The sequence below is a fragment of the Nocardia puris genome, from assembly GCF_003315035.1.
Taxonomy (GTDB): domain Bacteria; phylum Actinomycetota; class Actinomycetes; order Mycobacteriales; family Mycobacteriaceae; genus Nocardia; species Nocardia puris.
This window is the reverse complement of the sequence record NZ_QNRE01000002.1, coordinates 904,276-959,257: the sequence shown is the minus strand read 5'-3', so window position 1 is coordinate 959,257 and position 54,982 is coordinate 904,276. Positions and strand designations below refer to the sequence as shown.

Genomic DNA, 54,982 nt, shown 5'->3' with positions numbered 1-54,982 from the left:
TGACTTCGGCAAAGGTTTCTTCCTCGTTGGGGTGCAGCAATTTGAAGTCAGGAAGATAGGGTGTACCACCGATCACGTATCCATCGGGCTCGTATTCCCATCGGATTCCGAGTACGTCGAAGAAGACAGCCCAGCGTGCCTCCAACCTCGATCTGAAGCGATACCCCTTGTACCGCGTCTCGATCGCACGCGGAAATTTCATACCGGTCCCTTCATGTCCAAGCCCTCCCAACCCTCTGCTTGCCCGACGCTACACCGGCGCACCGACACCGCTCCTTCATCGGCTGAGCAGCCGATCCGACCGACCGCCCTCGTGGATTCAGCGCGATAGAGCAATCAGTACCCAACTGCCACCCAGCGACGCGAGGCACACGGTTCTGACGCGGAGATGTCGAAGTCCCGGCCGGGCGTCGATACCGGTTGATGCCGGAGCCTGCTCAGCAGCGACGCGTCATCGTGTACCGGGTCGTGAGCGGGCCGATTATTGGTGGCGCAGGGCGGAATGCCGTCGCTACGGTGAGCTGATGGGGACGGTCAGGCAGATCCAGGTCACCTTCGATTGCGCGGAACCCGAACGGGTCGCGCGGTTCTGGGCCGAGGCACTGGGGTACGAGCACCGAGGGGACGCGTGCGCCGATCCCTCGGGGGTGGGGCCGCGCCTGTACTTCCAGCGGGTGCCCGAGGGGAAAGTCGTGAAGAATCGCGTGCACGTCGATGTGCGGGTCGGGACCGGGCTGGTGGGTGCGGAGCGGGTCGAGGCGCTGGAAGCCGAATGCGCGCGGTTGGTCGCACTCGGCGCGAAGCGGGTGCGGCTGCTGCCTGCCGACGGCGTCAACGAGTCGTGTTTGGTGATGCGGGACATCGAGGGCAACGAGTTCTGTCTCGACTGAGTGGTCGATGACGTGGCAGGGGGCGTGCAGGCGAGGTTCTGCCGCGTATCGAGAGGAAGCGTTGGGCGCGAGCGCGATTCAACATACGTGCCGCCGGAATCCACGGATGGCGCGGGCCACGAGCACCAGCGCGACCACCCACGCGGACGCGCGGGCCGGCGACATGCGGGTGGCGGGTCCGTGCCCGGACGGCTACCGGATTCAGTGTCCGGTAGCGCGGTGTGTGGCGTCGAGATAGGCGAGGACGAGAGGCCGGTCATCGTCGCGACGCCGGGCGACGGCCAGTTCGGCGGGGGCCAGCCCGCGAACGGGACGGACGACGACGCCGTCGCGGGCGATGAGCCGGGAGTTGCCCTCGGCGAGCAGGACCAGGCCCAGCCCGGCCGCGACGGACTCGTGGGTTTCCTCCGCGCTGGCGATCTCGCCGCCGATCACGGGCGGGCGGCCCGCGCGGGCGTCGACCGCCAGCCAGAAGTCGCGCATCGGGCCCGCCTCCGGGGCGGGCAGCTGTCGTTCGCCGGGTTCTCCGCCTACAGCGCAACGAAATTCGCGTTGGAGGGCCTGTCCGAGGCGTTGGCCGACGAGGTGAAGGGATTCGGCATCAAGGTGCTCGTGGTGGAGCCGGGTTCCTTCCGCACCAACCTGTTCGGCAAGAACGCCGCGTACTTCAGCGCGAGCCACCCCGCGTATGCCGACACCGTCGGCGGCACAGAACAATTCGTGCGCGGCGGTGACGGCGCGCAAGCCGGTGATCCGGCGAAGGCTGCCGCCGCGATCCTCGCCGCCCTGGACGCCGACGAAACCCCGCTGCGCCTGCCCCTGGGCGGCGACGCCGTCGACGCGATCCTCGCCCACCTCGACGGCGTGCGGGGCGAGATCGAGCGGTGGGAAAAGGTCTCGCGCGACACGGCTTTCGACGAGTAGGTCCGCGTCAGCCGCGTGACCTGTACTCCCGCAACAGGTTGCCGCCGATGATCAGCTTCTGGATCTCGCTGGTGCCCTCGTAGAGGCGCAGCAGCCGGATGTCGCGATAGATCCGCTCGACCGGCACGTCGCGCATGTAGCCGCTGCCGCCGTGCACCTGCACCGCGAGATCCGCGACCTTGCCCGCCATTTCGGTGCAGAACAGTTTCGCCGCCGAGGGCGCGATCCGGCGGTCCGCGCCGGAGACGTACTTGGCGGCGGCATCGCGCACCAGCGCGCGACCGGCCGCGACGCCCGCGTACTGCTCGGCCAGCATCGCCTGCACCAGCTGGAAGTCGCCGATCGCCACGCCGCCCTGGGTGTTCGCGGCGGCGTAGGCGACGGATTCGTCCAACGCGCGCTGCGCCTGACCGACGGCCAGCGCCGCGATGTGCACCCGGCCGCGCACCAGCGACACCATCGCCGCCTTGTAGCCGACGTCCTCGGACCCGCCGACCAGCGCCGAATCCGGCACGCGCACACCGTCGAAGCGCACATCCGCGGTCCACGCGCCTTCCTGGCCCATCTTCGCGTCCTTCGGCCCGACGCTCACCCCCGGCGCGTCGGCGGGGACGAGGAAGACCGCGATGCCCGGATCGCCCTTGCTCGGTTCCCTGGTGCGGGCGAAGGTGACGAACAGGTCAGCGACCGGGGCGTTGGTGATGAACCGCTTCTGCCCGTCGAGGACCCAGTCGTCGCCGTCGCGGCGGGCGCGGGTGCGCAACCCGGCCGGGTTGGAACCCGCGCCGGGCTCGGTGAGCGCGAAGGAGGCCACCACTTCGCCCGAGGCGATCCGCTCGAGCCATTCCTTCTTCTGCTCGTCGGTGCCGTAGTGGACGAGCACCTGCCCGGCGATGCCGTTATTGGTGCCGAACATCGATCGCAGTGCGAGGGTGGTGTAGCCGAGTTCCATGGCCAGTTCGACGTCTTGGCTCAGGTTCAACCCCAGCCCGCCCCATTCGGCGGGTATGGCGTAGCCGAACAAACCCATGTGCGCGGCGGCGTCGCGCAGGTCGTCGGGAATGCGGTCGGCGGAGGCGATCTCGTTCTCCCGGGGCACGACGACCGTGCGGACGAACTGCTTGACCTGGGCGAGGATCGCCGCGAAATCCTCGTCGCCGACTGCGGTGCTCATGCCTGCCGATTCTCGGAGGTGCGGGCGGCCGCGTCCAGTACCGAGTCGGCTGGGACTGATGCGGATTCGGACATAATCGGCGCACCGAGTCTCAGGTGACGGTGGGGAGCACCTTTCCCGACAGCCGCAGCACCCGTTCCAGCGCCGGATCGCGATCCCCGCGCCGCCACACCAGATAGCCCAGCACGGGCGGGATCGCGATATCGGCGGCGAGTGGCACCACCCGGACGCCGTCCAAGGGCATCTGCCGGGCCGCCGCGTCGGTGGTGAAGTGCAGCCCGACGCCCGCCGCGACCAGCGCGACGCAGGTCCACGTGTCCGGGGCGGTCTGCACGATCTCCGGTACGAACCCGGCCGTACGGCAGGCGGTGGTGAACATCGACCGCACCGCCGAGCCGGAGTCGTCGGGCAGCGCGAGGAACGGTTCTCGCCGCAGTGCGGTCAGCGACACCTCCGCGAGTGCGGCGGCGGGGTGTGCGGCGGGCACCATCAGCACACCGCGTTCCCGCGCGACGGGACGGCAATCCACCTCGGCGGGTTCGTGTTCGAAGCGGGCGATGGCGAGATCGGTGGATCTGTCCAAGAGGTCGGCGAGGACGCCGGGGCCGTACCGTCCGGGGCGCACCGCCAGTGCGATGCCCGCGTACTCCTCGCGTACCGCGCAAGCCAGCCGCCCGACCATCGCCTGGGACGACGGGCCCGCGAAACTCAGTCGCACCGTGCCGATCTCGCCGCGCTGCGCCGCCGCGACATCGGCGCGCGCCCGCGCCTCGATCCGCAGCATCGCCTCCGCCGAGGCCAGCAGCGCCCGGCCCGCCGGGGTGAGTTCGACGCGGCGCGTGGTGCGGTCGAACAGCGGCGCGCCGAGATCGGTCTCCAAGGCGCGTACGATCCGGCTGAGGTGGGGCTGGGCCAGGTGCAGGCGCTCGGCGGCGCGCCCGAAGTGGAGTTCCTCGGCCACCACGCGAAAGACCTCGAGTTGGCGCAGCTCCATCCGGGGATTCTATCGGGGCCGGTCGGGCGCCGATTGCTGCCGGGACTGCCGCGCTGCGATCTCCTCCTCCGCCATCGGCGTGATCATCCGGGCGGTCATGGCGATGATCTCGGCGCGGTCGTAGCCGTCGTCGGCGAGGGCGGCGCGCAGCACGGCCGCGATGCAGGTGTTCACCACGACCGAGGTCATCACCTCGTACTCGTGGCTGTCGCCGGGGCCGAGCAACTGCATGATCAGCAGTTTGACCATCAAACGGACGCGGAGTTCGAATTCCGGCATGCCGCTGCTGTAGAACGGGACGCCGTCGGCCAGCGCCCGCACCAGCGGTGCTTCCGCGGCGACCTGCTCGGTCATCACCTCGAGGATGATGGTGATGACCTCGCGCACCGATTTCTGCTCGAGCCCGAACATGCGGGCGGTCAGGCGTTGCTCCAGCGTGTCGAGGAGGCGGTCGAGCAGTTCGTCGACGAGGGCGGAGCGGTCGGCGAAATAGCGGTACAGTGTGCCGATGCTGACGCCCGCCTCGGCGGCGATCCGGTTGGTCGAGGTCTGCGCGATCCCGCGCTCCCCGAACAGCCGGGCGGCGGCATCCAGGATCTGCCGCTTCGTCGCCACGCTGCGTTCCTGCGTCGGGCGACGACGCGGACTCACGGCCCTCGGCGGCACGAACCATCCTCCCCATCGCTCGGACGAACAGCGGCGGGCCCGAGTCTAACCACGGCGGCGCACGCCGGGGTCGTCTCACCGAAAACGTTCTGACCTGCGCCAACCATCGCCGTTCGGTGTTTGTGAACCGGCACAGATGGGGATCGAGGAGGGCGGTCAGCGGTGCGGACCGAGTGCCGCGATGCCGTCGAGGGCGCAGTGGTCGACCTCGTCGGCGGCCACCGCGTCGCTCACCCCTCGGCTCGCCGGACGAGGTCGCCGATCACCTGCGCGCGGAGCTGGAAACCCCCGGGCTGCACCGGAATCTGCTGATCATCGACGGAACCGGGCGGACGAGCCGGGCGCAGGAGAACGCGGCGGCGGTCGCCGCGGCGTTGCGGGTGGTGGTTCATGGGCGGGCGGGTGCGGGTGGCACGCGGTGCCGAGCCCGAGGTCGCCGGGGTGGAAGCCGAGGGCCTGCGGTTCACTGGCGCTCGGTGAACGGTCGGCGTCGAATGCCGTTCGGAAACCAGCATGGTCGAGTTCAGCATGTGCCCCACCTGATTTGTGGCCCGAATCGGGGTCTCGGGGGGAACGTACGCGCCGTGCGATCACAATGGTTCCGATACGCGCGTCGACGCCCGCTATCCGGACCCTATGTGTGGTCGGTGCCGCGCTTTCCGCCCAGATGGTCGGCGAAGTGTTCCTCGATCGCCCGGTAGAGCCGGAATTGGTTGTCGGGGTTGTCGAATCCGTGGCCCTCGTCTTCGGCGAGGAGGTAGCGGACGGGGATGCCGCGGTCGCGGAGGGAGGCGACGATGTTGTCGGACTGTTCCTGGGGGACGCGAACGTCGTTGGCGCCCTGGGCGACCAGCAGCGGGGTGCGGATGCGGTCGACCATGGTGAGGGGGGAGCGGGCGGTCATATCGGCCTCCTGCGCGGGGTCGTCGGGGTCGCCGACGTAGCGGAACCAGCTGTTGGCCTGGTAGGGGCGGACGAACGGCGGGAGGGTGCGCAGGAACCGGGCCAGATCCGAGATGCCCACGTAATCGACGGCGGCCGCGAAGTATTCGGGCGTGACGGTGACGCCGACGAGTGCCGCGTAGCCGCCGTAGGAGCCGCCCATGATGCCGATGCGCGCGGGGTCGGCGTAGCCCTGCGCGACCGCCCAGTCGGCGGCGTCGATCAGGTCGTCGTGCATCGCGCCCGCGAATTCACCGATCGCGGAAGTGATGTGGCGTTTGCCGTAGCCGGTGGAGCCGCGGAAGTTGACCTGGAGCACGGCGTATCCGCGATTGGCCAGGAACTGCGTCGTCGGGTCGTAGCCCCAGCTGTCCTGGTACCACGGCCCGCCGTGCACGACCAGCACGAGCGGCAGGTTCGCGGGTTCGACGCCGACCGGGAGGGTGAGGAAGGCGTGCAGCGGCAGTCCGTCGCGCGCGGGGAAGCCGACCGGCGTCATCGGGGCGAGGTCGTCGGGGTTCAGGTGCGGGTGGGGGCGGAACAGCAGCCTGCTGTCCTTGGTGGCGTGGTCGTAGAGCCACGTCACCGCCGGGTCGCGGTCGTGGACGAATTGCGCGACCCACCACCGCTCCGATTCGTCGGAGGTGAGCGTGCCCAGGACGCCGTCGGAGAGATTGGTGAGTTCGGCGTAGACCTCGGCGAAATGCGGGTCCAGCACCTCGATCCGGGGACGGTCCCCGACGAAACGCGCCGCGATGACCTCGTCGGTGCGGCGGCTGGTGTAGACGGTGGGTGGCAGCACGCCCGGCGCCATCGTGCCCGTGATGTCCAGGCTGTGGCCCGCCACGGCGGCGAGTACCGTCTCCTCGCCGGTCTCTCGGTCTACGCGGACCAGGCGCAGGTCGTCGGAGTCCTGATATGTGCTGATCAGCAAGCCCTTTCCGTCGGGAGTCACCAGTTGCGGCTGCACCCCCATCGGATACTCCGCGCCGCCCATCCGGCGCAGCACCCGTCGCTCACCGGTGCCGGGGTCGATCGCGGAGAACTCCATCGCACCGTCCTCGGCGAGTGTTGTCGCGAACGCGGGCTCGCCCTGGCGATCCAGCAGCACGGTGTCGGCGGGGTCGGCCTGCTCGTGATGCACGGTCGTCACGCCGGTCGCGATATCGATCCGGAACACGTCGATGAACATGGGGCGCCGGTTCATCCACACCAGCATGCTGCCCGGGACCGACCGGAGCGGCTCGGCCCCGAACACCCGCGACCCGGGCTCCAGCGGAGTCAGATCGACGGCGGGTTCCCCGGGCGCGTCGAGATCCACCCGGTGCAGGTGCCAGTCCTCGTTGCCGTCGGTGTCCTGGAGATACAGCAGCCATCGCGGGTCGTCGGTCCAGAAGTACTTGGTGATCCCGCGCCTGGCGTCGTGCGTGACGCAGACCGCGTCGGCGTGCTCCTCGTGAATCCCCCGCACCCACACATTCCGCCGCCCGTATTCCGGTGCGAGATAAGCGATCCTGCTCCCGTCCGGCGAGATCGTCGCCGCCGCGAACTCCGGGTCGGCGAAGAACTCCTCCACGGGAACGAGTCTCGGCAGTCCCCTCCGATCCGGGCTGCTGCCCGTGCGCGCGCTGCCGCCGTCGGCGTTCGATGTGCCCATTCTCGCCCTCTCGGTGGGTTTGGTGTTGCCACCAGTCCAAACCATGCCGTCGCGGCACAGTCAAGGGCGACGCCGGATCGGCGGCGAGGCGATGCCCGGTTCGCGGAGCGCGACGGTGGCTCCGGTGCGTCCCGTCGCCGCGGCAGTTCGGCGGCGGCGTGGCCGGCGCCGCGAAGGGTCAGCGGCCCAGCGCGTCGGCCAGCTCGGCCTTGGTCATCTGCGAGCGGCCCTTGATATTGCGCTGTTTGGCCTCGTTGTAGAGCTGGTCGCGCGTCGGGCCCTTCGGCCCGCGTTTGCCCGAACGCAGGCCGCCGCGCCGCGACGCGGACATGTCTTCGGTCGAGGACCGGCTCGCGGTCTCGGTCTTGCCCTGCTGGGCGCGATTCTTGTTGACGGTGCGCGCGCCGATCTCCTTGGCGCGCTTCGTGCTCGCACCGCGCTTCTTCGCGGAATCGCGGATGTGCTCGTACTGGCGTTCGTCCTTGTCGGTCCATTCCTTCGGCATGGCACACCTCCTGGCGACCGGCTACCCGGAGCGGGCCGTGACAAACGGCGCCGCGACGAGATCACCGATTCGGTCGCGACCGATTCGAGAGCGCGAGCCGGGGTAGCCGCACAACAGCGCCCCGCTCACGCGGAGCCCGTGCCACGCCACGGAAAGGAGCGACCCATGTACGACAGGACAGGCGACGATCTGCCGGGCACGCCGGAGGAGCCGCCGACACCGGATCGGTACGTCCACCCGCCGCACGGTGACAGCCGATTCCCCGACGACGCCCGCACCACGAGGGCGCACGCGGGCGAAGCGCTGGAAGACGGCTACAACGTGCCGGGAATCGTGCTGTGCGCGGTCGGCGTGATCGCGCTGGCGCTGGCCCTGACCGCGGCGGGATACGGCTACGCGGGGTGGGCGATCATCGCAGGCGTCGCGGCCGCGGCGGGATTGATCGTCGGAGCAACCTGGATCCTGCTGGAACACCGGCGGGTCAAGAGCCGGGAAGGCCTGTACCTGCACGACCAGCGCGGGCACTGACCATGACGGAACCGAGGCCGGGCGACCGGCCTCGGTTCGGCGTGGACATGCCTATCGATCCGGTAGTGCCTGTTCGCGCAGTGTGGTGAGGGTGCGCGACAGGACCCGCGATATCTGCATCTGGGAGACGCCGAGTTCCTCGGCGATCTGTGATTGCGTGAGGTTGTCGAAGAACCGCAGGTGCAACACCCGCCGCTCCCGCTCCGGAAGCGCGTCCAGCAACGGGGCCACCGCTAGCGTGTCGTCGATGAGCTGAAAGTGCGGGTCCACCTCGGCGAGCGCCGAAGCGATGCGATACGCCACGCCTCCGTTCGCGCCCTCGTCGTCGACGGCGATGGTGTCCAGGGAGTTGGTCCGGTAGGCATTGGCGGCGAGGAGGGCCTGGGTGATCTCGGTGAGATCGGCGTGCAGTTCGGCGGCGAGCTCGTAGGCGGAGGGGGCGCGGCCGCGGCGCTGGGAGAGGGTTTCGATGGCGGGGCCGAGGGTGAGCTGGAGTTCCTTGATCCGCCGTGGCACGCGGACGGCCCAGGTGTGGTCGCGGAAGTGCCTGCGGATCTCGCCCATGAGCGTGGGAATCGCGAAGGCGAGGAAGGAACTGCCGCGGCTGGGATCGAAACGGTCGACGGCCAGGACCAGACCGAGGGAGGCGATCTGGAGCAGGTCGTCGTAGGTCTCGCCGCGGCCGGTATAGCGGCGGGCGATGTGATCGGCCAGGGGTAGGCAGCGCCGCAGGATGGACTCCCGCAGACTGGTGTGCTCGGTGGTGCCAGGAGTGAGGGCGCAGAGTTTGTCGAGCCAGGGTTCGATGTCGTCGTAGCTGTCGCCCGCCGTGCGGCGGGGGGTGATTCGATCGTGAGCGGTCGCCGGATTCATGGCGATCCTCGCTTCTTCCGAGTCGACGGCGGCCCCGGCCGATTGCTTCAGCGCGAGGGCCGCCCGTGAGCGGGGTTCCCACGGCGGCGCGGATTACCGGCACAGCGGTCGATCGTTCGTATTTCGGATGGCGGGGAGCCGAACGTTCGTTTCCTGCGCGGTGGGCGCCGCACGATCGGACGCGAATTCCGCGAGATGGACCGAAGGGGTGGATACTCTCTCTGTGAGCATCGATGGGCTGGACCTCCCCACGACCGGGAAGACGTGTCCGGCCGGTAGTTTTCGATACTGGTTCGCTGATCAGCGGTGGGAGTGGTCGGACGAGGTGGCGGCCCTGCACGGCTACCCGCCGGGGGAGGTGGCGCCGTCGACGGAACTGCTGCTCTCCCACAAACATCCGGACGACCGCGCGATTGTCGCCGAGATCCTGCACGACGTGGTGACCGGTGACGCGCCGTTCTGCAGCAGGCACCGCATCATCGATGCGCAGGGCGTGGTGCGTCCGGTGCTGGTGGTGGGTGACCAGATGGCGGACGAGCAGGGCCGGGTCGTCGGTTCGGTCGGCTATTACATCGACCTCACCGACACGGTGGACGAGGCACGCAACGAAACCCTGGACGAGACCATGCCCGAGGTGGTTGCCGCACGGGCGGTGATCGACCAAGCCAAAGGCATGCTGATGCTCGTCTACGGCATCTCCGAGGAGCAGGCGTTCCGCGTGCTGCGGTGGCGATCCCAGGAGACGAACACGAAAGTGCGCGATCTCGCGGCCCGGCTGATCGCGACGGTGGCGCGGCAGAACGTGATCACCGCACCCACCCGCACCCGCTTCGACCACGCCCTGCTCACCGCGCACGAGTGCGAGCCGGAGGACCGGATGGGGCGGTCTGACTGAGAGACCGGCTCGAGCCCGCCGATGGACGTGCTCGCTGCGGAGTAGACGGCGCGTGAACGACCGGAAGACCCGTTCGCCGTCGCACGCCGGGCCTATCATCGTCGGGTCCGGCGCCGAAGCGTTCGTTTTCCGGATGGTTGCCGGCGAACCGTTCGCCGGCCGCCCTGGCGCCGTCTCGTCCGGGGTGCTGGAATGGGCGAACCGGCCGGTCTCGAGAACACGGGCACCGCCGGGGCGCAGTGCCGGGTCGCGGTGAGTTTCCGACGGCCCCGGCGTCTCATGCGTAGAACGCGCAGGCATCACTCGCCTCGACGCCGCGGGCGCTGCGGTAGCGGCACATGGAGGAATCAAGCATGCAGTTTGAGCCCGACCCCGCCGATCGCACCTCCTCCGTGTCCGACATGGACACGTTCGTGGTCCATTGGCCCGATCCCAGTCCCCTGGAATCCTGGTGGGCCGCCGTGATGAGAGGTGCGGTACCCGGACGCCGCGGCAGTGCGCCCGAGGGGGCGCCCGCCGGCATGAAAGCTCTCGCGGCCGTGCCGGACCACGCTACGTCAGCCGGTGGTACTCCGCTGCGGCGCGACATGGTTCCGCACCCGAGTGCCGCGGACCCGAAGCCTCCCCGACGGCGGGCCTCCTGACGCAGCGGAACAGGGCGCCACGCCGTGGCACCCTGTTCCGGGCGCGGCTGTTCACGCCGTGCTGGTCGACGCCGTGCGCAGCGCGTGGCCGACGGCGGGGAGGAAGTCGTCCAGATCCCTCGGGTTGCGCGAGGTGATCAGCGGGTAGCGGACCTCGTCGACGACCACCGGTTCGTCCGCCCACCTCGCCCCGGCGTTCTCCAGGTCGACGTGCAGCGACGGGTAGGAGGTGAGCGTCTTGCCCGCCACCACTCCCGCGCTCACCAGCAGCCACGGGCCGTGGCAGATCGCCGCGATCGGTTTGCCCGCGGCGACGAACCCGCCGACGATGCCGAGCGCGTCAACGTCGAGGCGCAACTTGTCGGCGTTCAGGGTGCCGCCCGGGATCAGCAGGAGATCGTGGTCGACGGCGGTCACCGCCGCGAGTGTGGCGTCCGGCGTGATCTCCTGTCCCGGATCCCGGTCGCCGACCAGTGTGCGGATCGCCTCGTCGGACACCGCCGCGACGGTCACCTCGGCGCCTTGGGCGCGTAACCGCTCCACGGGCACCACGAGCTCGTCCTGTTCGACGCCGTAGTTGCTGACGATCGCGAGCACACGACGATCGGCGAGAGCCTTGTCGGACATGGCATTTCCTCCTCAGCGCTCGCCCGTGAGACGGCGGGCCAGCAGTTCCTTGGCCTGGCTCGCGCCCTTGCGGCTCTCGTGCTGGGCGCGTGCGAAGAACTCGGCGAGTTCGGTGTCGCCCGCGCGCTCGGCATCGCGCTGGTACACCTCCATGCGCAGCGCGTTGCTGAGGGAGGCTTCGGCGAACCAGATGAGGTCGTAGTCCTTGTCCTTGGTCCCGGTGATCTGCCCGGTCTCGGTCTCGGTGTGCATGGTGACCTCCTGTGGGAATCGGATTTCACCGACGCGCTACCCGGGGTGGAGGGCGACAAACAGGGTGCGGTGTTTGCGCCGCGCGGGCGCGGGCAGTGCGGCGGTATGCCCACCGAACATGACGACGAGGACCTGTTGAGTGCCACCGAGAGCCTCGACCCCGACGAACTGCGCGACGACGGCGAGGCGGTCGACCCGCCGTCGGAGTGGCGCGGTGCCGACGCGTTCGGCACCACCGCCCGCGAACAGCGCACCGGCGAGGACCTGGACAGCCGATTGGCCGAGGAGGAACCCGATGGCGCGCCACCGGACGCGCTCGGCGACCCGTTCGACGACCTCGCCGAGGACGATGCCGACCGTGCCCACGGCCGTTACCGCGGCCAGGTGAGCGGCGCGCCCGAGGACGGCGACCCGCTGTTCGGCGGGCAGAACCACCGGACGTAGCCGTACCGAGCGAACAACTTTCGAGGAGACCGTCATGGCAGCACGAAACGGCGACGCCAAGGACCGGCAGCTGGAGGACCATCGCCAGGACCGGGACCGCGGCGCACTCACCACCCAGCAGGGTGTGCGCGTGGATTCGACCGACGACTCGCTGACCGTGGGCGAGCGCGGCCCGACCCTGCTCGAGGATTTCCACGCCAGGGAGAAGATCACCCACTTCGACCACGAACGCATCCCCGAACGCGTTGTGCACGCCAGGGGCGCGGGCGCCTACGGTTGGTTCCGGCCCTACGACAGCTGGCTCGCCGACTACACCGTGGCCCGGTTCCTCACCGAACCCGATACGACCACACCGGTTTTCGTGCGCTTCTCCACCGTCGCCGGTTCACGCGGCTCCGCCGACACGGTGCGGGACGTGCGGGGATTCGCGACGAAGTTCTATACCGCGCAAGGCAATTACGACCTGGTCGGCAACAACTTCCCGGTGTTCTTCATCCAGGACGGCATCAAGTTCCCCGATTTCGTGCACGCGGTGAAGCCCGAGCCGCACAACGAGATACCGCAGGCGGCGTCGGCGCACGACACACTGTGGGATTTCGTCGCCGAGCAGCCGGAGACGCTGCACGCGATCCTGTGGCTGATGTCGGACCGAGCTCTCCCGCGCGGCTACCGGATGATGCAGGGTTTCGGCGTGCACACGTTCCGTCTGGTGAACGCCGAAGGCACGGGCACATTCGTGAAGTTCCATTGGAAGCCGGCGCTCGGCACGCATTCGCTGTTGTGGGACGAATGCCAGGAGATCGCCGGGCGCGACCCGGATTTCCATCGCCGCGATCTGTGGGACACCATCGAGGCGGGTGACTTTCCCCGCTGGGAGCTGGGCGTGCAGTTGGTACCCGAGGATCGCGAGTTCGATTTCGACTTCGACCTTCTCGACGCCACCAAGATCATTCCCGAGGAGCAGGTGCCGGTGCGCCCCGTCGGTGAACTCGTGCTCGACCGCAACCCGGACAACTTCTTCGCCGAGACCGAGCAGGTGGCCTTTCACACCGCGAACGTGGTGCCGGGTATCGACTTCACCGCCGATCCACTACTGCAGATGCGCAACTTCTCGTATCTGGACACGCAGTTGATCCGGCTCGGCGGGCCGAATTTCGCGCAGTTGCCGGTCAATCGGCCGGTGGCCGATGTGCGCAACCACCAGCAGGACGGCTACGGCCAGCACGCCATAGCGCGTGGCGAGGCGTTCTACACGAAGAACACCATCGCGGGCGGCTGCCCGGCACTGGCCGACGCCGATGTCTTCCGCCACTACACCCGCGCGGTCGACGGGCGGACGATCCGGCAGCGCAGCGCCTCCTTCCAGGAGCACTACCGCCAGCCGCGCATGTTCTGGCGCAGCATGTCCCCGCCGGAGGCCGACCACATCGTGGACGCGTTCGCGTTCGAGCTCGGCAAGGTGAACCGGGTCGAGATCCGCGAGCGGGTGCTCGAGCGGCTCTCCCACGTCGACGGTGTGTTGACGGCGCGGGTGGCCGCCCGGCTCGGCTTGCCGGAGCCACCCACCCGGGAACTGGACGACGCGCCGCTGTCGCCCGCGTTGTCGCAGCTCGCGGGCGCACCCGACGCGATCGCCACCCGCAAGGTCGCGGTACTGGCGGCCGACGGCGTGGACGGCGCGGGCATCGAGGCGCTGCGGGAGGGACTCGCGCAGCGCGGCGCGCAGGTGGAAGTGCTTGCGCCGCACGGCGGAACCCTTCGCGGTCGAGACGGAGCGGTACCGGTGGATCGCGCGCTGCCGACCATGGCGTCGGTGCTCTACGACGCGGTGGTGGTCGCGGGCGGTGCGGATTCGGCGCGGACCCTCACCGCCGACGGCGGCGCGGTCCGGTTCGCCGCGAGCGCGTATCGGCATCTCAAGCCGGTGGGCGCGATCGGTGTGGGACAGGACGTGCTGCGCGCCGCAGGTGTGTCGGTGGGCGTGTCGGGGGACGACACCGAGATCACCCCCGACGGCGTGATTGTGTCGGCCGAAGGCGGCGGGCACGTGTCCGATACGTTCGTGGACCGGCTGGCGGCCGCGCTGTCGGAACACCGGGTATGGGGCCGGTCGACCTGAGCCCGGCCTGCTCCGTGTAACGCCGCCGCGAAAGGGTAGGCCCGGGACGTGGACCAGTCACGAGCACCCCTGGTGGAAGCGCTGGCCGACTACCGCCGGCGCCGACGGTACGGCTTCACCCCGCCCGGCCACCGGCAGGGCCGAGGGGCGGACGAGCGCGTCCTGGACGTCATCGGGCGCGCGGCGTTCGCCTCCGACGTCCTGCTCTCGCCCGGTCTGGACGACCGGCTCGCGCGCGGCGGGTACCTTTCCGGCGCCGAGGAACTCATGGCCGCGGCAGTCGGCGCAGACCGCGCCTTCTTCTCCACCTGCGGCAGCTCGCTGTCGGTGAAGGCGGCCATGATGGCGGTCGCGGGCGGCCACGACGGCGGGCTGCTGGTGGCGCGCGACAGTCACAAATCCATCGTGGCCGGGCTGGTGTTCTCCGGCGTGCGGCCGCGCTGGATCGCGCCCCGCTGGGACGCCGAGCGCCATCTGTCCCATCCGCCATCGCCGGAACAGGTGCGCCGCGCCTGGGACGAGCATCCCGACGCGGCGGGCGCGCTGATCGTGAGTCCCAGCCCCTACGGCACCTGCGCCGATCTGCCCGCCCTCGCGGCGATCTGCCACGAGCGCGGCAAACCGCTCATCGTGGACGAGGCATGGGGCGCGCACCTGCCCTTCCACGAGGACCTGCCCACCTGGGCGATGGACGCGGGCGCCGACGTGTGCGTGGTCAGCGTGCACAAGATGGGCGCGGGGTTCGAACAGGGCTCGGTGTTCCACCTCGCGGGCGATCTGGTCGATCCCCGACGGCTCGGCGCGTGCGCCGACCTGCTCATGACGACCAGTCCGAACGTGCTGGTGTACACGGCGCTGGACGGATGGCGCAGGCAGATGGTCGAGCACGGCCACCGCCTGCTCGGCCACGCGCTCCGTATAGCCGAGCGCGCCAGGTCGGCGTTGGCAGGCGTCCCCGGCATCACCGTGATGGAGCGGGAACTCCTGGGCGCGCAGGCCTCGCACGACCTGGACCGATTGCAGGTGCTGATGGACGTGTCGGCCACGGGTTCCTCGGGGTACGCGGCCGCGGATTGGTTGCGCGAGCAGTGCGGTATCGACATGGGACTCAGCGACCATCGCCGCGTGCTGGCGACGTTCTCGATCGCCGATGACGCCGAGCGGGCCGACACGCTCGTCGAGGCGGTCCGCGCGTGGTCACAGCGCGCGCACGAGGACACCGCGCCGTCGATCCGCCTGCCCGCCCCGTCGGAGCTGGCGCTCGAGACCGCGATGCTGCCGCGCGACGCCTTCTTCGGACCGGTGGAGGCGGTGCCCGTCGGGTCCGCGGCGGGGCGGATCTGCGCCGAACAGCTCACGCCGTATCCGCCGGGCATCCCGGCCGCGATTCCCGGCGAGGTGCTCGACGCGGGAGTGCTCGATTACCTGCGCACCGGCGCGGCGGCCGGGATGAACATCCCCGACGCCGCCGACCCGTCCGTGCGCACGGTGCGGGTGGTGGCGCGATGACGCCGGAGGAAATGGCGAGACGGATCGCCGAGGCCGCCCGGGTGGGCGGGCACACCGTCGCCGTGGCCGAGTCGCTCACCTCGGGCAAGATCGCCGCCCGGTTGGGCGCGGCTCCCGATGCGGCGCAGTGGTTTCTGGGTGGTGTGGTGGCCTACGACCCCGGGGTGAAGCGGTCGGTCCTCGACGTGCCGGACGTGCCCGTGGTGTCGCGCGACTGCGCCGAAGCGATGGCGCAGGGTGTGCGCGGGCTCCTCGGCGCGACGGTCTCGGTGGCCGTCACCGGGGTCGGCGGGCCCGAGGATCGCGACGGCGAACCCGCCGGGTGCGTGTGGCTGGCCACCGCCTCCGACGACATGGTGATCGCGCACCGCCGCGACTTCGAGGGCGACCCCGAGTGGGTGCTGGCGCAGACGGTGGAGTGGGCGCTCGGCTACCTGCTCGACGCGCTGGACGATCCGCGCTGACCGCTCACGAGGGCTTGCGCCTGCGGGTGCGGTGGCTGGTGTCGCACAGCGGATAGGTCGTGGACCGTTTGCACAGGCACAGCGCGACGGTGAAACGGTCGCAGCGCAGCGTGCGCCCGTCGGCCGTCACCACCTCCACCGGGCCCTCGACGAGCGCGGGCCCGTCGGCGACGAAGGTGACGCGGCGCGGTTCACGGGCGGACGCGGTCACCGCGGATCACCACCAAGTCCTCGGTGTCGCGACCGGGCTCGAGCAACCCGGTGCGGCGCAACCAGTCCTGCCTGCCGCGCAGCACGGGACCGAACGGAATCGAATCCCGGTCCACTACAGCGGCTTTCAATCCCATGGTGCGCAGCGCGGTGACGGTCGACTCGCCGCACGCCAGCGCCGAGTGCACGATGAGCGCCACACCGCGCGGCCGCAACAGGCCCGGCAGCACCGCACACAGGCGGTCGAGCACCTCTCTGCCGTCGGGGCCGGCGTCCCAGGCGGCGTGGGGTCGCAGGCCGGGCGGGGCGGGCACGTACGGCGGGTTCGCCAGCACGAGATCGAAGGTGCGCCCGGCCAGCACGTCGGCGAAGTCACCGCGGCGGACCTCGGCGGGCACACCACCCAGCCGGCACGTCAGCCACGCCGACAGCGCCGCGGTCCGGGAGATGTCGACAGCCGTCACCCGCGCGGCTCCGGCGCGGGCGGCGGCCAGGGCCAGCGCGCCCGATCCGGTGAACAGGTCCAGCGCGTGCCCGCCGCGCGGCAGGCCCGCCCCGCGCAACGCCCGCGCCAGCAGGCGGGTGTCGCCCTGAGGGCGATAGACGCCGGGCAGGCGGACCACGGGGAACTCAGCCGACATGCTCGCCTCTCGGTCCGACGAGGGTGTCGCGCAACGAGGTTCGACCGGCGCGCCACGCCTCGAGCACGGCCGCGCCGAAGCGGTCCTCCAGCATCTCGGTGACCTGGATGCCGAACACCACGCTCGCCCGTTGCGCGGGTTCGCGGGCCAGCAGATCGCCGAGGACGTCGTGGCGCATCACCTGTTCGTGCACCGCGTCGGCCTCCACGTGCTCGCGGTAGAACAGCACGCACGCCGGGTCGGCGCCGAGGCGCGTGAGCGCGTCCACCATGTCGCGCGATCCGGGGGAGGAGGCGATCTCCACCGCCGCGACATGGCCCACCAGCGCGCCGCGGTGGGCGCGGTGCAGTCCGAACAGCGACATCATGTTCACCAGCGCCAGCATGGGCGCGGGCACCACGTCGAGGTAGCGCAGATAGCCCGGATCCAGTCCGGCGGCCGCCAGCAGATCGGCGTAGAGCTGGGCGTGCACGCGCTCGCCGCGCCCGCCGCCGAACTCGTCGTATTCGACGGCCACCAGCGACGCCTTGGCCTGGCCGCGCAGCCGGGGAATCACCCAGGCGTACGGATCGGCCTCCTTGTGGTGGTGCACGGAACGGTGCGTGAAGTATTCGAGGACCTGCCACCACTCGCCGTCGTCGCGCAGGAACCGCGTGGTGCCCACGGCCTCGGACGGGGTGAGCAGGGCGTCGAGTTCGGCGTCGAGATCGTCACCGCCCGCGACGCCGTCGCGCAACGTGCGCAGGAACTGGCGCTCCAGCCCCGCGCGCAGTCCGAGCAGCCGCTCGTCCCACTCCCAGCCGGGGTCCACACCGGCAAGGCCCTGGTAGTGCAGTTCGTAGCACGCGTGCAGGGTCAGCTGCGCGTCGTCGCCGAGCGGGTCGACGGTGCCGACCCGCGGGACGGGTGACCCGGGCGGGTCCTGCAACACGTCGAGCACGGACGCGGACAACTCGCCGCGGGGCACGGGGAGCGTGGACGCCGGGACACAACGGATCGTCATGCGGGACCTGCCTGGTCGAAGGGACGCGAGTGCCCTCGTGCTACCCGCGCCCGCCCTCCCGAAACCGGCGGTGGGGCCGGTTGCGACGGCGCCGCGTGGCTATAGCGGGGAGAGCAGGGGCGTGCGCGCCCACCTTTCGGACAGGAGGTCTCCACCATGCCGGAACTGAACGCCGTGGCGCTGGTCTGCACCTTGCGACCCTCGCCGGCCCCGTCGAGCAGCGACACTCTCGCCCGGCACGTCCTGGACGAACTCGCCGGGCACGGGGTGCGCGGCGAGGTGCTGCGCGTGGTCGATCACGACGTGCGACCGGGTGTGAGCGCCGACGAGGGCGACGGCGACGAATGGCCCGCTCTGCGCGAGCGCATCCTGGCCGCCGACGTGCTGCTCGTCGCCACCCCGACCTGGCTCGGGCACATGTCCTCGGTCGCGCAGCGCGTGCTGGAGCGGCTGGATGCCGAACTGTCCACCACCGACGACCAGGGCCGTCCGGTGCTGGTGGGCAAGGTGGCGATCGCGGCGGTCGTCGGCAACGAGGACGGCGCGCACAAGATCGTGGCCGACCTGTTCCAGGGGCTCGACGACATGGGCTACACCATTCCCGCCCAGGGCTGCACCTACTGGAACGACGAGGCCATGGGCGGGCGCGAATACCGCGAGCTCGACGAAGTGCCCGAGGCGGTCGCCACCACGACCCGCACGCTGGCCCGCAACGCGGCGCACCTGGCCGGCGCGCTACGCGCGAACGCCTACCCGGCCTACCGCTGAGCGCCGCACCCCATTCGACACACGAGGAGGCACGATCATGGGATTTCCCGCGCAACAGCAAGACGTTCCCGGCGTTCAGGGCCGGATGAGCCCCGTCCCGGACTGCGGCGAGCAGAGCTATCGGGGCTCGGGCAAACTGACCGGCAAGGCGGCGGTGATCACCGGCGCCGACAGCGGCATCGGCCGCGCGGTCGCCATCGCCTACGCGCGTGAGGGCGCGGATGTGCTGATCTCCTATCTCGACGAACACGACGACGCGAACGAGGTCGTCGCGCTGGTGGAGGCGGCGGGCCGCAAGGCGGTGCCGGTGCCCGGCGATCTGTCCGATCCGGCGCACTGCCGCGCCGTGATCGACCGCGCCGCGGCGGAATTCGGCCGGATCGACATCCTGGTGAGCAACGCCGCGTACCAGATGACCCACGAGACGCTGGAGGAGATCGGCGACGAGGAGTTCGACCACACGTTCAAGCTGAATATGGGCGCCTACTTCTACCTCGTCAAGGCGGCGCTGCCGCACATGCCCGAAGGCGCCTCGATCATCGGCAGCACCTCGGTGAACTCGGACATGCCCTCGCCCACGCTGGCGCCCTACGCGGCGACCAAGGCCGCCATCGCCAACTTCTCGGCCAGCCTGGCCCAGCTGCTGGGCCCGCGCGGGATCCGGGTCAACAGCGTCGCGCCGGGCCCGATCTGGACGCCGCTCATCCCGTCGACCATGCCCGAGGAGAAGGTCACCCGCTTCGGCGACGACACCCCGCTCGGACGCGCGGGCCAACCTGCCGAACTGGCGGGTGCCTACGTGTTGCTGGCCTCCGACGAAGGCAGCTACATCTCCGGCGCGCGCGTCGCGGTGACCGGTGGCCGCCCGATCCTGTGAGCGAAATAGCCCGCCGATTGCCCCCTCCCGCAACGGGTATGGCGATGATGTCCGCGATACGGAGCCGCCCGCGCATCGGCCCGTCAATGGCGACGGGTGTTCGCAACGGTGCGAACCACGCGATGCGACGGGGGGACCGAAACGCCGGTGTCGAGCGCCCTGCCTTCCGGAACGGAGTCGTCCGGAATGCGAACGGCGTGGCCGAAACGATCCGGTGAACGAATCCCGGCCCGCGAACGCTTTTCGCTTCCGGCTCGTCGCGGTACTCGATGAAGAGCGTCCCGTGCGAACGAACCCCGTGACCCGACCCGCGCGGGACGCTCCGACATCGAGGGAAGCGAGGACCACCATGGTGTTGGCGATTGCTGAACATCGACCGAAGGCCGGACGCGACAGCTACGACGACATCGAGCCGTGGCTGGCGAAACTGGCCGCGCTCGAACACGACGATCCCGCCCGCGCGACTCTGCGCGAGGACATCGTGCGCCGGTGCCTGCCGCTGGCCGACCACATCGCCCGCCGATTCACCGGCCGGGGCGAGCACTACGACGACCTGCATCAGATCGCCTCCGTCGGCCTCGTGCTGGCGGTCGATCGCTTCGACCCCGATCGAGGCTGCTCGTTCCTGGCCTTCGCGATCCCGACCATCATGGGCGAGGTTCGCAGGCACTTCCGCGACCACACCTGGGCCGTGCGCGTGCCGCGCCGAGTCAAGGAACTCCAGTTGACGATCGGCCCCACGGTGGAGGCCCTGTCCCAGCGCCTGGGGCGCACCCCGTCCGCCTACGAGATCGCCATCGAACTGGACGTGGATTTCGCCGAAGTCACCCAAGCGCTGCTGGCGGGCAACGCCTATCGCACCAATTCACTCGACACCGTGCCCCAAGATGACGACGCAGGCGCCTCCACCCCGGCGAGCCGCGTCATGGCCGCGCTGGGCACCGAGGACGCGCACTACGAACTCACCGAGGATGCCCTCGCTGTGCTGCCGCTGCTGGACGAGCTGCCCGAGCGCGAGCGCCACATCCTGTATGCGCGGTTCTTCCGCAACCGCACGCAGTCCCAGATCGCCGAGGAACTCGGCGTCTCCCAAATGCAGATTTCCCGCATCTTGTCGCGGACACTCACCGCTCTGCGCGACCGAGCACTGCGGGACTGAGCGCCACCGGAGCGCTTCGTGCCTTCGACGCGGGATCAGGCGGATTCGCGGAACTCCACCCCGACCGCCTCGCCCAGTTCGGTGCGGTGGCGCTCGAGGTCGGGGTGCTCGTCGCTGAGTTCTCCCATGAGATCGCCGAGCGCGTCGGCGATGGCGTTGAGTTTCTGCTGCACCGCCTCGTCCGACCGCGACCGGGTGTTCTGCAACAACGCCACCAGCAGGAACGTGATGATCGTCGTCGCGGTGTTGATCACCAACTGCCAGGTGTCCATGTTCGGCAGCACCAGGAACGACGGCGCCCACACCAGGACCAACAGCACACACAACACGAAGAACGTCGCTTTGGAGGTGATCCGGTCGGCGGAGCTGGCGAATCGATCGAACAGCGACGGTCCGTCGCCGACGTCGGAAGGCATTGTCCGGCCGGGGGCGCTCTCCCGATCCGGCGCACTCATGACGGCACCGGGAACCCGCGCGGCGTAAGCGCGGCAGCGCGGTGGATTCGGTGGTGCTGGGTCATGGCTCTCCTGTGGTCCGGGGGCCGATGTCGAGCGCCTACCCCGAGATTCCGTCCCGAAACCGGGATGGGCCGCGGTTTCCACCACGCGGCACCGGGTATCGGGTCGGCAACGGCGCACCGCCGGTGCGCTCGAGATGGTTGTTTCGTGTCTTGTCGAAGGAGGTTCGATGACCACCCAGGATGTGATCGCGCAACTGCGCCAGGACATCACGGCCGCGCGAGACGCCGGTGACGACGAGGCAGTCCGGCGATTGCGCGGCGAACTCGACATCGCCCTGCACGCCGCTGGAGTGGACCCGGATCAGCTGCCTCTGGAGGGTACGGGCACCGCGCCCCAGCCTCCGGACGCAGTCGAGGACGGCACGGCGTAGTGCCGTACCGGGTCACCACGCTGTCAGGTGGTGAGCGTGGTGTGAGGCGAACAGCCGTAGGCGCGGCGATACGCGCCCGCGAACCGGCCCGGATGGGCGAAACCCCACTCCCACGCGATCGAGGACACGGTCTGCCCCTCGCCCGGCATGGTGCGGCGAAGCTGTTCGTGCGCGCCGCGCAGCCGCAGCTCCCGCAGATACGCGGTGGGTGTGGTGTCGAGGTGGCGGCGGAACGCCAGCTGCAGTGCCCGAACAGTGACGTAGGCCGCGGCGGCGATGTCGACGACCGTGATGTCGTCGCGCACATGGCTGTCGATGTAGGCGAGAGCGCGCCGCAGCGCGTCGGGATGCGCGTCGTTGCGGTCGCTCGCCGAGGGTTCGAGCACCGCCGTATTCGGCAGCGCGTGCAGCACACTGGCCGCCAGATACTCACTCGCGGTCGACGCGATCAGCGGCTTCGTGCGCAGGTCGGGGTCGGTGGCGATGGTTCCGAGGTGGTCGATGGCCTTCCGCAGATGCGCACCCGCGGCCGGGGAGACGGGGCGGTGCCCCGTGAGCCGGACGGGCCCGCCGCCATGTGGCTCGTCGGCGGCCACTCGCGAGAGCAGCGCGGGATCGAACATGGTGATGGTGTAGTTCGCCCGGTGGATCACGCCGGAATACGGCAGATCCGGCGGGGTCAGCAATCCGACATCGCCGGGAAGGAAGAAGTCGGTCGTCCCGTCGACGTAGTTCTCCTCGATGGCGCCGGAGCCGACGGTGCACAGGCATATCCGCCCGAGCGGCGCGGCCCGGTAACGCATATCGAACCGGAGGTCGAGCTGGTCGAAACTGACCTCACCGAGCACATCGCGGGTGATGTGCGTATGCACCGCGGATTCGGAGACGTTGGCGATGCGCATCGTCGTGTAGTTGGCGTTGAGGAACTCTTCGGTGGCGCCGAGATTGTCACTGTCGAACGTCATGGAGTCCATGTCGACCTCCGAGCTTGGCAGATGGGGTGAGCCGGCGCGTTGCTCGGCCGGGACATCTCCGCGTGCTCGCTACCCATCTTGGCATGGCGTCCGCGTTCGCGACAGGGGTCGACGAACCGGTTTCGACGCCGCGGGCTCGGGTAGCCGACGCAAAGACCGCCCTGTACCGCCCCGCGATGCGTTGGAGGAGTGTTGGTGGATTCCGCCCGGAGCGATCTCCCGGCTCGCACGGGCTCGACCGTCGGCATCCGAGTCGCCGCTCAGCCCGGGCAGCTGATGATGCTGCGCGCGCTGACCGAGACCCTCGCGCTGGTGGCCGGTTTTCCCATCGACGGAGCGGTCGACATCCGCTTGGCCGTGGACGAGGCCGCCACCGCACTGGTGCTGGACGCGACGCCCGCGACATCCATCGATTGCGTGGTCGATTACGACGACACCCACGTGTTCGTCCAGGTGTCGGGCCTGTGCGCGTCCCGGAACGTCGTCGAGCGCGCGAGACTCGGCTGGCACGTGCTGCGCACCCTCACCACCTCGGTGACCTTCGACCGCGCGGACTACGACCCCGCGAGGGGCGGATACCCGATCACGGTGCGGTTCCTGTGGTCGCGAATCCGCACGGGAGGTCCGAACGGGTCGGAGGGACGGCGGCCACACTGACCGGCCGACGAGGACGTGCCCCGCGCGGACGGGCAGAGGAACGCGATGTCGCCGGTGTGCCCGAGGTCGTGAGCGGGATCGCTCACGACACCCGTGGCAGCCGGTGGCCACGGTCGCCGATCTCGTACACCGCGAAGGCGGTATCGATCACCGGCTGCGCCACATTGCGCACCGGCACCCCGCCCGGTGTGGTGCCGCGTTCGCAGCCGGCGTGCGCGTGCCCGTGCACGGCGAGGTCGGCTCCGGCCGTGTCGATCGCTTCGCCGAGCAGATACGACCCCAAGAACGGGAAGATCTCCGGCGGCTCGCCGCGCAAGGTATCGGGCACAGGGGAGTAGTGGGTGAGCGCCACGGTGACGTCGGCGTCGAGCGCCCCCAGCGCCGCCCCCAACTGTGCCGCGAGCTCGACCGTGTGTCCGGCGAATTCGCGCATCAGCCGCTCGCCGAACACGCTCGCGCACTTGCCCGCGAAACCGCCGCCGAAGCCCTTGGTGCCCGCGACGCCGAGCGTGCCGCCCGCGACCGTCACCGTGACACTCTCGCCCTCGAGCACGGTGACGCCGTGATCGGCGAGCAGCAGCGCGATCTCCTCCGGCACATCGCCGTGATGATCGTGGTTGCCCAGGACCGCGACCACCGGGACGCCGGCGTCGGCGAACTCCTTGGCCACCACCCGCGCCTCCGCGATCGTGCCGAGGCGGGTCAGGTCACCGGCGAGCAGCAGCACGTCGGCGCGGTCGGGCAGTGCGCGCAGCGCGGGCCGCAGCGTGCCCCGCGAATCTGTTCCCAGATGAATGTCGCCGACGGCGGCGATGCGCATCCGATCCTCCTCGCGTCGTGGGTGGAGCGGTGTCGTGGGTGGCGCTCAGGGCAGGCGTTCTTCGTGATCCGGGGCGCCGGCACCGGTGACCAGCACGTCGTTGCGGACCCGTGCCCGGGGCATCGCTTCGCGGACCTTCTCCTCCAGTCGCTCGCGGCGCACGGCGGTGGCGACCGCGCCGTCGAGCAGGACGGTGTCGCCGCGCAACCGGACCCGCACGCCGGGCTCGGCCACCTCGGGGTCCTCGGCCAGCAGCCGGTGCAGCTTCGCCGCCACGTATTGCGGTGGCGCGCCGGAGGATTCGGCACCGGTGTCGGCGATGCCGAGGTCGTCGATCAGTCCCAGGAAGGCCCGCGCGTAGGGCGAGTGCGCGGTGCGTTCGCGCACCTGCGGCCAGTGCACCTGTTCGCGCAGGGCGCGGGCGATCTGGAGCAGCGGGCTCAGGTCGAGGCGGTGATCGTCGCACACCAAGAGCTTGTCCACCAGCAGGTCGGTCCCCGTGACCACCGGCGCGGTGGTCGCGCCGACCCGCATCATCTCCGCGCGGGCCAGCAGTTGGCCGGTGACGTCGCGGTCGTTGGGGCGGTGCACGATATCGATGAGGATGTCGCCGTCGTAGGCCTTGGTGAGCCAGTCCTCGGCGGCGTCGGCCACCCGGAGCCCGGCCCGCGCGAGCGCGCTGCGCGCCCGTCCGCTGTCCTCGGGGCGCACGAACAGGTCGACGTCGTGGTCGGTTGCGGGCCCGCCGCGCGCCCAGACCGCGCAGCCGCCCGCGACGGCGAAGGGGATATCGCTGTGCGCCAGCGCATTCGCCGCCCGCGCCAGCGCGTGGAGGAGTCGGTCCATGGTGTCCATACATCGGCCCTACCCGGTGCGCGCGCCGTCAACCGGGCCGATCACACGACGACGATCAGCAACCCGATGGCCGTGGCGAAGAAGAGCGCGGCCAGCAGCACGGTGAGGGCGATCGCCGCGATGCCGGTGCGCGGAAAGCGGTGCCGGGTGGTGGGTTCGGGCGCGGACAGGCCCGAGGTCTGAGACGTCTCCGGCGGGGTGGCCCCGGGTGGCACGCCGCCGCCGGGTTCGAGATCGGGGATGCGCTCGGGGTCGGGATCCATGGCGGTCACGGGTATTTCACCTACTTCCCGTCGTTGCCGGGGACTTCGGGCGTCTCGCGGGGGCGCGCGGTGCGCTTGCGGTACAGCACTACCGCGGCGACGGCCACGGGAATGGCGAGGATGACGAGGAGTTCCATCACTGATCCGATCGGTCATATGGGGTTGGGCGGCACGGGATCACGCGAGGGGCCCGGCGGTTCGGGCGGACTCGGGTGTCCGGGGGCCGGGTCGGGCGCGGGTGGGACCGGCGGTGGCACGGGCCGTGGCGGTGTGCCGGGCTCCGGTGGTGTGCCGGGTGGTGCGGGTTCGGGGCCCGGCGGTTCGGGCGGCCGGTCGGGGCCGGGAGTCGGCGGAATCGGGTCCGGTTCCGGGATAGGCGGCGGGGGTGGCGGCACGGGATGCGGCGCGGGCTCGTCGGGCAACGTCGGATCGGGCGTCGGTGTGGTGTTCATATCCCTGTCCTTTCCGGTGCGCAGTGGCGATCACCGCGAGAGCGCGTCCGGTTTCGCCGCGGCACGGTCGCTACACCTGGGCGCTACCCGGGGCGCGCAGGCGGAAACACGGGACTCGCCGGATGGCGCGTGGGAGCCGTTCATCCGGCGCGTGCCGGAGGTCAGCCGCCCTCGGGGGTGTTCGCCGCCGCGCGGCCTCGGTCGCCTGCGCCCGCGTGACGGGGAGATTGGCCCACCGAGGTGCGGGTAGGGGCGACACGAGTACCGCACCAACTACTGCGAAGGGGTACGACATGTCGGGAACGGTGGGCGAGCACATCGTGCGGCGGCTGGGCGAATGGGGTGTCCGGCACGTTTTCGGGTATCCGGGCGACGGGATCAACGGCCTGGTGGCCGCGTTCGGGCAGGTGGCGGACGCGCCGGCGTTCATCCAGGCCCGTCACGAGGAGATGGCGGCGTTCCAGGCCACCGGGTACGCGAAGTTCGGCGGCGGCGTCGGCGTGTGCCTGGCGACCTCGGGCCCGGGCGCCATCCATCTGCTCAACGGTCTCTACGACGCGAAACTCGACCATGTGCCGGTGGTGGCGCTGATCGGGCAGACCGCGCGCGCCGAACTCGGCAGCAGCTACCAGCAGGAGGTGGCGCTGGCGCGGCTGTTCGCCGACGTGGCCTCGGACTACCTGGTGGAGGTCGAGGTGGCCGAGCAGTTGCCCGGCGCGCTGGACCGAGCCCTGCGCACGGCGGCCGCGCGCCGGGCGCCCACGGCGGTGATCATCCCCGCCGACCTCCAGCAGGAGGACTATCCGCCGCCCGACCCGCCCGCGCCCACCGCCTCAGCGCCCGGGCACACGGTGCCGCCCGCCGAGGAGCTGCGCCGCGCCGCCGAGGTGCTGGAGTCCGGATCACGGGTCGCGATCCTGGTGGGGCAAGGCGCGCGGTCGGCGCGCGAGGAAGTGCTCGAGCTCGCCGACCGCACCGGCGCGGGCATCGCGAAGGCGTTGCTCGGCAAGGACGTGTTGCCCGACGAACTGCCGTACGGCACCGGTCCTATCGGCCTGCTCGGCAGCAGGCCCAGCTACGAGCTGATGCGCGACTGCGACACTCTGCTGATCGTCGGGTCCGGCTTCCCGTACGCGGAGTTCCTGCCCGAACCCGGCCACGCCCGCGCCGTGCAGATCGATATCGACGCCGCCATGACCGGCCTGCGCTACCCCACCGAGGTGAATCTGGTCGGTGACGCGAAAAGCACGCTGGCAGAACTGATTCCGCTGGTCAGCCGCAAGGCGGACCGTTCGTGGCGCGCACGCGTGGAAGGTGACGTCGCCCGCTGGCGCGAGACGATCCAGGCCCAGTCCCTGGTGGACGCCGACCCGGTGAACCCGATGCGCGTGGTGACCGAGCTGTCGGCGCGGGTGCCCGGGAATGCGATCGTCACCGCCGATTCGGGCTCGGCCGCGAACTGGTACGCGCGCTGCCTCGACTTCCGCGGCGAGATGCGCGGGTCGCTGTCGGGCACGCTGGCGTCGATGGGGTGCGCGGTGCCGTACGCGATCGGCGCGAAGTTCGCCCACCCCGACCGTCCCACCGTGGCGCTCGTCGGCGACGGCGCGATGCAGATGAACGGGCTGGCCGAACTGCTGACCGCCACCCGCTACCGCGACACCTGGACCGATCCCCGCTTCGTGGTGTGCGTCTTCCACAACAACGACCTGGCCCAGGTGACCTGGGAACTGCGCGCGATGGGTGGCGCGCCGAAATTCGAGGACTCCCAGGCACTCCCGGACGTCTCCTACGCCGACCTGGCCCGCTGCCTCGGATTCGAAGCCGTCGCCGTCGACCGGTCCGATCAACTCGGCCGCGCCTGGGACCTCGCCCTCAGCGCGCAACGCCCGGTCCTGCTCGACGTCCGCTGCGACCCGGACTTCCCACCCATCCCGCCGCACGCCACCTGGGAGCAGCTGAAGAACACCGCCGCCGCCGTCCTGCGCGGCGACCCGAACGCCCGGCACCTGGTCACCCAGGGCGTGAAGGTGAAGGCGCGCGAGTTCCGGCCGAAGACGTGAGCGGGTCGCGTCACCCGCCGTGCGGCGGGTTGGTGAGCTCGCACGCCGAAGCGCAGCGGACCGTGATGAGGAAGGCGGAGGGCGCGTCCGAGAAGACGAGTCCGGTGTCGAGCGACGGCAGACCCGACGGACGCACCGACCTGTCGGCAGCCAGGTCATAGGTGAGCACGTGGGAGGAAGCCCGCACCGTCGGCGCGTCGATCAGGCACCGGGGTCCGGCGGCTTCGTCGAGGGCCACGCGGCCCGCGAGGGTGCCGCCCGGGGCGGGGTAGGGCGCGCCGGGCAGCGGCGAGAGCGCGCCGTCGGCGCTGATGTGGAAGCCGCCGATGCGGCCCGCCATCGGTTCGGGGAGATGAAGGCGCGAGCTGTCGGCGCCGATCGCCGCGCCGTGCGGGAGGAAGCCGGTGGCGTAGGCGAGCCGGGAGTCATCTGCTTGTCGCCGGACGCTAAGCAGCATCCAGAACGCCGAGTGTCCAAGAATCAGGACACCCCCCGCGGCGGGCCGCTGTCGGGGATGCGGGCAATCCCACACCGTGCGTGGGCGAACGCGGGCGGGCGACCGGGGTAAAATCGGTGGTTCTTGTGCCTGCCGGGGCGCACAATCGAGCGGCAACCGCCCAGCACCACCATCCGTGAGGAGCCATTCTGTGATCACCGCGACCGACCTCGAGGTCCGGGCCGGAGTCCGAACCCTGCTGTCGGCTCCCGGGCCCGCCTTGCGGGTGCAGGCGGGCGACCGGATCGGCCTGGTCGGGCGCAACGGCGCGGGCAAGACCACCACGCTGCGCATCCTGGCGGGCGAGGGCGAGCCCTACGCCGGAAAGATCCTGCGCTCCACCGAGATCGGCTACCTGCCGCAGGACCCGAGGGAAGGCAACCTGGACGTGCTCGCGCGCGACCGGGTGCTCTCCGCGCGCGGCCTGGACACGCTGATCCGCGATATGGAGAAGCAGCAGGCGCTGATGGCCGAGGTAGCCGACGAGAACGAGCGTGAGAAGGCGGTGCGCAAGTACGGCCGGCTCGAGGAGCGGTTCTCGGCGCTCGGCGGTTACGTCGCCGAGAGCGAGGCCGCCCGCATCTGCCACAGCCTCGGCCTGCCCGACCGCGTGCTCGGCCAGGCGCTGCGCACCCTGTCCGGCGGTCAGCGCCGCCGCATCGAGCTGGCGCGCATCCTGTTCTCCGCCTCCGACGGCAGCGGCGGGCGCTCCGACCGCATCCTGCTGCTGGACGAGCCGACCAACCACCTCGACGCCGATTCCATCACCTGGCTGCGCGGGTTCCTCCAGAACCACGACGGCGGCCTGATCGTGATCAGCCACGACGTCGACCTGCTCGAGGCCGTGGTCAACAAGGTGTGGTTCCTCGACGCCGTGCGCGGCGAGGCCGACGTCTACAACATGGGCTGGAAGAAGTACCTCGACGCCCGCGCCACCGACGAACAGCGCCGCCGCCGCGAACGCGCCAACGCCGAGAAGAAGGCCTCCGCGCTCAAGGCGCAGGCGGCCAAGCTCGGCGCGAAGGCCACGAAAGCCGTTGCGGCGCAGAACATGGTCAAGCGCGCCGACCGGCTGCTCAACGAGCTCGACGACGTGCGCGTGGCCGACAAGGTGGCGCGGATCAAGTTCCCCGAGCCCGCCGCCTGCGGCAAGACGCCGCTGATGGCCGAGAACCTGACCAAGATGTACGGCTCGCTGGAGATCTTCACCGGCGTCGACCTGGCCATCGACCGCGGCAGCCGGGTGGTGGTGCTCGGCCTCAACGGCGCGGGCAAGACCACGCTGCTGCGCCTGCTGGCGGGTGTCGAACAGCCCAGCGCCGGCCGGCTGGTGCCGGGCCACGGCCTGAAGGTCGGCTATTTCGCGCAGGAGCACGACACCCTCGACGACAGCGCGTCGGTCTGGGAGAACATCCGCCACGCCGCGCCCGACGCGGGCGAGCAGGACCTGCGCGGCCTGCTCGGCGCGTTCATGTTCACCGGTCCGCAGCTGGACCAGCCCGCGGGCACCCTGTCCGGCGGCGAGAAGACCCGTCTCGCGCTGGCGGGCCTGGTGTCCTCGGCGGCGAACGTGCTGTTGCTCGACGAGCCCACCAACAACCTCGATCCGATCTCGCGCGAGCAGGTGCTCGACGCGCTGCGCACCTACGCGGGCGCCGTCGTGCTGGTGACCCACGATCCGGGCGCCGCCGAGGCGCTGTCGCCGGAGCGGGTGATCCTGCTGCCCGACGGCACCGAGGACCACTGGTCGGCCGATTATCTGGAACTGATCCAGCTCGCGTGATCTCGATCACAACAATTCGTTGATCGGGGCCTGCTCAGTGCTTAGCCTGGAAAGACGCGCTGCTCGGCGACTCGGAGGAAGCCATGGGCGACAGGGCCACACAGGGCAAGGCATTGGGCAAAGGCACACGCGTCACGGGGAAGTCGCGTGATCGCCTGCAAACGCAGCTGAAGAAGCAGTACGAAGCGGGTGCGAGCATCCGGTCCCTGGCGCGGTCGACCGGCCGCTCCTACGGGTTCATCCACAACGTGCTGGTGGAATCGCACGTCCAGCTGCGCAGCCGCGGCGGTGCGAATCGGCGCAAAGCCCAGTAGACACCCGCATCGTCGCGCGCCGGTCTCGGTCACGCCGGGTTCCGCGTGCGGCGGTGAATTCCCGGGGCCCGCGCCGTCTGCACTGTCGACGCCGACAGTGAGGAGATTCCGGTGCCGATGGTGATCGCCCAGATGATGGTCACACTGGACGGATACGCGGCGGGACCCGACGGTGCGCTGGACTGGGTGCACACCGAGGACCCAGAGCTGGACGACTACCTGGCCGACGTGCTGACGTCGGTCGGTGCGCAGGTCTTCGGCCGCACGGCCTACGAGGGCGTGGCGGAGTACTGGACCGGTGACGAGGCGGCCTTCGAGTCGTCCGGTGACGCCCGGCTGGCGCCGCTGGTGAACGGCGTGCCGAAGATCGTGGTGACCTCCCGGCCGGACCGGCCGCTGGCGTGGCAGCCCGCCACCGCGATCGGCGGTGACCTGGCGGACGACGTGCGCCGCCTGAAGTCCGAGCCGGGCGATCCGGTGATCGTGTTCGCCGGCGCGACCACGCTGAACTCGTTCCTGCGCCTCGGCGCCGTGGACGAGTTGCGGTTGCTGGTGTTCCCCGTGTTCGCCGGGGGCGGGCAGCGGCTCTTCGACCTCGCCGACACCGGGCCGGTCGAACTGATCGACGTGCGGGCGTTCCCCGCCTCGGGGGTGGTGCTGCAGCGCTATCGGCTCTGAATGCCGTTCGGAGCCCGGGAGATTCAGTACCCGGGCACCATGCCGTCGCTGTGGACCAGGAGGTTGGCCAGGCTGCGGAAGATCGGCAGCCCGGTCTTGATCTCCAGGTAGGCGAACTGGCCCTGCGGATTGACCTCGAGGAAGTAGTACTCGCCGTCGAGGCCGAGCCGCAGATCCACCACGCCGAAGCTCAGGCCGAGCGCGCCCATCAGCATTGCCAGCGATTTGCTGATACCGGGCGGGAGTTGATCGCGGACGAAGTCAACCGACGTGTCGAGCCGCGAGTCGACACGGCCGACACCAGCCTGCGAATCGATCCGCACGGTCCAGGCGATACCGTCCACCCACACCACGCGCAGATCGCAGACGGCGGTGACGTAGTCCTGGAAAGTGGTGGGGGAGGACCGGATACCGGAGAGTTTGCCGAAATCGGCCTTCGTGATGATCCTGGTTTCGGCGAACTCGGCGCGACCCGTGCCGGTGCGCTTGTAAACCACGGCGCCGGAACGTGATTCGACGAAGCTGCGGGCCTCGTCGGGATCGTTGGTGATCAGAGTCTCCGGGATCGCGAAACCGGCGCGCTGCGCTGTCTCCAATTGCACGATCTTGCGGGAGGCGGTGCGGTCGGCCCCGGGGTCGTTGATCCAGAACGCCGGGATCGACCACAGCAGGCCCTGCACGAAACCGTCGCATTCGGCCTGGCGGAACGCGTCGTCGGCGGCGCGCACCCCGGCGGGCACCAGGCACGGGTGCGGGCGCCGCCACCACACCGACTGCACGTCGTCCAGTCCGAAGACGTGCGAGAACGAGCGGGCCGTGCCGAACCTGTCCAGCCGGAAACTGCCCGACTCGCGCGGGAAATCGCGCAGGTCGAGGTGAATCGGGCTGAGCCCGTGGTGATCTCGCAGCGTCGCCGCCATGGCGGTGGCGTGCAGATCATCGGATTCGGACACGATCAGAATCGAGCCGGGACGGCGCGCCACCACAGAGCAGGTCCGCTCAGTCGAGACTGTCGCAGTTGATGCCGTCGTCGCTGGTCGCGAGCGATTTCGTCTGACAGTAGGTGAAGGTCGCTCCGCCGGTCGCCGGGCACGGCGCCAGGCGCAGGCCCTCGGCCCAGGAATCCGTGAGTTGTTGCAGCAGTTCGTCTCCCAGCGCGGGGGAGGGCGCGGCGGCCAGCGTCATCGGGCGGTCCACCAGTTCCACGCGCAGGCGGCGGGTGAAATCGGCGGTCGCGCCGGGGCGGATGTCGACCAGTACGCGACGGCCCGCTTCGGCCTCGGGCGCGGGGTCGGCGTGATCGAGGACGCGCAGCACATCGGACCGGCGGAACGTCCACGTACCCTCGGCGACGCGCACGGATATCTCGCGGTCCGACTCGGCCACGAGCAGGCCGTGGAGTGCGGGGACGCGGTCGTCCGTCGGCGCGGCACCGGGGCGGTGGTATGCGTCGGCCATGGTCTGCTCTCCGATCTGCTCGCGATTTGCCAGGACCCCCGAGCGTGACCTGGATCATAACGCGTGCCGTGGGACGCCCGGCCCGGATCGCGAGATTTCACCACGCCTGTCGCGCGGTTCGGCGTGCGCGCCGAAAGTTTTTCCGTGCCACGGAAAAACGCGGTTCGCAACGTTGGAGCTACAACCCCGGGCGCCGTGCGCCAGAGCGCTTGCCCGGGGGTGGCGGCGGGCTACAGATCCAGCAGATCGGGGCGATCGGCGAGGGCCCGCAGGCGCTCGGCGGGGTCGGCGATCAGCTTGCGCGCGGTCAGATCCATGACGCCGCCGGTGACCACGAGCTCGGCCGACACGGTGCCGTCCAGCTTCACGATCCTCTGGCGGAAGCGGAAGATCTTGCCGCTGGTCCATTCCGAGTCGGTGGTCACGGTGATCTCGTCGCCGCCGCGCAGCTCGCGCAGGTACTTGATGGTGGTCTCGAGGACCACCGGGGCGATGCCCGCGGCGATCAGCTTGTCGCCGGCGAGGCCGGCCTCGCGCAGCAGTTCCCAGCGCGCGTGCTCGGCGTACTGGTGGTAGACGGCCTGGTTCACGTGGCCCAGGGTGTCCAGTTCGTAGCCGCGGACGACGATCGGCACAGTGTGGCTCATAACCCGGTCCAACCGAGGTCGGGTGCCTGCCTGTTCCCGGATCGGGTGCCGTGTGCGCCACATTCGGGCTGGTGGGCGCATGATCCGGCGCCTCAGGCGCGGTGGGCGTTGCGCTCCGCCCACCAGGCGGGGGCGTCGACGAAGTGGTTGTCGTACTCGTCCTGGCTCGCGGCCAGGTCCTCGAAGGTGGCCTCGCCGCGGGCCAGGCGGTCCAGGAGGCGGAAGTAGCCGAAGCGGCGCACGCCCGGCATGAGGGCGATCACCAGGCGCGCGGTGCTGTCGGGGGTGGCGCCGAACGCGTGCGGCATGAATTTCGGGACCACCAGGGCGCCGCCCGCACCGACCGTGACGATCTCCTCGCCGGCGAGGACCTGGATCTCGCCCTCGGTGACGACGAACAGTTCGTCGGACTTTGTGTGGAAATGCGGTGCGGCGCCGTCGGCTCCGCGCGCCAGGATCACCTCGACGGTGCTCACCGAATCGCCGGTGCGGTCGGCGTCGAGGAGCAGGCGCACCCGAGCGGTGTCGGTGCCGATGGTCTCGGCCTCGTCGGGGTGGACCAGGGCGGCGGGGCGGGTGGGGGCGGTCATGACGACTCCAATTGTTCGGTGATTGATAATTCGCTACCGAACTATATCGCGACGAATAGACTCCTGTCCATGACCGAATCGAAGCCGGATGCCGTCGACGCGATCGCCGCCCAGTGGCGCCGCGAGCGCCCCGACCTGGACCTCGAGGCGATGGCGATCATCGGCCGCCTGGGCAGGCTGATGGTTGTCGCGCAGCGCGAGATCGAAGCCGTGTTCACCGCGCACGGTTTGCAGCGCGGCGAATTCGACGTGCTCGCCGCGCTGCGCCGCTCCGGTGCGCCCTACGAACTGAACCCGTCGGTCCTGGCCGACACACTCATGCTCTCCCGCGCGGGCATGACCGGCCGCCTCGACCGCCTCGAATCGGCGGGCCTGGTCCGCCGCACCGCTGACGCCACCGACCGCCGCGCCATCCGCGTCGCCCTCACCGACGCCGGCCGCACCCTCGTCGACGAGGTCGTCACCGCCCACGTAGCCAACGAATCCCGCCTCCTCGCCCCCCTCTCCACCCCCGACCGCCACACCCTCGACCGCCTGATCCGCCAACTCCTCACCGCTCTGGAAGGCGAACCCTGACGTGACCGCTCAGTCGTCGAGCGCGCAGCGTTCCTCCAGCACCGCGGGCAGGTCCAGCTGCCACACCCGCGCCGAGCCGACCACCAGTTCGTCCCAGGTCCGCGCCGAATACCGGTCGGTGGAGCGCGCGTCCCGGACCACGCCGACGGCGAGGTGCCCCGCGCGGATCAGGGTCGGCAATTGGAGGTGCCGGATCGCCGCCGGGTGCGGGCGTCCGTGCGCGCCGGGCATCGCGACCAAGCGCGCGGCCGTCTTGCCCAGCGAGACGGCGCCGACCAGCGTGTGCGCGGCGAGCAGCAGCTCCGTGCGTTTGCGCCGCTGTGCTCGGGTGGGCGCGGACAGGGCGCCGGTATGCTCGTACGCCTCCGCTGCGACGTGGGTGCGCACGATCACCTCGGTCAGGAGCGCGGTGAAGCCGGGGCCGACCGTCGCGCTGCGCAGATTCCACCCTTCGCCCGCGCGCAGCCCAGAGTACGCATGCAGGGCGAACTGCTCGACCCGCTCGTCGTCGCTGTCGTAGAGCCAGCTCGTACCGGGGACGGGCAGGCTCATGGGCGTGAGGAAGTCGGCCGCGAGATGGCGCATGAGCCGGCCCGCGGCGTCGGCCCACCCGTCGACCTCATCGAATCTCCCGCCCTCGGAGAAGTCCACCTTGCGGCCGGATTCTCTTCTCTTGCCGTGGAATTCGCCGTCGACGATCGACCGCAGGGAACTGAAGACGCGCAGCAGATCATGTCCGCCGGATTTGATGCGATGGGTCCGGCCGCCGAATCCGGCACCCATGAAGTCGATGGGCAGCCGTTCGCCCGCCTTCCTCCACCGGCTCACGCGGTCGGTCGCCTCGAGCTTGCCGAATCCGGTGCGCACGCCGCCGTCGATCGACGAGTCGAACCAGACCGACAGCGCGCCGACCAGCCCCGCGACGCCGACGATCGCCAGGTCGCGGTCCGTCCACCGCAGGCGGTGCCGCTCCCGCCACGCCGCCAGGGCCTCGCGGTGTTCCGGAGTGAGTCCGGCTTCGGGATCCACCCCGGTCCATCCCGAGCGCTCGCGCAATTCGTCGTTGAAGGCGGTGAGTTCGTCATAGGACAGGCGGTGCGGGGAGACCTGGAGGGACGCCGCGACCGGATCGTCACCGAGCGCGGCGTCGACGGCGCGGTCGACGTCGGCCAGGCGGCGGGCGAGCGCGTCGAGGTTGCGGTCGGCGTCGTCGCTCATTCGCCGGCCGCCACCGACGGCAGCCGGTCGAGAACAACGTCGACCGTCGCCCGATCCCGTTGCGCCGCTTCGAGTTCCGCGCGCAGCCGCTTGGTGTCGGCCCTGGCGTCGATCAGCTCGGTGCGCAGCCGCGTCACCGCCGCGCGCAGGCTATTGTTGTCGTCGGACAGCGCGCGGTTCTGTTCCTTCAACTCGGCGATCCGCTCGGTGAGCAGATTCGTCTTCTCCGCGAGGTGGTTCGCGGTCTGCTGCAGGCTCTCCACGATCCGCCGCAGTTTCTGATCGCGGTCGGCGTCCTCGGCGGCGAGCAGCCGGGCGGCCAGCGCGATCTTCACCGCGTCGAGGGCGAGGGTGCCGCTGCCGAAGCGGCTGTACCGGGCGCTCGCGCCCGCCACACCGGCGGCGGTCAGCCCGCTGACACCGGTCACCAGCGCGGTGCCGCCCGCGACGCCGAAACCGCCCGCCGCGAGTGATCCGCCGCCCAGCGCGGCGAGTCCGGCGGAGGTCGCGGCGGCGCCGCTGAGCCCGAGCGTGCCGCCGACGGCGGCGCCGATCGCCGGCGCCGCCATCCCGCCGGTCATGACGCCCGCTCCCAAGCCGACGACGGTCACCGCCGCGACCCGTCCCCACCGGATCGACTTGCGCCGCAACTGTTTCATGACGGCGTCGAATTCGCGGGTGAGGGCCGCGAGATCGCCGGGCGCCAACCCGGCAAGGTCGCGGGCGGCCTCGTCCAGCGCGGATTTGCGGGCCCCGGAATCCCAGGTGATCCCGTCCGGCCAGGGCGTGAACACCATCAGTTCGATCAGCGCGGAGACCGCGCGCGGGCGTTCGGTGATCCGCGTCGCCAGTGCGGTGACGTCCCCCAGAATGGCGTCGAGATCGAGCGGTGCGGCGTTCTCGTCCGCCGCCGGGGTGGGTGCGTCACGCAATGCGGTGAAGGCCGAGGCGAATTCGTCCAGCACCGCCGACTTACGTTCGGCGGCCTTGCCTTTGCGTGTCGCCGCCACGTCGGCGCGCATCATCCGGATCTGCAACCCGCGCACGGCGAGTTCGTCGGGCGGGTCCAGTCGCCATTCCGCCGGAGCGTCGACGGTCGGCGGTGCGTCGGTCATGGGCGGCCTCTCTGCGTGCCGGACGACGGTCGCGGCGTGTCTCGGCGGGACGTCGCCGATCGGTGCACAAGGCGTCGGGATTCGAATCGGCGGAGATATCAACCCAGTCGCGCGAGGCGAAGCGCCTGTTACCGGGACGCGCCGGGCGCGCACGTTCAATCCTTGCGGCGGACCGAGGCTTCGACGAGATCCAGGACGGCGGAGAGGTTTTCGTTGGTGTGGCCGGAGGCGATGCGGGCGATGAGGCCGTCGAGGACGAGGTCGAGGTAGCCGAGCAGGACGTCGGTGGGGACGTCGTCGCGCAGGGCGCCCGCGGCCTTGCGGCGCTCGAGGCGGGCGAGGGTGGCGGCGGTGAGGTCGGCGGAGCGCTGGGTCCAGCCGGCGCGGAAGTCGGGGTCGGTGCGCAGGCGGCGTGCGATCTCCAAACGCGTACCGAGCCAATTGAATTGGTCGGGGTCGGCGAGCATGTCCCGCATGACCTGCACCAGACCCTGATTGGCCGCGACATCGGCCATGCGCTCGGCGTCCTCTTGGGCCAAGGCCAGGAACAGCGCGTCCTTGTCGCGGAAGTGGTGGAAGATGGCGCCGCGCGACAGGCCGATGGCTTCTTCGAGGCGGCGCACCGTCGCGCCGTCGTAGCCGTATTCGGCGAAGCAGCGCCGGGCCCCGTCGAGTATCTGACTTCGTCGGGCGGCGAGATGGTCGTCGCTGACCTTGGGCATGGGGGCTGAGGCTCCTCGGCGAGGGCGAAACGGGCAATGCGGACAGGTCCGCGCACCGCGAAACGTGCGGTGCGCGGACCCTCGGACGATCGGCCACGCGCGGCCGACCACATGCTCCGCGACGGACCCGGTTCCCGCGCACGGGAACCGGGACACGTCAGCTGCGGATCATGTTGCGCAGCACGTACTGCAGGATGCCGTCGTTGCGGTAGTAGTCGGCCTCACCGGGGGTGTCGATGCGGACCACCGCGTCGAAGGTGATGACCTCGCCGCTCTCCTTGGTGGCGGTGACCTTCAGCGTCTTCGGGGTCACACCCTCGTTGAGCTTGGTGATGCCCTCGATGTCGAAGGTCTCGGTGCCGTCCAGGCCCAGCGACTTGGCCGACTCGCCCGCCGGGAACTGCAGCGGGATGACGCCCATGCCGATCAGGTTGGAGCGGTGGATGCGCTCGAACGACTCGGTGATGACGGCCTTCACGCCCAGCAGGCGGGTGCCCTTGGCGGCCCAGTCACGCGAGGAGCCCGAACCGTACTCCTTGCCGCCCAGCACGACCAGCGGAATGCCGGCCTTCTGGTAGTTCTGCGAGGCGTCGTAGATGAACGCCTGCGGACCGCCGGGCTGGGTGAAGTCGCGGGTGTAACCACCCGAGACGTCGTCGAGCAGCTGGTTGCGCAGCCGGATATTGGCGAAGGTGCCGCGGATCATGACCTCGTGGTTACCGCGCCGCGAACCCAGCGAGTTGTAGTCCTTGCGCTCCACGCCGTGCGAGTCCAGGTACTGCGCGGCCGGCGTGCCGGGCTTGATCGGGCCCGCCGGGCTGATGTGGTCGGTGGTGACCGAGTCGCCCAGCAGCGCCAGCACGCGCGCGCCCTTGATGTCGGACACCGGCGACGGCTCGAGCTGCATGCCGTCGAAGTACGGCGCCTTGCGCACGTAGGTCGAGTTCTCGTCCCACGCGAAGGTGTCGCCCTCCGGGGTGGCCAGGTTCTGCCAGCGGTGGTCGCCCTTGAACACGTCGGCGTAGGACTTGCGGAACATGTCCTGGCTGATCGCCGACTTGATGGTGTCGTCGATCTCCTGCGGCGAGGGCCAGATGTCGCGCAGGTAGACGTCGTTGCCCTCGGTGTCCTTGCCCAGCGGGTCGGTCTCGAAGTCGAAGTCCATGGTGCCCGCGAGCGCGTAGGCGATGACCAGCGGCGGCGAGGCCAGGTAGTTCATCTTCACGTCGGGGGAGATGCGGCCCTCGAAGTTGCGGTTGCCCGAGAGCACCGCGGTGACCGACAGGTCGTTGTCGTTGACCGCCTTGGAGATCTCCTCCGGCAGCGGGCCGGTGTTGCCGATGCAGGTGGTGCAGCCGAAACCGCCCAGGTAGAAGCCCAGCTTCTCCAGGTACGGCCACAGGCCGGCCTTCTCGTAGTAGTCGTTGACGACCTGCGAGCCCGGCGCCATGTTGGTCTTCACCCACGGCTTGGACGACAGGCCCTTCTCGACCGCGTTGCGGGCCAGCAGCGCCGCGCCGATCATGACCGACGGGTTGGAGGTGTTGGTGCAGGAGGTGATGCCCGCGACCACGACGGCGCCGTGGTCGAGCACGAACTCGCCGCGCTCCTCCGACCGCACCCGGACCGGCTTGGTCGGGCGGCCCTCGGCGCCGTTCGCGGCCGAGTGCACGATGACGGCGTCGTCGTCGGCGAAGGACAGCACGGCGGGATCGCTGGCCGGGAAGGATTCCTCGATGGCCTCGTCCAGGTTCGAGTGCGGGGTGTCGGCGGCCGCGCCGCCCTCGGCGTCGGAGGTGTAGTTGTGGATGTCCTTGCGGAAGGCGATCTTCGACTCGCTGAGCAGGATGCGGTCCTGCGGGCGCTTCGGGCCGGCGATGGAGGGCACCACGGTGCTCAGGTCCAGCTCGAGGTACTCGGAGTAGGCGGGCTCGTTGTCCGGGTCGTGCCACATGCCCTGCTCCTTGGCGTACGCCTCGACCAGCGCGAGCTGCTCGTCGGTGCGGCCGGTGAGGCGCAGGTAGTTCACGGTCTCGGCGTCGATCGGGAAGATCGCCGCGGTGGAGCCGAATTCGGGGCTCATGTTGCCCAGGGTGGCGCGGTTGGCCAGCGGCACCTCGGCGACGCCCTTGCCGTAGAACTCGACGAACTTGCCCACCACACCGTGCTTGCGCAGCATGTCGGTGACGGTGAGCACCACGTCGGTGGCGGTCACGCCGGGCTGGATCTCACCGGTCAGCTTGAAGCCGACCACGCGCGGGATGAGCATGGAGACGGGCTGGCCCAGCATCGCCGCCTCGGCCTCGATGCCGCCGACGCCCCAGCCCAGCACGCCCAGGCCGTTGACCATGGTGGTGTGCGAGTCGGTGCCGACGCAGGTGTCGGGGTAGGCCTGGCCCTTGCGGACCATGACGGTGGGCGCCAGGTACTCGATGTTGACCTGGTGCACGATGCCCATGCCCGGGGGGACGACCTTGAAGTCGTCGAACGCGCCCTGGCCCCAGCGCAGGAACTGGTAACGCTCGCCGTTGCGCTCGTACTCGAGGTCGACGTTGCGCTCGAGGGCGTCGGCGCGGCCGAAGACGTCCAGGATGACCGAGTGGTCGATGACCATGTCGGCGGGCGAGAGCGGGTTGACCTTGTTCGGGTCGCCGCCGAGGGTGGTGACGGCCTCGCGCATGGTGGCGAGATCGACGACACAGGGCACTCCGGTGAAGTCCTGCATGATCACGCGGGCCGGGGTGAACTGGATCTCGATGCTCGGCTGGGCCGAGGGATCCCAATTGGCGATGGCACGGATGTGATCGGCGGTGATGTTGGCGCCGTCCTCGGTGCGGAGCAGGTTCTCCGCGAGGACCTTCAGTGCGTAGGGGAGTTTCTCGGTGCCGGGCACGGCCGAGAGACGGAAGATCTCGTAGGAGTTGCTTCCGACCTCGAGGGTGCCCTTGGCGCCGAAAGTATCGATACTTGTCGTCACGTCAGCTCCACTCGTCTGTGAGGGTTGGCCATCGGCGGGGCTGTGCCGATGGCTCGAGTCCTTGGAGGGGCCCCGGCGCCGCAAGAGCGCCGGTTCCTCGCGCCTCGACTCTAACAGTACGCTTGTCCTGTGAAACGCGCGGGGGGCGTTCGGCGTGGCGGGGGTCGGTGCCGCGGGCCCGGGTCGCGTACTGTGCTTCCGAGCTGGCTCAGGGTCGAACTCAGCTCACCCTGCAGTGTTGAATGTCCGCCGACGCGGCTCGACAGACCGGATGGAAGATGGCGCCCACGTACACCTCGGTTTTCACTCCCCAGCGCGCGGAGCTGCCGCCGACGATCGACGCGGACACGCTGTCGACGATCAAGGCCGAGGTCGCGCAGACCAACGTCGCCGCACCGGAGGGCAGGGACCGGGCCGGGCTCGAGGCGATAGTGACCGAGGCGCGGGCCGACGGGCTCGAGCTGACCATCGTGGTGATCCCCGGGAATCCAGGACACGATTCCAATCTACGGGACCTGGCCATCGAGATCGGCAAATCCGAACCCGGGACCGTGGTGGTCTTCAGCGACGATTGGGTGGGCACGCACAGCGACACCATCAGCCGGGTGAAGCTCGAGTGGGCCGAGGACGCGGCCAAGAGCAAGCAGGGCGATTCGGTGGCGGCCGCGCGGATCTTCGTGGACCGCCTCGAGGAGTCGGACATGGTGTCCTGGACCGCGATCACCTCGGTGTTGCTGGCGGGCACCGCGCTGGCCGTGGGCGGGCTCTACTGGGTCAAGGTGCGCCGCGCCAAGGCCGAGTCGGACGCCGCGCCGCCGAGCGAGAATCACCCCGTCGACCGGTAATCGGTCTCCTCTTCGCCACTTTTCCTAACGGTCGGTTTGTTTTAACCCCGAATCCCCTGCGCGCATCTGGCTAATTCCCGGCAATGCGCGGAATTACGCGTGTGTGATTCTGTTGCTGGAGTTTTCTTGGTGACAGAAGTGTCGTACGGTTCGAGTGGTTACCGATGGGGAACAAGTGTTGTCGAGGGCTATCCGCCCACCACTGAGCTCGATGGTGCGGTCGGGGCTCGTGAGGCGAAGCCGGACTCGGGTCCTTGGAGGTGCGATGCGCGGAACAGGCCGGATCGGGCGGCGCGGGCTATCGGTCGCTCTGGGTTTGCTGGTGTGTGTCGCGGTGGTCGTCACCGCCGGTCCCACCGCCTCGGTGCCGCCCCCGCCCCCCAACCCCAGCGACGGGGAGATCGCCGACGCGGGCGCGCGCGTCGACGCGGGCATCGGCGAGGTGGGCGCGCTCATCAACCAGGTCGGCTCGGTGAACCAGCAACTCCAGGAACTCGACGGCGCGCTCGCGATCAAGCGCGAGGAGGTCAACCGGGCGCTGGTCGACCTGCAGAACGCCCGCGACGCCGTCGACGCGGCGGCCGCCGTGGTCACGAGCACCGAGCGGGATCTGGCCGTCGCCGGCGACGAAGTCGTTCGCGCCCGGCATGAATTCGACGACTTCGCCACCCAGGCCTACACCCGTCCCGGCGTGGGCTCCATGGTCACCTACCTCGCCGCGTCCACACCGGGCGCGGCCATCGACCGCTCCCAGGTGCTCGGGCTGGTGTCCAAGAACCAGCGGCAGGTGCTCGACGCGCTGCGCCGCGCCCAGATCGAGCAGGGCAACCGCAATTCGACTGCGCGCCAGGCCAAGGCGCAGGCCGACGCGGCCGCGGCGGTGGCCCAGCAGAAGAAGGACGACGCCGAGCACGCCGTCGCGCAGGCCAAGGCCGAGGTGGACCGCCAGACCGCGCAGCGCGACAGCCTGCTGCGCGAACGCGATGCCGCGCAGAGCCGGCTGGACGCCGCTCGCGCGAACGTGGCCGGATTGCAGAGCCAGCGCGAGGCGTACCAGTCGTGGGATCAGCAGCGCCGCGCCGAGGAGGCCGCGATCCAGGCCGCCGCCGCGGCGGCCGCCGCCCGCGCCGCCGCCGACCAGGCCGCGCGCGATCGAGCGGCCCAGGCGGGCAACGGGAAACGGCCGCACACCCAGCTCGAGGACGCACCCCCGCCCACGCGCAGCACACCCAAGACGGACGTGCCGTCGGTGCGCGGTTCGGAGGCGGTGGAGATCGTGGTGGACCGCGCCATGTCGCAACTGGGTGTGCAGTACGCGTGGGGCGGCGGTGACGAGGACGGTCCCACCCTCGGCATCCGCGACGGCGGCGTGGCCGACAGCCACGGCGACTACAACAAGATCGGCTTCGACTGCTCCGGCCTGATGCTGTACGCGTTCGCGGGCATCGGCGTCTCGCTCCCGCACTACAGCGGCTACCAGTACAACGCGGGCACCCGCGTGCCGGTGGGCGAGCGGATGCGCGGCGACATGCTGTTCTGGGGGCCGGGCGGTAGCCAGCACGTGGCGCTGTACCTGGGCAACGGGAAGATGGTGGAGGCCCCGCAGTCCGGTGACGTGGTGAAGGTGTCGCCGGTCCGCGAGAGCGGCATCATGCCCTACGCCGTGCGCATCGTGTCCTGAACCGGGACACCGAACGATCCGGGCGAATCGGACGTCGAAAGGACACGCCCCCGCGTCGTCGCGGACGTCGGCGTGTCGCCCCGCGCGCCCGTCCGAACGCGCGAATTGCGCTGATACCGGAGCCGGTTGCGGCATCCCGCGCGATTACCTGGAATAGTTGGGGCCAGCACGACCGATACCGAGGCGAAAGCGGGGATGTTGGTGACTTCGACGGACAAAGTGAGCGGGCCGGAATTGGCCAAGGACGCGCCGGAAAAGGCGCCGGGCTCGCTGGAACGCGACGTCGCGACCCTGGAGAAGGCGATCTTCGAGGTCAAACGGGTGATCGTGGGCCAGGACCGGCTGGTGGAACGGCTGCTGGTCGGCGTTCTCGCGCGCGGTCACGTGCTGCTCGAAGGCGTGCCCGGCATCGCCAAGACGCTCGCGGTGGAGACCTTCGCCAAGGTCGTCGGCGGCTCGTTCTCGCGCGTGCAGTTCACGCCCGACCTGGTGCCCACCGACCTCATCGGCACCCGGATCTACCGGCAGGGCCGCGAGCAGTTCGACACCGAACTCGGCCCGGTGGTGGCGAATTTCGTGCTCGCCGACGAGATCAACCGCGCGCCCGCCAAGGTGCAGTCCGCGCTGCTCGAGGTGATGGCCGAGCGGCACGTCTCCATCGGCGGCAAGACCTACCCGATGCCCGACCCGTTCCTGGTCATGGCGACGCAGAACCCGATCGAGAGCGAGGGCGTGTACCCGCTGCCCGAGGCGCAGCGCGACCGCTTCCTGTTCAAGGTGGTCGTGGACTACCCCTCGGTCGAGGAGGAGCGCGAGATCATCTACCGGATGGGCGTCACGCCGCCGGAGGCCAAGCCGGTGCTCTCGCCCGAGGACATCATCCGCCTGCAGAAGGTCGCCGCGAACACCTTCGTGCACCACGCGCTGGTCGACTACGTGGTCCGGGTGATCGCCGCGACCCGCAAGCCGCAGGACTTCGGCCTGAACGACGTCGCGGGGTGGATCGCCTACGGCGCCTCGCCGCGCGCCAGCCTCGGCATCATCGCCGCCGCCCGCGCCGTCGCGCTGATCCGCGGCCGCGACTACGTGGTGCCCCAGGACGTGGTCGAGGTGATCCCCGACGTGCTGCGCCACCGCCTGGTGCTGTCCTACGACGCGCTCGCCGACGAGGTCACCCCCGAGGAGGTGATCCGGCGCGTGCTGCAGACCGTCGGCCTGCCGCAGGTCGCCCCGCAGGCGGTGCCCTCGGGTGAGCGTCCCGTGCCGGCGCCCGGCGTGCCGCAGCCGCCGCAGCAGCAGTCGCATATTCCGCAGCCGCCGCAGCCGCAGGGCCAGGGCGCGCAGCCGCAGATGGCTCCGGCCGTCGGCAACAACCAGCCCAAGTGACCTCCGCGTCGGCAGGGCCCGAGGTTCCCCGAGTGAACAGCAGGACATCGCACGCACCGCCCTCGTTCCGCGCGGGCGAGCTGACCGATCCGCGGCTGTCGGCGGCGCTGAAGACCCTCGAACTCACCGTCCGCAGGCGCCTGGACGGCGTGCTGCACGGCGACCACCTGGGCCTGATCCCCGGCCCCGGCTCCGAGCCGGGCGAGTCGCGGATGTACCAGCCCGGCGACGACGTGCGCCAGATGGACTGGTCGGTGACCGCCCGCACCACCCATCCGCACGTGCGGCAGATGATCGCCGACCGCGAGCTGGAGACGTGGATGGTGGTCGACCTGTCGGCCAGCCTCGACTTCGGCACCGCCGCGTGCCAGAAGCGCGATCTGGCCATCGCGGCCGCCGCGGCCGTCACCCATCTCACCAGCGGCGGCGGCAACCGCATCGGCGCCGTCGTCGCCACCGGCGAGCAGCTGGTCCGAATTCCCGCGCGCAGCGGGCGGATTCACGCGCAGACCCTGCTGCGCGGCATCGCGACCACCCCGCACGCCCGCGACGGCGTGCGTGGCGATCTGCGCTCGGCGATCGAATCGCTGCGCCGACCGCAGCGCAAACGCGGTCTCGCCGTGATCATCAGCGACTTCCTCGGCGACATCGACTGGCAGCGTTCGCTGCGCGCGATCTCCGCGCGTCACGATCTGCTGGCCGTCGAGGTCCTCGATCCCCGCGACCTGGAACTGCCCGACGTCGGCGACGTCGTGCTGCACGATCCGGAGAGCGGCCGCACCCGCGAGTTCAGCGTGACGCCCACGCTGCGCGCCGATTTCGCCGCCGCCGCGCGCGAGCACCGCGCGCAGGTCGAGCAGGCGCTGCGCGGCTGCGGCGCGCCGGTGCTGTCGTTGCGGACCGATCGGGACTGGATCGCCGACGTGGTCCGGTTCGTGTCCACCCGGCGCCACAGCTTCGGCGCCCCGAGCGGGCGGGTGCCTCGCCAGTGAGTATTTCCCATTTCACCGCGTTGGTCTGGCTCGGTTTCCTGGTCGTCGTCCTGCTTCTCGCGCTCGGCTACGTGCTGGTGCAGCGCAGCAGGCACAAGCAGATGCTGCGGTTCTCCAACATGTCGGTGCTGGAGAAGGTCGCCCCGGCGCGGCCGAACCCGATGCGCCACGCGCCGATCGCGCTGATGCTGGTCGGCTTGGTGCTGCTGACCATCGCCGCCGCCGGTCCCACCTCGGTGCAGAAGGTGCCGCGCAACCGCGCGACCGTCGTGCTGGTGATGGATGTGTCGCTGTCGATGGAGGCCACCGACGTGTCGCCGAGCCGCCTGCAGGTGGCACAGGAGGCGGGCAAGAAATTCGTCGACGGCCTCACCCAGGGCATCAATCTGGGGTTCGTCACCTACGCGGGCACCGCGTCGGTCATGGTGTCGCCCACCACGAATCGCGAATCGGTGAAGGCGGCCATCGACAACATCAAACTGGCCGAGCGCACCGCCACCGGCGAGGGCATCCTCACGGCGTTGCAGTCCATCGACACGCTCGCCACCGTGCTCGGCGGCGCGGAGACCCCACCCCCCGCCCGGGTGGTGCTCATGTCGGACGGTAAGCAGACCGTCCCCGACGACACCGACGTGGAGAACCCGCGGCACGCGTTCACCGCGGCCCGGCTGGCCAAGCAGAAGGGCATCCCGGTCTCCACCATCTCCTTCGGCACCGACTGGGGTTCGGTGGAGATCCCGGACCCCGACGGCGGCAACCCGCAGCGGGTGAAGGTGCCCGTCGACAACGAGTCGCTGCGCGAGATCGCGACCCTGTCCGGCGGCGAGTTCTACACCGCCTCCAGCCTGGAGGAACTCAACGCCGTCTACGACACCCTCGAGGAGCAGATCGGCTACGAGACCACCCGCGGCGACGCCAGCAGACCGTGGCTGCTGATGGGCATGCTCGTCGTGGCCGCGGGCATCGTGACCGGATTGCTCTATCGTCAACGGCTGCCCTAGCGGCCCGCGTACGCTGCTGCGACGTGGAGAGCCCGTGCGCGGGCGGACGAACTCGAACAGATAGGTTGGTGCTCATGTCGAACATCACATCGCGCTCGGTCCTGGTGACCGGCGGCAATCGCGGCATCGGACTGGCGGTCGCGCAGCGGCTGGCGGCGGACGGTCACAAGGTGGCCGTGACCCATCGCGGATCGGGGGCGCCGGACGGGCTGTTCGGCGTGAAGTGCGATGTCACCGATATGGATTCGGTCGAGCAGGCGTTCGCCGAGGTGGAAGCCCACCAGGGTCCGGTCGAGGTGTTGGTGGCCAACGCGGGCATCGTGGACAACACGCTGGTCATGCGCATGAGCGAGGAGCAGTTCAGCCGCGTCATCGACGCCAACCTGACCGGCGCGTTCCGCTGTGCCAAGCGCGCCAGCCGCGCCATGATCCGCGGCAAGTTCGGTCGCCTCATCTTCCTCGGCTCGGTGATGGGCACCTTCGGCGGCCCGGGCCAGGTCAACTACTCCGCGTCCAAGGCGGGCCTGATCGGCATGGCCCGCGCGCTCACCCGCGAGATCGGCAACCGCAACATCACCGCGAACGTGGTCGCCCCCGGCTTCATCGACACCGACATGACCCGGGAAGAGGCCAACGAGGAGCTCAAGGAACTGGTGCTCAAGGTGATCCCGGCGCGCCGCGTGGGTGATCCGAAGGAAGTGGCCGCCGCCATCAGCTTCCTGGCCTCCGACGACGCCTCCTACATCAACGGCGCGATCCTGCCCGTCGACGGCGGCATGGGCATGGGCCACTAGTCCCGCCGTCACCTGCACTCACGACTTTCAGGAGAACCGAGAAACTCATGGGCGGATTGCTCGAAGGCAAGACCATCCTCATCACCGGCATCATCACCGACTCCTCCATCGCGTTCCACGCGGCGCGGGTGGCGCAGGAGCAGGGTGCCAAGGTGCTCATCACCGGTATCCCGGAGCGGCTGCGGCTGATCGACCGGATCGCCAAGCGCCTGCCGCAGGAGATCCCGCCCGCCATCGGGCTCGATGTCACCAGCGAAGAGGATCTGGCCGCACTCGCGGACAAGGTGCGCGAGCTGGCGCCCGAGGGCATCGACGGCGTGCTGCACTCCATCGCGTTCGCGCCCCGCACCCTGATGGGTCCCGACGCCAAGCCGTTCCTCGAGGGCCCCGGCCCCGACGCCGCCAAGGCTTTCGAGATCTCCGCCTGGAGCTACGCCTCGCTGGCCCGCGCCGTGCTGCCCGTGCTGAACGAGGGCGGTTCGCTGGTGGGCATGGACTTCGACCCGCGCACCGCGATGCCGTTCTACAACTGGATGGGTGTGGCGAAGGCGGCGCTGGAGTCGGTCAACCGCTACGTCGCGCGCGAGGTGGGCGAGGCCAAGCGGGTGCGCTCCAACCTCATCGCGGCGGGCCCCATCAAGACGCTGGCCGCCAAGGCGATCGCCGGCACCGCCACCGACGACGCCGCGAAGCTGAACCAGCTCAACGTCTACTGGGACGGCGCCTCGCCCATCGGTTGGGACGTCGACGATCCGACCGCCGTGGCGAAGTCGATCGTGGCGCTGCTCTCGGACTGGCTGCCCGCCACCACCGGCTCCATCATCTACGTGGACGGCGGCGCCAGCCACAACACCTGGTTCCCGGAAAACGGCTTCGTCCACTGATATCGCTCCCGAGGAGGTGACTGTGGCCGTCGATGCGCTGCTGCTGCTGTCGTTCGGCGGCCCGGAACGCCCCGAGGACGTGATGCCGTTCCTGGAGAACGTGACTCGCGGGCGCGGGGTGCCGCGCGAACGGCTCGAGGAAGTGGCCGAGCACTACTTCCACTTCGGGGGCGTCTCGCCGATCAACGCGCTCAACCGCGACATCATCGCCGCGGTGGAGCGCGAATTCGCCACCGCGGGACGGGATCTGCCGGTCTACTTCGGCAACCGCAACTGGTATCCGATGGTGGAGGAGACCGTCGCGCGGATGGCCGCCGACGGTGTGCGCGAGGCGCTGGTCTTCACCACCTCGGCGTGGGGTGGCTACTCCGGCTGCGCGCAGTACAACGAGGACATCGCCAGGGCGCGTGCGGCATTCGGCGAGGGCGCGCCCGATCTGGTGAAGCTGCGGCAGTACTTCGACCACCCGCTGCTGGTCGAGGCGTTCGCCGACGCGATCCGCGCGGCGCTGGCGGAACTGCCCGCCGAGCGCAGGGACGGCGCGCGGCTGGTGTTCACCGCGCACTCCATCCCGGTGGCGGCCGACACGGCCCCCGCGCCCGACGCCGACGTTCGCCTGTACAGCCGTCAGGTCGCCGACGCGGCCCGATTGTGCGCGGCGGCAACAGATTTCGGCGACTACGACCTGGTGTGGCAGTCGCGGTCGGGGTCGCCGCAGGTGCCGTGGCTCGAACCCGACATCGTCGACCACCTCGAGGATCTCTCCGCCAAAGGCGTGGACGCCGTGGTGGTGTGTCCGGTCGGATTCGTCTCCGATCACCTCGAAGTGATCTGGGATCTCGACAACGAGGCGAAGGAGAAGGCGGGCGAACTGGGCGTGGCGTTCGCGCGGGCCGCGACACCCGGCCCCGATCCTCGGTTCGCGCGGATGGTGGCCGAACTCGTCGCCGAACATCTCGACGGTGTGCCCGCGCGCAAACTCGGGGCCGTGCCCGGTCACGGGTGCACGCGCAACGGCACGCCCTGCGCCGTCGGTTGCTGCGCCCTGCCGCCCCGGGGCAGGCCCGCCGGGAACTGAATCCTGTTCCGGTGCGGGTGCTTCTCGGGCCGGAACCATCGAGTCGGAGGGGAGGTCGCCGGGATGGCGCTCGAATTACACGGTCTGCGTAAGTATTTCGGTGAGATCGTCGCGCTGGAGGACGTGAGCCTGCGGGTCGGTCCGGGGGAGATCCTGGGTTTCGTCGGCAGCAACGGCGCGGGCAAGTCCACCACCATGCGCATCGTGCTCGGCGTCCTGGCCGCCGACGCGGGCACCGTCGTATTCGACGGCGCGCCGGTCGATTTCGCCGCCCGCCAGCGCTTCGGCTACATGCCCGAGGAGCGCGGGCTCTACCCGCGCATGCAGGTCGGCGAACAGCTCGAGTTCCTGGCCGAATTGCACGGACTCACCCGCGCCGACGCGCGCGCCGAGATCCGGCGCTGGGCCGAACGGCTCGGCATCGCCGACAAACTCGACAGGCCGCTGCAAGAACTCAGCCTCGGCAACCAGCAGCGCGTGCAGCTCGCCGCCGCGCTGGTGCACCGCCCCGCGCTGCTGGTGCTGGACGAACCGTTCTCCGGGCTCGACCCGGTGGCCGTGGACATGATGAGCGAGGTGCTGCGCGAACGGGCCGACGCCGGCGTGCCGGTGATGTTCTCCAGCCACCAGCTGGAACTGGTCGAGCGCTTGTGCGACCGGGTCGGCATCATCGTCGCCGGCCGCATCCGGGCCGACGGGACCGTCTCCGAGCTGCGTTCGCGCGGTGCCCGCAGGCTGGAGGTCTCCGTGTCCGACGCGCCTGCCACCTGGGCCGGCGGGCTGTCCGGCGTGCGAGTGCTCAGCCACGTCGGGGCGGCCGACGGTGCGCCGCCCGCCACCGTGCTCGAACTCGACGACGCCGTGGACGACCAGACCGTGCTGCGGCACGCGCTGGCCGCGGGCCCGGTGCGACACTTCGCCTCGCACCGGCCGACCCTGACCGAGCTCTACCGGGAGGTGGTGGCCTCGTGACGGCCCCGGACACCGCGTGGCTGCGCGCCGTGCGCCTCATCGCGCGCCGCGAACTGCTCGCCCAGACCCGCACCAAGGCGTTCCGCCTCGGCCTCGCGATCACCGCCGTCGGCATCGTGGCCGCCGCGGTGATCTACTCGCTGTTCCTCCGCGACGACGGCCAGCCCGCGTTCGACGTGGCGGCCGCCGGTGTGGACGCGGCCGTGGTGACGCCGTTGGCCGGGGCCGGGAAGGCGGCCGGTCTCGAGCTGACCGTCACCGACGGGCTCACCGCCGAGGAGGCCCGCGCCCGCGTCACCGACGGCGACGCCGACGCGGCGCTGCTGCCGGGTGACGGGGACGGCGTGGTCGCGGTGGTGGAGGACGACCTGGACCCGGCCCTGGGGTCGGTGCTGACCGGCGTGGTGCGCGGGGTGGCGCTGGAGCGCGCGCTCGCCGCGAGGGGGGCCGACAGTGCGGCCGTCGCGGCGGCGATGACGGGCGCGACCGTCACCGTGGAGGCCGCGGAGCCGGTGGATCCGCAGCGCGGCGAGAAGGTCGGCATGGCGTGGTTCGTGCTGATCCTGTTGCTGATCTCCGTCCTCGGCTTCGGCGTGTACGTGGCGATGGGCGTGGTGGAGGAGAAGTCCAACCGCGTGGTGGAGCTGCTGCTCTCCACGGCGCGCCCGCTGCAGTTGCTGTGGGGCAAGGTGCTCGGCATCGGCGCGGCGGCGCTCATCCAGGTGGTGGTGCTCAGCGTGGTGGGCGCCGCGGCGGGCAGCGCGGCGGGGTTGATCACGCTCAGCGGGACGGCCGCGGTGGTCATCGCGGGCGCGCTGGTGTGGTTCGTGCTCGGCTATCTGCTGTTCGCGCTCGTGTACGCGGCGGCCGGTGCGCTGGTGTCGCGCCAGGAGGAGGTCCAGGGCGTCACCACCCCGGTGATGCTGATCGTCATGGTCTGCTACTTCGTGAGCATCTTCGCCATCGGCAGCCCCGACAACCCGCTCAGCGTGATCGCCGCCTGGATCCCCCCGTTCTCCGCGTTCGTCATGCCCGTCCGCACCGCCGCCGGCGACGTCGCCCCCTGGGAGATCGCGGGCTCCCTCGCCCTCATGGTCGCCGCCTGCGCCGCCGTCGCCTGGCTCGCCGCCCGCATCTACTCCCGCAGCGTCCTGCACACCGGCTCTCGCGTCCCCTGGAAGCAGGCCCTGCGGGGTTGACCGCGCTCCCGGTGGTGCCGCGCCTGTTGGATCGTCGCCCGCATGCATCCTGCGCACCGGCTCCCGTTCGCCGGGGCGGCAGGCTGTGCGCTGAGCGCCACCCGTCACCGGCGTGCGCCGCTTTCGGCGCACGCCGCGTCACCGGGACATCTCCGTGTCGGCCGTGCCGGATACGGGTGCGTGGTTGGCGTTACTCGCCGGTGGTGCCCGCCGGGTGAGCACGCCTCGTCTCGAGGTTCCACCGATCCGGAGGGTTCCCGCCCTGGGTTCGAGGGGTTCGATCCGCGCGCGGTGCAGGGACTGGCGGCCGCTGGGCGAGTCAGGCGGGCCCGCGGGCGGCGGTGTGGATGGCGACGAGGCGGGCGGCGCGGATGGCGTCCCAGAGGGGGCGGAGCAGGCTTTCGTGGGCGCCGATGGCGGTGGCGGAGGTGGGGGAGGAGGCCGGTTCCCGTTGCGCCACCGTGAGAATCGCGGCCACGTGGTCGGCGGTGTCGAGAATTCGCCTGGCGCGCAACGGGATCGACTCGGGGTAGTCGTGGCGTGAGTAGTCGGCCAGTTCGGCCTCGATGAGTTCGCGCGGATCGGAGTCGGTGACGCCGACGGCGGTGGTGTGCAGTTTCATGAGCGCGTCGGCGGCGTCGCGCACGGCCTCGCGCATCGTGTATTCGGCTTCGCCCAGCGACATGTCGGGCCCGGCGGCGAGCGGCATCGGCACGCTGTACACGGTCCACTGCAGCGCGTCGTCCTCGGCGAGATGCGGTATCAGGCCGGTCCCTTCGCCGCCGGGCACCCCGATGAGCAGACCCTCGCCCGCCTCCACCGCGTCGGCGGCGAACACCGTGCCCACCGGCAGCCCGCGCACGTCGCCCGGCACCGGGAGCACGAGCCGCAACTGCGCCCCCGGCCGCGCCATCGCTTCGCGAATCACCTTGAGCAGCGGCATGACTCCGCTCCCGGGCAGGTTCGCGCGCGAGGACCACGGCAGGTCGGTGCGCCCGCCGGTGACCGGATCACCGGCGGCGATGGTGTGCCTCGGCGCCCAGGCGTGCATGGCCTCCAGCACGTCGTCGGGCGCGCTGTTCCCGGCCAGCCAGGAGCCGGCCCACACCGTCAGCGTGGCACTTGGGGAGCACATAATCTTCGAGCATAGAGGGATCCGCGCGAGCGCACGGACCGGTGGGCTACTCCGGTTCGGTGACGAAGTCGATGAGCCGCTCGACGGCGCCGATCAGCGGCGACTCCAGGTCCCGGAACGAGCCCACCGCGTCGTACACCCGCCGCCAGCCGTCCTGCGGCGTGCCCCAGCCGAGCCTGCGGCACACGCCGGTCTTCCAGTCCTCGCCGCGCGGCACGGTGGGCCAGGTGTCGATGCCGAGCGCGGCCGGGCGCACCGCCTGCCACACGTCGACGTAGGGGTGACCGGTGACCAGCACGTGCGGCCCGAGCCCGGTGGTGAGCTGGGTTTCCTTCGACCCGGTCACCAGGTGGTCCACCAGCACGCCCACCCGCCTGCCGGGGCCGGGCGCGAAGTCGGTGAGCCGGGCGGCGAGATTGTCGAGGCCCTCGAGGTGTTCCACCACCACGCCCTCCACGCGCAGATCGTGGCCCCACACCCGTTCGACGAGCGCGGCGTCGTGCACGCCCTCCACCCAGATCCGGCTGGCCTTGGCGACGCGCGCCCGCAGTCCCTCCACCCGCGTGGACCCCGAGGCCGAGCGCACGGGCTGCTTCGGGGCGCCGACGGCGGGCCGCACCAGCGTGACCGGTTCGCCGTCGATGAGGAACGCCGCCTCGCGCAGCGCGAACAGCCGCACCGCGCCGCGCCCGTCCTCGAGTTTCACGAAGTCGCCGTCGTAGCTGCGGTCGAAACCCACCACGGCGCCGCAGAATCCGGTCGCGGCGTCCTCCACGACGAGATCGCGGTCGGCCGCCACGGTCGGCACCACCCGTTTCCGCGACCGGGCGTGCCCGGAGTAGATGTCACCGCCGTACATGTCACGCGTACCCACCCGCTCGAAACTACCGGGTGGCAGGGCGATTTCGCGGTTGCGACGCCGCGTTTCGCCGAACCTGCGGCCCCGGGGCGCCGCGCCGTCGCCCGAGAGCGGCCCGAGATCAACTCCGGACGGTTAGAGTGGGGGTGTGGCCGCTATTTTTTGGCTGGTCGCGGGAATTCTGCTCGCGGCGGCGGAGATGCTCACCGGTGACCTCACGCTGCTCATGATCGGCATCGCCGCCCTCGGCACCGCCGGTGTGAGCGCGGCGGCGGACACCTCGCTGGTCGTGGACGCGATCGTGTTCGCGGTGATCACCGCCGTGCTGATGCTGGGGGTGCGCCCGATCCTGCGGCGCCGCTACAGCCTGCCGCCCGCCGTGCCCACGAATGTCGATGCGCTGCAAGGTAAGTCGGCGCTGGTGCTGGAAGAGGTCGCCGCGCATTCGGGCCGGGTGAAGCTCGGCGGCGAGGAGTGGACCGCGCGGCCGATGAACCCGGACGAGGTGTACGAGCCGGGTGTGACCGTGTACGTGATGAGGATCGACGGCGCGACGGCCGTCGTCTGGAAGGGGCCTTGATGGCTGTACTGATCGTCGCCGCCGTACTGGTGCTGCTGGTCGTGGTGGTGGTGTTCAAGTCGATCGCGCTGGTGCCGCAGGCCGAGGCCGCGGTGATCGAGCGGCTCGGCCGGTACTCACGCACCGTGTCCGGGCAGCTGACGTTCCTGGTGCCGTTCGCCGACCGCATCCGCGCGAAGGTGGACCTGCGCGAGCGCGTGGTGTCGTTCCCGCCGCAGCCGGTGATCACCCAGGACAACCTGACCTTGCAGATCGATTCGGTGGTGTATTTCCAGGTCACCAGTCCGCAGGCCGCGGTCTACGAGATCAGCAACTACATCGCCGCCGTGGAGCAGCTCACCGTCACTACCCTGCGCAACGTGGTCGGCGGCATGACGCTCGAGGAGACGCTCACCTCCCGCGACCAGATCAACAGCCAGCTGCGCGGCGTCCTGGACGAGGCCACCGGTCGCTGGGGCCTGCGCGTGGCGCGGGTCGAGCTCAAGGCCATCGATCCGCCCCCGTCGATCCAGGAGTCGATGGAGAAGCAGATGAAGGCCGACCGCGAGAAGCGCGCCATGATCCTCACCGCCGAGGGCACGCGCGAATCGCAGATCAAGACGGCCGAGGGCGCCAAGCAGGCGCAAATCCTCTCCGCCGAGGGCGCCAAGCAGTCGGCGATCCTGTCCGCCGAGGGCGAGCGCCAGAGCCGCATCCTGCGGGCCCAGGGTGAGCGCGCCGCCGCCTACCTGCAGGCGCAAGGTCAGGCGAAGGCCATCGAAAAGGTGTTCGCCGCAATCAAATCCGGCAAGCCGACGCCGGAACTGCTGGCCTACCAGTACATGCAGACGCTGCCGATGGTGGCGCGCGGCGATGCCAACAAGGTGTGGCTGGTGCCCAGCGATTTCGGCAAGGCCCTGGAAGGGTTCGCCAAGAACTTCGCCACGCAGGGCGAGGACGGCGTGTTCCGCTACGAGCCTCCGCAGGAGGACGTCCCGCCGGTGAAGGTGGAGGACGACTCGGATGTGGCGGACTGGTTCGACACCGCGCCCGACCCGACCATCGAACGCGCCGTTCGCGCCGCCGAGGCCAGCGCCCGGACGCCGGTCGAGGGGCTGGCCCCGCTCACCCCCACGCCGCCGGCGCGCCCGCGCGATCTGGAGAAGCCCCCGGCCCCGCCCGCGGAGCCGGCGCCGCCGCAACCGCAGCAGCCCTACCCGCCGCAACAGCAGCAACCCCCGCAGCAGCAGCCGGGCTACCGTCCGGACGACCCGCACGGACGG

At 70.4% G+C, this 54,982-nt stretch carries 59 protein-coding genes (2 of these 59 running past the window's edge); 30 read left to right on the top strand and 29 right to left on the bottom strand.

The features are described 5' to 3' along the window. On the bottom strand, positions 1-202 hold the 5' end (the start) of the coding sequence (locus DFR74_RS10160) for a PDDEXK family nuclease (RefSeq protein WP_113975026.1). It extends 395 nt beyond the left edge of the window; only the first 202 of its 597 coding nucleotides appear in the window; it begins with the start codon at positions 200-202; the stop codon falls past the left edge of the window. Between the two features lie 322 nt (positions 203-524). Between DFR74_RS10160 and DFR74_RS10155 the strand changes: the two genes are divergently transcribed. Continuing rightward, entirely contained in the window at positions 525-890 is a 366-nt protein-coding gene (locus tag DFR74_RS10155) for a VOC family protein (RefSeq protein ID WP_067513575.1), read from the top strand. A gap of 201 nt (positions 891-1,091) precedes the next feature. Here the strand turns inward: DFR74_RS10155 and DFR74_RS10150 are convergent, their stop codons facing one another. Further along, positions 1,092-1,373, bottom strand: coding sequence for a LysR substrate-binding domain-containing protein (locus tag DFR74_RS10150; RefSeq protein ID WP_084538114.1), 282 nt, complete (start codon positions 1,371-1,373; stop codon positions 1,092-1,094). A gap of 69 nt (positions 1,374-1,442) precedes the next feature. Here DFR74_RS10150 and DFR74_RS10145 point away from each other — a divergent pair, with 69 nt between their 5' ends. Beyond that, the gene (locus tag DFR74_RS10145; protein ID WP_228788466.1) at positions 1,443-1,814 is read left to right on the top strand and encodes a Rossmann-fold NAD(P)-binding domain-containing protein; all 372 of its coding nucleotides are present in this window, start codon (positions 1,443-1,445) and stop codon (positions 1,812-1,814) included. Between the two features lie 7 nt (positions 1,815-1,821). Here the strand turns inward: DFR74_RS10145 and DFR74_RS10140 are convergent, their stop codons facing one another. The 5 genes from DFR74_RS10140 to DFR74_RS10120 all read right to left on the bottom strand — a co-directional run bounded on the left by DFR74_RS10140 (position 1,822) and on the right by DFR74_RS10120 (position 7,752). Further along, positions 1,822-2,988 carry an acyl-CoA dehydrogenase family protein gene (locus DFR74_RS10140; RefSeq protein ID WP_067513577.1) on the bottom strand — a complete coding sequence of 389 codons (1,167 nt, stop codon included), beginning with the start codon at positions 2,986-2,988 and terminating at the stop codon, positions 1,822-1,824. A 91-nt stretch (positions 2,989-3,079) separates the two neighbouring features. Next, the gene (locus DFR74_RS10135; protein ID WP_067513579.1) at positions 3,080-3,982 is read right to left on the bottom strand and encodes a LysR substrate-binding domain-containing protein; all 903 of its coding nucleotides are present in this window, start codon (positions 3,980-3,982) and stop codon (positions 3,080-3,082) included. A gap of 9 nt (positions 3,983-3,991) precedes the next feature. Beyond that, a complete protein-coding gene (locus tag DFR74_RS10130; protein WP_067513580.1) occupies positions 3,992-4,597 on the bottom strand; it encodes a TetR/AcrR family transcriptional regulator in 606 nt (201 codons plus the stop codon). A 685-nt stretch (positions 4,598-5,282) separates the two neighbouring features. Further along, the gene (locus DFR74_RS10125; RefSeq protein WP_195124398.1) at positions 5,283-7,247 is read right to left on the bottom strand and encodes a S9 family peptidase; all 1,965 of its coding nucleotides are present in this window, start codon (positions 7,245-7,247) and stop codon (positions 5,283-5,285) included. A gap of 178 nt (positions 7,248-7,425) precedes the next feature. Next, positions 7,426-7,752, bottom strand: a complete 327-nt coding sequence (locus DFR74_RS10120; protein WP_067513584.1) for a plasmid stabilization protein — start codon at positions 7,750-7,752, stop codon at positions 7,426-7,428. Between the two features lie 165 nt (positions 7,753-7,917). On the opposite strand from DFR74_RS10120, the gene DFR74_RS37800 reads away from it, so the two are divergent. After that, a complete protein-coding gene (locus DFR74_RS37800; protein WP_324191889.1) occupies positions 7,918-8,280 on the top strand; it encodes a hypothetical protein in 363 nt (120 codons plus the stop codon). Between the two features lie 51 nt (positions 8,281-8,331). Here the strand turns inward: DFR74_RS37800 and DFR74_RS10110 are convergent, their stop codons facing one another. Continuing rightward, positions 8,332-9,153 carry an RNA polymerase sigma factor SigF gene (locus tag DFR74_RS10110; protein ID WP_067513586.1) on the bottom strand — a complete coding sequence of 274 codons (822 nt, stop codon included), beginning with the start codon at positions 9,151-9,153 and terminating at the stop codon, positions 8,332-8,334. Positions 9,154-9,376: 223 nt separating this feature from the next. Between DFR74_RS10110 and DFR74_RS10105 the strand changes: the two genes are divergently transcribed. Continuing rightward, the gene (locus tag DFR74_RS10105) at positions 9,377-10,048 is read left to right on the top strand and encodes a PAS and ANTAR domain-containing protein (protein WP_232331893.1); all 672 of its coding nucleotides are present in this window, start codon (positions 9,377-9,379) and stop codon (positions 10,046-10,048) included. A gap of 695 nt (positions 10,049-10,743) precedes the next feature. Here the strand turns inward: DFR74_RS10105 and DFR74_RS10100 are convergent. Together DFR74_RS10100 and DFR74_RS10095 are read right to left on the bottom strand one after the other, a co-directional pair. Further along, positions 10,744-11,319: a type 1 glutamine amidotransferase domain-containing protein gene (locus tag DFR74_RS10100; RefSeq protein ID WP_067513590.1), complete on the bottom strand. Its 576-nt coding sequence runs from the start codon at positions 11,317-11,319 to the stop codon at positions 10,744-10,746. A 12-nt stretch (positions 11,320-11,331) separates the two neighbouring features. Next, complete coding sequence (locus DFR74_RS10095) at positions 11,332-11,571, bottom strand: hypothetical protein (RefSeq protein WP_067513592.1); 240 nt, start codon at positions 11,569-11,571, stop codon at positions 11,332-11,334. Between DFR74_RS10095 and DFR74_RS10090 the strand changes: the two genes are divergently transcribed. Genes DFR74_RS10090 through DFR74_RS10075 form a run of 4 tightly spaced genes read left to right on the top strand, consistent with a single transcriptional unit; the run spans position 11,566 to position 16,107 of the window. Next, a complete protein-coding gene (locus tag DFR74_RS10090; RefSeq protein ID WP_407675052.1) occupies positions 11,566-12,015 on the top strand; it encodes a hypothetical protein in 450 nt (149 codons plus the stop codon). The two genes, DFR74_RS10095 and DFR74_RS10090, sit on opposite strands and share 6 nt — an antisense overlap. Before the next feature lie 34 nt (positions 12,016-12,049). Beyond that, positions 12,050-14,134 (top strand): catalase, encoded by a 2,085-nt coding sequence (locus DFR74_RS10085; RefSeq protein ID WP_067513594.1) that lies wholly within the window; start codon positions 12,050-12,052, stop codon positions 14,132-14,134. Between the two features lie 48 nt (positions 14,135-14,182). Beyond that, positions 14,183-15,643: an aminotransferase class I/II-fold pyridoxal phosphate-dependent enzyme gene (locus DFR74_RS10080; protein ID WP_067513596.1), complete on the top strand. Its 1,461-nt coding sequence runs from the start codon at positions 14,183-14,185 to the stop codon at positions 15,641-15,643. After that, on the top strand, positions 15,640-16,107 hold the full coding sequence (locus tag DFR74_RS10075) for a CinA family protein (RefSeq protein ID WP_067513598.1): 468 nt from the start codon (positions 15,640-15,642) through the stop codon (positions 16,105-16,107). The genes DFR74_RS10080 and DFR74_RS10075 overlap by 4 nt, the downstream gene beginning before the upstream one ends. Positions 16,108-16,111: 4 nt before the next feature. Here DFR74_RS10075 and DFR74_RS10070 read toward each other — a convergent pair whose 3' ends face one another. The 3 genes from DFR74_RS10070 to DFR74_RS10060 are packed head-to-tail and all read right to left on the bottom strand — an operon-like array spanning position 16,112 to position 17,961. Continuing rightward, positions 16,112-16,318, bottom strand: a complete 207-nt coding sequence (locus DFR74_RS10070; RefSeq protein WP_067513600.1) for a CDGSH iron-sulfur domain-containing protein — start codon at positions 16,316-16,318, stop codon at positions 16,112-16,114. Next, positions 16,299-16,958, bottom strand: coding sequence for a HemK2/MTQ2 family protein methyltransferase (locus DFR74_RS10065; protein WP_067513602.1), 660 nt, complete (start codon positions 16,956-16,958; stop codon positions 16,299-16,301). The genes DFR74_RS10070 and DFR74_RS10065 overlap by 20 nt, the downstream gene beginning before the upstream one ends. Next, entirely contained in the window at positions 16,948-17,961 is a 1,014-nt protein-coding gene (locus DFR74_RS10060; RefSeq protein WP_067513604.1) for an iron-containing redox enzyme family protein, read from the bottom strand. The genes DFR74_RS10065 and DFR74_RS10060 overlap by 11 nt, the downstream gene beginning before the upstream one ends. A gap of 156 nt (positions 17,962-18,117) precedes the next feature. Here DFR74_RS10060 and DFR74_RS10055 point away from each other — a divergent pair, with 156 nt between their 5' ends. From DFR74_RS10055 to DFR74_RS10045, 3 genes are all read left to right on the top strand, one after another. After that, the gene (locus DFR74_RS10055; protein WP_067513606.1) at positions 18,118-18,729 is read left to right on the top strand and encodes a flavodoxin family protein; all 612 of its coding nucleotides are present in this window, start codon (positions 18,118-18,120) and stop codon (positions 18,727-18,729) included. Positions 18,730-18,766: 37 nt separating this feature from the next. Next, positions 18,767-19,606, top strand: coding sequence for an SDR family oxidoreductase (locus DFR74_RS10050; RefSeq protein ID WP_067513608.1), 840 nt, complete (start codon positions 18,767-18,769; stop codon positions 19,604-19,606). A gap of 349 nt (positions 19,607-19,955) precedes the next feature. Then, complete coding sequence (locus tag DFR74_RS10045) at positions 19,956-20,765, top strand: SigB/SigF/SigG family RNA polymerase sigma factor (RefSeq protein WP_067513611.1); 810 nt, start codon at positions 19,956-19,958, stop codon at positions 20,763-20,765. A gap of 35 nt (positions 20,766-20,800) precedes the next feature. Here DFR74_RS10045 and DFR74_RS10040 read toward each other — a convergent pair whose 3' ends face one another. Beyond that, a complete protein-coding gene (locus tag DFR74_RS10040) occupies positions 20,801-21,220 on the bottom strand; it encodes a low affinity iron permease family protein (RefSeq protein ID WP_067513613.1) in 420 nt (139 codons plus the stop codon). Between the two features lie 232 nt (positions 21,221-21,452). Between DFR74_RS10040 and DFR74_RS10035 the strand changes: the two genes are divergently transcribed. Further along, positions 21,453-21,656 carry a hypothetical protein gene (locus DFR74_RS10035; protein ID WP_067513615.1) on the top strand — a complete coding sequence of 68 codons (204 nt, stop codon included), beginning with the start codon at positions 21,453-21,455 and terminating at the stop codon, positions 21,654-21,656. Between the two features lie 23 nt (positions 21,657-21,679). On the opposite strand, the gene DFR74_RS10030 is transcribed toward DFR74_RS10035, so the two are convergent. Next, the gene (locus tag DFR74_RS10030; protein WP_067513617.1) at positions 21,680-22,630 is read right to left on the bottom strand and encodes a helix-turn-helix transcriptional regulator; all 951 of its coding nucleotides are present in this window, start codon (positions 22,628-22,630) and stop codon (positions 21,680-21,682) included. A 195-nt stretch (positions 22,631-22,825) separates the two neighbouring features. Between DFR74_RS10030 and DFR74_RS10025 the strand changes: the two genes are divergently transcribed. After that, positions 22,826-23,287, top strand: coding sequence for a hypothetical protein (locus tag DFR74_RS10025; protein WP_067513645.1), 462 nt, complete (start codon positions 22,826-22,828; stop codon positions 23,285-23,287). Positions 23,288-23,369: 82 nt separating this feature from the next. Here DFR74_RS10025 and DFR74_RS10020 read toward each other — a convergent pair whose 3' ends face one another. Genes DFR74_RS10020 through DFR74_RS10010 form a run of 3 tightly spaced genes read right to left on the bottom strand, consistent with a single transcriptional unit; the run spans position 23,370 to position 25,225 of the window. Then, positions 23,370-24,107, bottom strand: coding sequence for a metallophosphoesterase family protein (locus tag DFR74_RS10020; RefSeq protein WP_067513619.1), 738 nt, complete (start codon positions 24,105-24,107; stop codon positions 23,370-23,372). A 45-nt stretch (positions 24,108-24,152) separates the two neighbouring features. Further along, positions 24,153-24,953: a nucleotidyltransferase family protein gene (locus DFR74_RS10015; protein WP_170160724.1), complete on the bottom strand. Its 801-nt coding sequence runs from the start codon at positions 24,951-24,953 to the stop codon at positions 24,153-24,155. 50 nt (positions 24,954-25,003) lie between these two features. Next, positions 25,004-25,225, bottom strand: a complete 222-nt coding sequence (locus DFR74_RS10010; protein ID WP_067513646.1) for a DUF6480 family protein — start codon at positions 25,223-25,225, stop codon at positions 25,004-25,006. 745 nt (positions 25,226-25,970) lie between these two features. On the opposite strand from DFR74_RS10010, the gene DFR74_RS10005 reads away from it, so the two are divergent. After that, complete coding sequence (locus DFR74_RS10005; RefSeq protein ID WP_067513621.1) at positions 25,971-27,740, top strand: thiamine pyrophosphate-requiring protein; 1,770 nt, start codon at positions 25,971-25,973, stop codon at positions 27,738-27,740. 10 nt (positions 27,741-27,750) lie between these two features. Here the strand turns inward: DFR74_RS10005 and DFR74_RS10000 are convergent, their stop codons facing one another. Continuing rightward, positions 27,751-28,197: a hypothetical protein gene (locus tag DFR74_RS10000; RefSeq protein ID WP_147265772.1), complete on the bottom strand. Its 447-nt coding sequence runs from the start codon at positions 28,195-28,197 to the stop codon at positions 27,751-27,753. A 190-nt stretch (positions 28,198-28,387) separates the two neighbouring features. Here DFR74_RS10000 and DFR74_RS09995 point away from each other — a divergent pair, with 190 nt between their 5' ends. The 3 genes from DFR74_RS09995 to DFR74_RS09985 all read left to right on the top strand — a co-directional run bounded on the left by DFR74_RS09995 (position 28,388) and on the right by DFR74_RS09985 (position 31,011). Next, a complete protein-coding gene (locus DFR74_RS09995) occupies positions 28,388-30,019 on the top strand; it encodes an ABC-F family ATP-binding cassette domain-containing protein (protein WP_067513623.1) in 1,632 nt (543 codons plus the stop codon). An 83-nt stretch (positions 30,020-30,102) separates the two neighbouring features. After that, positions 30,103-30,333: a helix-turn-helix domain-containing protein gene (locus DFR74_RS09990; RefSeq protein WP_067513624.1), complete on the top strand. Its 231-nt coding sequence runs from the start codon at positions 30,103-30,105 to the stop codon at positions 30,331-30,333. 117 nt (positions 30,334-30,450) lie between these two features. Further along, positions 30,451-31,011, top strand: coding sequence for a dihydrofolate reductase family protein (locus DFR74_RS09985; RefSeq protein WP_067513625.1), 561 nt, complete (start codon positions 30,451-30,453; stop codon positions 31,009-31,011). A gap of 23 nt (positions 31,012-31,034) precedes the next feature. On the opposite strand, the gene DFR74_RS09980 is transcribed toward DFR74_RS09985, so the two are convergent. The 4 genes from DFR74_RS09980 to DFR74_RS09965 all read right to left on the bottom strand — a co-directional run bounded on the left by DFR74_RS09980 (position 31,035) and on the right by DFR74_RS09965 (position 33,706). Next, the gene (locus DFR74_RS09980; RefSeq protein WP_232331894.1) at positions 31,035-31,964 is read right to left on the bottom strand and encodes a hypothetical protein; all 930 of its coding nucleotides are present in this window, start codon (positions 31,962-31,964) and stop codon (positions 31,035-31,037) included. A gap of 46 nt (positions 31,965-32,010) precedes the next feature. Then, positions 32,011-32,469: a hypothetical protein gene (locus DFR74_RS09975; RefSeq protein WP_067513627.1), complete on the bottom strand. Its 459-nt coding sequence runs from the start codon at positions 32,467-32,469 to the stop codon at positions 32,011-32,013. A gap of 230 nt (positions 32,470-32,699) precedes the next feature. Then, entirely contained in the window at positions 32,700-33,104 is a 405-nt protein-coding gene (locus tag DFR74_RS09970) for an acyl-CoA thioesterase (RefSeq protein ID WP_233444437.1), read from the bottom strand. Between the two features lie 104 nt (positions 33,105-33,208). After that, positions 33,209-33,706 carry a cupin domain-containing protein gene (locus DFR74_RS09965; protein ID WP_067513631.1) on the bottom strand — a complete coding sequence of 166 codons (498 nt, stop codon included), beginning with the start codon at positions 33,704-33,706 and terminating at the stop codon, positions 33,209-33,211. 69 nt (positions 33,707-33,775) lie between these two features. On the opposite strand from DFR74_RS09965, the gene DFR74_RS09960 reads away from it, so the two are divergent. Beyond that, positions 33,776-34,282, top strand: coding sequence for a MarR family winged helix-turn-helix transcriptional regulator (locus DFR74_RS09960; RefSeq protein WP_067513633.1), 507 nt, complete (start codon positions 33,776-33,778; stop codon positions 34,280-34,282). Between the two features lie 9 nt (positions 34,283-34,291). Here the strand turns inward: DFR74_RS09960 and DFR74_RS09955 are convergent, their stop codons facing one another. The 4 genes from DFR74_RS09955 to DFR74_RS09940 all read right to left on the bottom strand — a co-directional run bounded on the left by DFR74_RS09955 (position 34,292) and on the right by DFR74_RS09940 (position 40,314). Then, positions 34,292-35,500, bottom strand: a complete 1,209-nt coding sequence (locus DFR74_RS09955; protein ID WP_067513635.1) for a hypothetical protein — start codon at positions 35,498-35,500, stop codon at positions 34,292-34,294. After that, a complete protein-coding gene (locus DFR74_RS09950) occupies positions 35,497-36,615 on the bottom strand; it encodes a cell division protein ZapB (protein WP_067513637.1) in 1,119 nt (372 codons plus the stop codon). The genes DFR74_RS09955 and DFR74_RS09950 overlap by 4 nt, the downstream gene beginning before the upstream one ends. Positions 36,616-36,770: 155 nt before the next feature. After that, positions 36,771-37,337 carry a TetR/AcrR family transcriptional regulator gene (locus DFR74_RS09945; protein WP_067513640.1) on the bottom strand — a complete coding sequence of 189 codons (567 nt, stop codon included), beginning with the start codon at positions 37,335-37,337 and terminating at the stop codon, positions 36,771-36,773. A 157-nt stretch (positions 37,338-37,494) separates the two neighbouring features. Further along, positions 37,495-40,314, bottom strand: a complete 2,820-nt coding sequence (locus DFR74_RS09940; protein WP_067513642.1) for an aconitate hydratase — start codon at positions 40,312-40,314, stop codon at positions 37,495-37,497. Positions 40,315-40,592: 278 nt separating this feature from the next. On the opposite strand from DFR74_RS09940, the gene DFR74_RS09935 reads away from it, so the two are divergent. The 10 genes from DFR74_RS09935 to DFR74_RS09890 all read left to right on the top strand — a co-directional run bounded on the left by DFR74_RS09935 (position 40,593) and on the right by DFR74_RS09890 (position 51,146). Next, positions 40,593-41,159 (top strand): Rv1476 family membrane protein, encoded by a 567-nt coding sequence (locus DFR74_RS09935; protein ID WP_067513648.1) that lies wholly within the window; start codon positions 40,593-40,595, stop codon positions 41,157-41,159. A gap of 265 nt (positions 41,160-41,424) precedes the next feature. After that, positions 41,425-42,840, top strand: coding sequence for an NlpC/P60 family protein (locus tag DFR74_RS09930; protein ID WP_113975025.1), 1,416 nt, complete (start codon positions 41,425-41,427; stop codon positions 42,838-42,840). Between the two features lie 195 nt (positions 42,841-43,035). Then, positions 43,036-44,226, top strand: coding sequence for an AAA family ATPase (locus DFR74_RS09925; protein ID WP_067511220.1), 1,191 nt, complete (start codon positions 43,036-43,038; stop codon positions 44,224-44,226). Between the two features lie 32 nt (positions 44,227-44,258). Next, positions 44,259-45,218, top strand: a complete 960-nt coding sequence (locus DFR74_RS09920; RefSeq protein ID WP_067511219.1) for a DUF58 domain-containing protein — start codon at positions 44,259-44,261, stop codon at positions 45,216-45,218. Further along, on the top strand, positions 45,215-46,219 hold the full coding sequence (locus DFR74_RS09915; protein ID WP_067511218.1) for a VWA domain-containing protein: 1,005 nt from the start codon (positions 45,215-45,217) through the stop codon (positions 46,217-46,219). Before DFR74_RS09920 ends, DFR74_RS09915 begins: the two co-directional genes overlap by 4 nt. A 74-nt stretch (positions 46,220-46,293) precedes the next feature. Beyond that, complete coding sequence (gene fabG1, locus DFR74_RS09910; protein ID WP_067511217.1) at positions 46,294-47,013, top strand: 3-oxoacyl-ACP reductase FabG1; 720 nt, start codon at positions 46,294-46,296, stop codon at positions 47,011-47,013. A 47-nt stretch (positions 47,014-47,060) separates the two neighbouring features. Further along, positions 47,061-47,897: an NADH-dependent enoyl-ACP reductase InhA gene (gene inhA / locus DFR74_RS09905; RefSeq protein WP_067511216.1), complete on the top strand. Its 837-nt coding sequence runs from the start codon at positions 47,061-47,063 to the stop codon at positions 47,895-47,897. A gap of 22 nt (positions 47,898-47,919) precedes the next feature. Continuing rightward, positions 47,920-48,975: a ferrochelatase gene (locus DFR74_RS09900; RefSeq protein ID WP_067511215.1), complete on the top strand. Its 1,056-nt coding sequence runs from the start codon at positions 47,920-47,922 to the stop codon at positions 48,973-48,975. Between the two features lie 63 nt (positions 48,976-49,038). Continuing rightward, the gene (locus tag DFR74_RS09895) at positions 49,039-49,947 is read left to right on the top strand and encodes an ABC transporter ATP-binding protein (protein ID WP_067511214.1); all 909 of its coding nucleotides are present in this window, start codon (positions 49,039-49,041) and stop codon (positions 49,945-49,947) included. Continuing rightward, positions 49,944-51,146, top strand: coding sequence for an ABC transporter permease (locus DFR74_RS09890; protein ID WP_067511213.1), 1,203 nt, complete (start codon positions 49,944-49,946; stop codon positions 51,144-51,146). Before DFR74_RS09895 ends, DFR74_RS09890 begins: the two co-directional genes overlap by 4 nt. A 319-nt stretch (positions 51,147-51,465) precedes the next feature. Here DFR74_RS09890 and DFR74_RS09885 read toward each other — a convergent pair whose 3' ends face one another. Both DFR74_RS09885 and DFR74_RS09880 read right to left on the bottom strand, forming a co-directional pair. Beyond that, positions 51,466-52,281 (bottom strand): hypothetical protein, encoded by an 816-nt coding sequence (locus DFR74_RS09885; RefSeq protein ID WP_067511212.1) that lies wholly within the window; start codon positions 52,279-52,281, stop codon positions 51,466-51,468. A gap of 46 nt (positions 52,282-52,327) precedes the next feature. Continuing rightward, complete coding sequence (locus DFR74_RS09880; protein ID WP_067511211.1) at positions 52,328-53,140, bottom strand: DUF3097 domain-containing protein; 813 nt, start codon at positions 53,138-53,140, stop codon at positions 52,328-52,330. A gap of 148 nt (positions 53,141-53,288) precedes the next feature. On the opposite strand from DFR74_RS09880, the gene DFR74_RS09875 reads away from it, so the two are divergent. Continuing rightward, positions 53,289-53,720, top strand: a complete 432-nt coding sequence (locus tag DFR74_RS09875; protein ID WP_067511210.1) for an NfeD family protein — start codon at positions 53,289-53,291, stop codon at positions 53,718-53,720. Next, on the top strand, positions 53,720-54,982 hold the 5' portion of the coding sequence (locus tag DFR74_RS09870) for an SPFH domain-containing protein (RefSeq protein WP_067511209.1). Its footprint extends 33 nt past the window's final position; 1,263 of the gene's 1,296 nt are visible here — the first part of the coding sequence; its start codon is at positions 53,720-53,722; its stop codon lies beyond the right edge, outside the window. The genes DFR74_RS09875 and DFR74_RS09870 overlap by 1 nt, the downstream gene beginning before the upstream one ends.

Bases quoted from the DNA above. Each gene is read 5' to 3' on its own strand.
- DFR74_RS10155 (WP_067513575.1), top strand. From the start codon at position 525: ATGGGGACGGTCAGGCAGATCCAGGTCACCTTCGATTGCGCGGAACCC.
- DFR74_RS10150 (WP_084538114.1), bottom strand. From the start codon at position 1,373: ATGCGCGACTTCTGGCTGGCGGTCGACGCCCGCGCGGGCCGCCCGCCC.
- DFR74_RS10140 (WP_067513577.1), bottom strand. From the start codon at position 2,988: ATGAGCACCGCAGTCGGCGACGAGGATTTCGCGGCGATCCTCGCCCAG.
- DFR74_RS10135 (WP_067513579.1), bottom strand. From the start codon at position 3,982: ATGGAGCTGCGCCAACTCGAGGTCTTTCGCGTGGTGGCCGAGGAACTC.
- DFR74_RS10125 (WP_195124398.1), bottom strand. From the start codon at position 7,247: ATGGGCACATCGAACGCCGACGGCGGCAGCGCGCGCACGGGCAGCAGC.
- DFR74_RS10120 (WP_067513584.1), bottom strand. From the start codon at position 7,752: ATGCCGAAGGAATGGACCGACAAGGACGAACGCCAGTACGAGCACATC.
- DFR74_RS37800 (WP_324191889.1), top strand. From the start codon at position 7,918: ATGTACGACAGGACAGGCGACGATCTGCCGGGCACGCCGGAGGAGCCG.
- DFR74_RS10110 (WP_067513586.1), bottom strand. From the start codon at position 9,153: ATGAATCCGGCGACCGCTCACGATCGAATCACCCCCCGCCGCACGGCG.
- DFR74_RS10100 (WP_067513590.1), bottom strand. From the start codon at position 11,319: ATGTCCGACAAGGCTCTCGCCGATCGTCGTGTGCTCGCGATCGTCAGC.
- DFR74_RS10095 (WP_067513592.1), bottom strand. From the start codon at position 11,571: ATGCACACCGAGACCGAGACCGGGCAGATCACCGGGACCAAGGACAAG.
- DFR74_RS10085 (WP_067513594.1), top strand. From the start codon at position 12,050: ATGGCAGCACGAAACGGCGACGCCAAGGACCGGCAGCTGGAGGACCAT.
- DFR74_RS10075 (WP_067513598.1), top strand. From the start codon at position 15,640: ATGACGCCGGAGGAAATGGCGAGACGGATCGCCGAGGCCGCCCGGGTG.
- DFR74_RS10065 (WP_067513602.1), bottom strand. From the start codon at position 16,958: ATGTCGGCTGAGTTCCCCGTGGTCCGCCTGCCCGGCGTCTATCGCCCT.
- DFR74_RS10060 (WP_067513604.1), bottom strand. From the start codon at position 17,961: ATGACGATCCGTTGTGTCCCGGCGTCCACGCTCCCCGTGCCCCGCGGC.
- DFR74_RS10055 (WP_067513606.1), top strand. From the start codon at position 18,118: ATGCCGGAACTGAACGCCGTGGCGCTGGTCTGCACCTTGCGACCCTCG.
- DFR74_RS10050 (WP_067513608.1), top strand. From the start codon at position 18,767: ATGGGATTTCCCGCGCAACAGCAAGACGTTCCCGGCGTTCAGGGCCGG.
- DFR74_RS10045 (WP_067513611.1), top strand. From the start codon at position 19,956: ATGGTGTTGGCGATTGCTGAACATCGACCGAAGGCCGGACGCGACAGC.
- DFR74_RS10040 (WP_067513613.1), bottom strand. From the start codon at position 21,220: ATGAGTGCGCCGGATCGGGAGAGCGCCCCCGGCCGGACAATGCCTTCC.
- DFR74_RS10035 (WP_067513615.1), top strand. From the start codon at position 21,453: ATGACCACCCAGGATGTGATCGCGCAACTGCGCCAGGACATCACGGCC.
- DFR74_RS10030 (WP_067513617.1), bottom strand. From the start codon at position 22,630: ATGGACTCCATGACGTTCGACAGTGACAATCTCGGCGCCACCGAAGAG.
- DFR74_RS10020 (WP_067513619.1), bottom strand. From the start codon at position 24,107: ATGCGCATCGCCGCCGTCGGCGACATTCATCTGGGAACAGATTCGCGG.
- DFR74_RS10015 (WP_170160724.1), bottom strand. From the start codon at position 24,953: ATGGACCGACTCCTCCACGCGCTGGCGCGGGCGGCGAATGCGCTGGCG.
- DFR74_RS10010 (WP_067513646.1), bottom strand. From the start codon at position 25,225: ATGGATCCCGACCCCGAGCGCATCCCCGATCTCGAACCCGGCGGCGGC.
- DFR74_RS10005 (WP_067513621.1), top strand. From the start codon at position 25,971: ATGTCGGGAACGGTGGGCGAGCACATCGTGCGGCGGCTGGGCGAATGG.
- DFR74_RS10000 (WP_147265772.1), bottom strand. From the start codon at position 28,197: ATGCTGCTTAGCGTCCGGCGACAAGCAGATGACTCCCGGCTCGCCTAC.
- DFR74_RS09990 (WP_067513624.1), top strand. From the start codon at position 30,103: ATGGGCGACAGGGCCACACAGGGCAAGGCATTGGGCAAAGGCACACGC.
- DFR74_RS09985 (WP_067513625.1), top strand. From the start codon at position 30,451: ATGGTGATCGCCCAGATGATGGTCACACTGGACGGATACGCGGCGGGA.
- DFR74_RS09975 (WP_067513627.1), bottom strand. From the start codon at position 32,469: ATGGCCGACGCATACCACCGCCCCGGTGCCGCGCCGACGGACGACCGC.
- DFR74_RS09965 (WP_067513631.1), bottom strand. From the start codon at position 33,706: ATGACCGCCCCCACCCGCCCCGCCGCCCTGGTCCACCCCGACGAGGCC.
- DFR74_RS09960 (WP_067513633.1), top strand. From the start codon at position 33,776: ATGACCGAATCGAAGCCGGATGCCGTCGACGCGATCGCCGCCCAGTGG.
- DFR74_RS09955 (WP_067513635.1), bottom strand. From the start codon at position 35,500: ATGAGCGACGACGCCGACCGCAACCTCGACGCGCTCGCCCGCCGCCTG.
- DFR74_RS09950 (WP_067513637.1), bottom strand. From the start codon at position 36,615: ATGACCGACGCACCGCCGACCGTCGACGCTCCGGCGGAATGGCGACTG.
- DFR74_RS09945 (WP_067513640.1), bottom strand. From the start codon at position 37,337: ATGCCCAAGGTCAGCGACGACCATCTCGCCGCCCGACGAAGTCAGATA.
- DFR74_RS09935 (WP_067513648.1), top strand. From the start codon at position 40,593: ATGGCGCCCACGTACACCTCGGTTTTCACTCCCCAGCGCGCGGAGCTG.
- DFR74_RS09930 (WP_113975025.1), top strand. From the start codon at position 41,425: ATGCGCGGAACAGGCCGGATCGGGCGGCGCGGGCTATCGGTCGCTCTG.
- DFR74_RS09925 (WP_067511220.1), top strand. From the start codon at position 43,036: ATGTTGGTGACTTCGACGGACAAAGTGAGCGGGCCGGAATTGGCCAAG.
- fabG1 (WP_067511217.1), top strand. From the start codon at position 46,294: ATGTCGAACATCACATCGCGCTCGGTCCTGGTGACCGGCGGCAATCGC.
- inhA (WP_067511216.1), top strand. From the start codon at position 47,061: ATGGGCGGATTGCTCGAAGGCAAGACCATCCTCATCACCGGCATCATC.
- DFR74_RS09895 (WP_067511214.1), top strand. From the start codon at position 49,039: ATGGCGCTCGAATTACACGGTCTGCGTAAGTATTTCGGTGAGATCGTC.
- DFR74_RS09885 (WP_067511212.1), bottom strand. From the start codon at position 52,281: ATGTGCTCCCCAAGTGCCACGCTGACGGTGTGGGCCGGCTCCTGGCTG.
- DFR74_RS09880 (WP_067511211.1), bottom strand. From the start codon at position 53,140: ATGTACGGCGGTGACATCTACTCCGGGCACGCCCGGTCGCGGAAACGG.